This window comes from Janthinobacterium sp. SUN026, from assembly GCF_030397625.1.
GTDB classification, from domain to species: domain Bacteria; phylum Pseudomonadota; class Gammaproteobacteria; order Burkholderiales; family Burkholderiaceae_D; genus Janthinobacterium; species Janthinobacterium kumbetense.
In genome coordinates this window covers 114,506-172,176 of record NZ_JAPQNU010000009.1, presented here as the reverse complement: position 1 = coordinate 172,176, position 57,671 = coordinate 114,506, and the positions used below count along the sequence as shown (strand labels likewise).

Genomic DNA, 57,671 nt, shown 5'->3' with positions numbered 1-57,671 from the left:
TCAATAAAATCGACATCGAGGTCCATACCTGCTCCACATCCAACTCGTCCATGCACCGGGCTTTTGCACAGTCTGCATAATTTTGGCCGTCATAACACGGACTACAAGCGACTTTATTACCAGTCTTCAAAATAATCGTATCCTTGCGGGCTATCGGCATAAACGCATTGGATGGCGTTGGACCAAACAAGCTTACAAGTGGGGCCTGCGTTAACGCCGTCAGATGCAATGGCCCGGTATCATGGACTAATACACATTGAGCCTTCTGAAGCAAATGCAATAATTCAAAGAGGTCAGTTTCAGCAATTAAATCAATATGAGAAATATCAGAAAATGTAGAGCGCACCCAAGTATCACCAGGCCCTCCTGCCAACACCACTGCGTAACCTGCATCGATTAACTTTTCAGCAATTTTTCTATAATTCCCCACTGGCCAACGGCGTAGGTCATCAGTGCGTAACATATTCTTGGCACCACCTGGCAACAATACAACATATCCCTTGGGTAAAGCATCAAGATACTGTGTCGATTCTTTTCTGATCGTACTATCCAGCAAAACCTTACCGATATAATGCCCTGCATCTGCAATATCAATATTCAGATCCGCATCTTTGCCTGATAACAGGCGAAAGTATTCATAGACACGGTTTCTATGCGGCATGAGATTAATTTTTCTCTTACCTATACCAAATGAAATCCGATGTTTGGGCGACGAAAACAAGGTCAGCAAACGATAACGCCAGTCAAAATAAGCAGTGGCAATACGGTGATATTTCTCTCCATTCAGCCCCAGTTCCGTGGAAAAAGCCAATAGCTTGAGCATCCTTGGAATCAGCGGACCGCTCAAAATCTTCTTCTCATCAATCTCGATGACCTTCGTAGCAACACCTGTGGCGCGCACAAAAGTAGCAAGACTGCTACTGGTCAGCCAGTGAACCTCATGTTCGGGATATTGCATCTGATAGCAGCGCAATGCGATTGCTGCCTGAACAACATCGCCAATGGCACCCAATTTTACAAATAATATTTTCACGCAACAATCCTCTATCAACTTCACATCATTGATTTTTTTTATCAAAATTCGTACGCTCTGATAATGCAGATGCAAATCCCCAAACTACCCACAAATATATGAAATAAAATTGTGTTCCAAAAATCAGGCAGATCAGGGGAATAATCGAAATCTGGCGGGAAATCGCTCCGCCCAACCTCTTGTAGAAGTACCAAAAGGCGATAAAAAATGCAAATAGCCCGAGCAATCCGCTTTCTATTGGAATAGTGTAAATACCAAGTCCAGTTAAATCCCACAAATCAACCGCAGGAAAAACGCCCAAATAATCCGGGTTATTTCTCACCAATGAATAATTCCCCAAACCGACACCTAATATCGGGTTATCCAGGATAATGTTGGTACCAATAAAAGATCCACTAACCCTTCCCATTACAATACTTGGATCATTTTCTCGACCAATCAAGGAACCTTCGATATCCGCAATATTATTCACATATCCCATAATGTGATTTCCATAAAACGTATATCCAACTACCGCAATCGAAAGACTGAAAAAAATCGGCAGAAGTTTGGCGGAAAGACGGCGCTGACTCAGCAAACCATAAATAACAAAATAAAATACGAGCAAGAAAATAGCAGCCTTGGATTGTGCCGCAAGAATAACCATGAGAAAAATAATGGAAGGCTTCGTTAGCTTCTTATTTGCGACAATATCCAGACAGAATAACGCTGCATAATATGCTCCGAGAGGCCCGCCTTCGACAAAGAAGCCTTTCAGCCGATGCTTTTCTCCGTAAGTCATGCCTGTATCAATTCCGGCAAATGATGCAATAAAACACAAGAAGAAAAAAGCACCAAAAACCGCATTCTGCGTCAGAAAACAATGCAGCATGTCTTTTGCACGCTCACCATTCCTGCAAAGAAAAAAAGTATAGGAAAGTGCAATACCACATAAAAGCAGTTCAAAAAAACGTACCAGCGAAATTACATATGGTTCCTTCAGTAAATTATCCACCAGGGCGGGCTGGAAGAAATCCACAAAAGGGTTTTTGACCAATGTAGATAACAGCAGAAATAAAAAAAGGAGCAGAAATATAATCCCTCCCGATTTTCTCACATTTCCTGGTTGCAACATGATAAATGGCAACATTAAAAGTGCCAATAATTCACCAGCTTTGATTCCGTAAAATCCAACATCGGTCAACTGGCACATAAGCACCAACGATAGCGCACCGGGAGAACATAATGCCGATACAAAGCGTTTCATCATATCAAAACACCATTTCCCATAAAAATATTCCATTAACTTAAAAAGGAGAAATTGAAAATCTATTTTCCTTCAAGCATCAAATCTGAAAATATATTCAAATATCTATCTATCCATGACTCTACATCCATAAATCGATCTGCCGATTCCAACGAAAAATCGCGCATATCGTCAATAATGGATGGATTTTCCTCAATGGCAAGAATGATTTTTTTCAACTCGTCTGACGAATCTGGATTAAACAAAAAACCATTGTTACCCTCACTAATCATTTCTGGAATTCCGCCTCTTGAACTTCCAATCACGGGAATTCCATTAACTAAAGACTCAAAAACAACGGTTGGAAGAGTATCATTCCATAGCGAAGGAACAATTAAGACATCAATATTTTCAAAAAATTTATCGGGTGAAATATAACCAATAAAATTTATACGTTCCCCCTCATATTTTTTCAATCCGCGCACATAATCTGCTGACCCACTCCCTGCTACCGTCAAACTGATATTATCGAATGCAGAAAGCCCAGAGAATGTCTGCAATAAAACTTCGATGCCCTTTGCCTGAACTAGAGCACCGATATAACCGAATCGAATATTTCTCTTGTCGATGCCCTTTTTGGGTATCGCTGTCACTTTGAACTGTTTTGCATTTAGAATGGAAGTTTTCATCTCAGATTTTGCAAATAACCCATTCTGCAAATGATGCTGCAGTACGAAATCACTTACGCCAACAACACAATTTACATTATTAGATAAGGTTTTATGGCAAAGTCTGAATGCCTTGCATTTATTACATTGTTTCTCGCAACGTTTCCCATCCTTGAACATATTGGAGTTCGGACAGATAGCATACTGATCATGCAATACCTGAACAATGGGAATGTTTGACTTTCTGATTGCCGGCCAGACAGCTGCAGAAAATCCGACTACATTATGTGTATTGACAATATCCGGCTGAAATTCATTGATTATTCTCTCAACTTTCTTCGCCATGGAAAAATTATATATATCATTCAAATGCCAGCGTAACCTCTGCAGTGAACTTTTATTATCTTTACTGTAGTTCCAATAAACATTTTCAATGCGAACTCGAATAACCCTGATACCATCTATAAATTCTTCATGATCATCTTCTGCACAAGTACTGAGCACGCACACCTCATGTCCTTGAGATGCAATTCCTTCCACTAGTGACTTTAAGATAATCTCAGCACCTCCGCCAATATAGGGAGAGTAAAGAGTATTTATAAATAATATTTTCATCAACTTATACTACCATGTACTTTTAAAATATATAAAATAAACAATATAAAATATTATTGTGACGCCAATCTGGATCCAATTTTCTTGGCAGGAACACCACCCCAAATTTCAAAAGCAGGAACATTTCTATTAACTACCGCTCCCGCTGCTATCACAGCACCATTCGCGATATCGACACCTGGCAAAATTATAGAATGTGCGCCCAACCATACATCATTTCCAATACTGACCCCACATTTTTTCATATCCCAAGGCTGATCCCGAATTAAACTTGATGCGTCGATACCGTGATTGTTTCCAATAACAGTAACAAACTGCCCGAACAAACAATCATTGCCAATTCTGATATCACATCCAGATGCCCGTATATTGCAATATTCATTTATTGCAGTATTTTTACCTACGGACAAACTGCCACCTCTCTTTTCTCGTGCGAGCGAATCGGCAACGGAAATTAAAAGTGTACCGTTTCCGATAGATGCATTCTCCCCAACAGCCAAGACACTATGTTGATCGACAGAAATACTGGCGCTTCTGGAAACTCGTACACCTAGCACTCGTAATTTCGCCCGTCGAACAGTAAAACGCAAGTAGCAAAGAAAATCATGAAATATCAATGCAGTAAATATGATTATTATTTTCATATATCTAATCAACTATGAATATAATTCGCATCGAGTTTTTCCTGTGCCGGCCGAATAATTCCCAAACGGAGTGCCAGATAAATCGGACTAAACAAGCGCACTATGCCTGTCGCCGTATACACGCGCGGATAAGGGCGTAACAGTCTTTTTGCCAGCTTGAAACGCCAAATTTCAAGCATACGATCCCATCTGTTCAAAAGATCAAGTTTCCCAATCTGATACTTCTTGTAAAATGTAAGATGATCCTGCAAAAAATCTACACTGACATGTGTGGAATTCCGTCCAGCTGATACCGAACCAATACTAATACGATATGCGACCAAGGGCTGCGGTAACCAGCCGAAAGATTTTCCTGCCTCCAGCATATTAATCCATAGAGGCCAATCGTCCAGATGGGAAAATGAAATATCGATTCCACCAATTTGTTGATAATCTTTTTTTCTCAAAATTATCCCAGGCGCCGGAATTTCATTACGAACATATAGTGATTTCAATAATTTATCTGATGGACCAGAAATAAGAGCAGAATTTTTTTCACTTGGAATAACTTTGCTCTTAACAACATCAATTTCTGAAGAGTCAATAAATGGAATTACCTTGGAAACGATGACGGAATGCGAAGAATCACGGGCCATAGCCATGTATCCCTTTATCGCATCTGGAAGCAAGAAATCATCACCAGCAATAGGTTTAATCCATGCTCCACGCGCCTCAGAATATGCCTTCGCCACATTCCTGCATATTCCTTGGTTAGTCGCACTTTTGAGCAGTACTATGCGCTGAAATGACGCTTCGTGCTGTAATTTCCATTGTTCAACCAAATTGACAGTATTGTCTTTTGAAGCATCATCGCTGACAACAATCTCAAGGGCCGGGTAATCCTGCTGCAACAGGCTATTCAATGTTTCAACAATCGTTTTTTCACTATTGAAAGTTACAACGACAATAGTTACTGGCAGAATATCCATCGCACTCATTTATTTTTTGCCTCTTGTCTTCCTGTCAAAGCACGTTCAGCATAAGGCTGCCCTCCGCTAACGATGGTATTTTGGGGAATGTCCTTGACCACTACCGATACAGCACTTACCACGCTATTACTGCCGATCTGGACGCCTTTCAGGATAGTTGCTCGAGAACCTATAAATACATTAGTGCCTATATGAACAGGTTTGCTCTTATGTAGTCCAGCATTCCGCAAATGTGGCTCCAGTCCATGGAAGTCCGAATCGAAAATACTGACTTCCGGTCCAATCAAGGTATCTTTTTCAATATGAATGGAACTACGTTCTGCAATCATACATACGTTATTATTGATAAAGACACCATCCTCGATGGATATCGTCGACTCAAATTCACGCGCTTCGATATGCATATATCCGGAAAAAAACAAAGGTGATGGGAACGTACCAAGGGTGCAGCGTCCAAGAGTTATCGTTCCTTTACCTGAAAAAAATACTGGCTGAAGAATTTTTGCACCGTTATCAATAACGGTAGCAGTGCTGAGTAGACGGTAAAACTTAACGCGTGGCCATTGAATAATCCGTATCAACTCCAGATATAAACGATTTTTAACACGTTTAATCAGATTATCCCGGACTATCATGCTTTTTTTCTTTTCAGTTGCCATTCCATCACAACGACATACATCGTCAAGAAATGCAAGAAATAATTCAGTGCATAGGCCATTGCCACACCTTTAAATCCAAATTGATTCGCCGCAAAAACAGTCAAGGCATACAATGATACTGAAAATACTATTTCAGTTACTATGAATATTTTCATCATCGCTTTCCCAACCAAGACATACCCAAGCAACCAACTTGTAACTTTTATTACGTCACCAATAAGCTGCCATCCCATTAACTCATTTATCTTGCTGAAATCCGAGGAAAAAAGAATAGTCGTAAGAACTCCGCGCAGGAGGTAAATAATCAGTGCGAATATTGAAACGGCTGGCAACACTATTTTAAAGGTATTCCAGACCTCATCTCTTAGAACTTGATCTTCCTTTATTTCTGAAATTCTTGGAAGGTAATACAGGGAAAGAGTTGTGGTGATTAATGCAAGATAAATGGTGCTAATCTTGTTCATCGCATCCCAGTATCCAGCATGCTCCATATCAAAACTGCTGGTAAGATACGACCGAATCAATATTTGAGTAACAGGGACGACTGCGGCAGAAACAAAAGCCATTATTACGAAACGCCCCAACAGTTTTACCATCTGCGGATCAATGCGGCCGAAAAATACCGCTGGCTTGAACCAATCCAGTTTTCCACATGCTAGCATTGTTGTGGCCAGCGACAGGGCCTGCGTCAAACTCAAAGCAATCATTGCTCCTCGCAAGCCTAAATACCACGCAAGCACACCAGATACCAACAAGCCGATAAGAGAGCTAGCGATATTTGCCACGACATATCGTCTTACTTCTTTTTGTCCCGCCAGCACCGCCAGAAACAAGGCATTCAAACTAATCAGAACCAGACACACTGCCAGCCAGATTAACGCTTCCGTATAGTCATTTCCAGAAAATAACCATTGGCTCAATGAACCACTGAATATAACCAGGGAAATACTGCCAATGATCGAACCAAGAAGTGTCAGAGTGCCGGCTGTGCGAAATAGCCGCTTCTTGAGATCCGGTGCATCATGGTATTCTGCAGCATATTTTGTTACTCCAACATTCAAGGCCCCGGCAGCGAATGTCGTCACCATGGCAATGAAATTCTGCAGTTGGCCAATCGCTGCAAAGCCTCCTGGCCCAAGATAAATGGCAAATATTTTGTTGAGAACCAGCCCTGTCCCCATTCGCACACTAACCGCAATACCGTTCAGCAAACTGGTTTTTAGTAAACTCATGCAGGACTCTATTCGACGGAAAATTGACGGATAGCAGATATCACCGCGTCAACATCGTCGAAAGACATGGTAGGCCCCAGAGGTAAACTGAGGACTTCGGCATGCATGGATTCGGAAATGGGTAGAGCGCCTGCGCGCAGTCCAAGATGCGCATATGCCGGCTGCAGATGCGGGGCGATCGGATAATGAATTACTGTGCCAATACCCTGTGATGCCAGATGTTGCGCCAACTTCTGGCGCTGCGCATGACGTATAACAAATAAATGCCATACCGGCTCGCAGCCCTCTGCGACCTGGGGTAAACGTATTCCAGGAATATCTTTCAATCCATCCAGATAACGCATTGCAATGGCGGAACGGCGCGCATTTCCCGTATCGAGCAATGGTAATTTAACGCGCAGGAACGCTGCCTGCAACTCATCAAGCCGGGAATTATATCCAATGACATCATTATGATATTTGACTTTCGAACCGTAATTGCGAAGCACACGAATACGTTCAGCGAGCTCCGAATCATTGGTTGTCACAGCTCCCCCATCCCCCAAGGCCCCCAGATTCTTGCCTGGATAAAAGCTCCAGGTAACAGCATCACCATGACTACCTAAACGTTTTCCCTGATACTTGGCGCCATGGGCTTGCGCGCCATCCTCCACTACTTTCAAACCATGTTCTCGGGCAAAATACATGATAGGCGCCATTTCAGCAGGCTGACCGTAAAGGTGAACCGGCATGATGGCTTTGGTGCGCGCGGACAGTGCGGCCTTCAACAAGGCTGGATCCATATTCGAAGTCCCAATGACCGGTTCGACAGGTACGGGAGTCGCTCCAACATGACTAATCGCCAGCCATGTCGCAATATAGGTATTGGAAGGTACAAGAACCTCGTCCCCAGGTCCAATACCCAGTGCTTTTAATGCCAGGATTAATGCATCCAGACCATTGGCAACACCAATGCACTCTTTTGCACCGCAATAATCAGCATATTCTTTTTCAAACTGCGTTACTTCATTTCCTAAAATATACCAACCTGATTCAAGCACGCGTGAAAATGCTGCTTTCAGTTCGTCGGCTTGTTCTAGCTGAATGGATTTAACATCCAAAAACGGTATCATGGCTTTCCTTTTCAATGGCAGCCGTAAAAACCAACCACGGCCGGTATCATTAATCAATTATTCATCGGCAATTGAGAATGCCGATACACTTGCGATATCATTCAAGAAAATGGCAGGAAATATTTATTTCCACCTGGAGTAGCGTTTCAATTTCTCAATACGCATGGCAGTATCAGGATTATTTTTCAGATTATTTCTAACTTCGATCCAGAACGCCCAAAATATAGCCAGGGCAGCGGCAGCTACCCCCGTCAGCAAGACGATGATGCTACGTCTAGGTTTCGATTTTGTATCCGGGACAATTGCGTTATCGAGAACTTGCAGTACTGAACCTTCTTTCGCTTCGTCAACTTTTGCAAATTCAAATTGTTTGGCAAACATTTCAAATAATGCTTCCTGATATTTCACCTCACGTAAACTTCTCGTAAACTCCAGACCGAGTTCAGGTACGGCGGTCACAGCTACTGAAATATCACCATTTCCGGCATTCGCACCTGTTTCTACTTTTCTTAACTGTGCCTGCAAGCCGGCAAGCTCTTGCTGACGATGAATGAATTCCGGATTGCTGGTGGTGACGGACGTGCGCATGACACCCAACTCAATTTCTTTCGCGGCAATAGCCGCCTTAATATTTGCGGCAACCTTGATGACCGCTTCTGCCTGTTCATTTAATTTTATCAGGCCTGTTTTTTCCTGTATCTTCCGCAATGCCTCTTCGGCACTGGTCAAATCCTGCTTGGTTTTCTGCAATTGCTTCTCAAAAAACAATCGTCGTTTCGATGCTTCGGTAACAGCCAATACCGATGTCATTTTTTGAAGCTCTTCTACATACCCGTTCGCCAGCGCTGCCGCAAGTTTAGGATCCGCATCCGTAACTTCGACGGATATCAGATTTTCTTTTCCGCTAGATATTTTTGTTGCACTCTGCAAGTTATTCCGAACATCGCTCAAAAATTTATTTCCATACACAGCATCAAGCTTATAGCGTGAAATCAAATTATCGGCGACCGTTCTGCTATTCAAGATACCAACATACGTATCGTTAGGACTCTTCAGTGAACCGCCTGCCAAACCGCTCAGGCTTCCCAACTGGCCTAATAAGGCTGCAGAACTTGTCTGCGTTTGCGGAGGCAATACCTGCGCTCGCGCCGTATACATATTCGGCAACAACAATGCCACTCCCGCGGCGATGCACATGGATACAAACGTAGAAACAAGAATGATTTTTTTATTTTTTGCGACAATAATAACCAGATCTATCAGATCTACATTTCCTTCGCGCCCGAATGTTTCGGACCGATCCTGCGCTTTATCGATATTGCTCATTCATACTCCCTTGCTTAATATTTTTCTTTCTTGTAGCAAGCGTGTCACCACATATCTGCATACAAGACAAATCACGAATTTTTCAGGAAAAATACATTTCGTCTGGCAGAAAACAATTCCATCAATGGAATCATTTCAACCAAGAAATCAATACCTTATAAAGAAACCACATTCAGAAATTCGCTATAGTCCCGGATATAGTCACCAGCATCATAGGTATGCGAAGCAAAGACCAACAGAACGGCATCCGAGGAATATTTATACTGGATACCCCAGGTTAAAGGTGGAAGATAAATTCCAAGATTAGGAGAGTCGAGCACAAACTCTTGGCGAGCCTTTCCATCGTCAGCCACAACAGAGCAGGAACCATGCACACAAATTAAAAACTGATGACATGCATGATGGGCATGTTCGCCTCGCAACTCTTTGCTTGGAACGCCGAAGACAAGGAAATAGCGTTCCGCATCGAATGGAATTTCTTTCTGAAATTCTCCAACGGATAAGGAACCTCGAATATCCTTAATCAGGGGGAATTTATATAGCCGTACGCCAGCAACATGGCATAAAGCACCCTCCTTGCTAAAAGACGAGGCGAGGGTGCCAGCTTGACCGACGGTTTCACCTACCGGTTCGCTGGAATGCGTGTACCCGACAACGCGGGCAGGATTGCCTACTACAATGGCGTGCGGCGGTACGTTCTTTGTCACCACGGCACCCGCGCCAACCATCGCATTTTCAGCGATGACCAACCCGGGCAATATCACCGCACCAGCACCAATGGAGGCTCCGCTGCGTATTGATGTACGCATGATCTGTCCGCGATTTCTTTTTCCACCGGGAAATTTTTCGTTAGAAAAAGTTGCGTTCGGCCCGATAAAAACATCGTCACCTATGGATATGCCATCCCATAACTGGACACCGCACTTCACCGTGACCCGATCGCCAATCACTACATCATTTTCAATAAAAACATGGTCGCCTATGCTGCACTCACTGCCGATTCTTGCCCCAGGCAAAATATGGGTAAATGCCAGTACATGGCTAGCCTCTCCAATCGCGGCACCTGGCTCAACAATTGCGTGACTATGAATATGATTTTTATCATTCATTTTAGACATTAAATATAAATAGCATTGAACGGTATCTTGATATTGCGCTGTCAAGCTGCATAAAAAAGAGACTCCGCTGATTGAATCAGAATTATTCTCGATTAATCGGCAATCAATCTTTCAATACTTTCAGTCCTGCCGCACCCAATCCAAACTGATAGAAAATAGAAGTCCAGTCCTTCAAGCTCTGCATGAATGTGCTGCGTTCAATCTTCTCCGGCACCACAACCGTATCACCAGGATTCAACGCCGTGCCACCGAGGCCACCGAACCAGCCAGTGCCTTGGCTGCTTTGCGCCGTGCCATCGGCACGAATCACGTACATTTCGGATTTATCCGCATTCGCGGTGATGCCGCCAGCTTGCTGTACATAGTCGTTAACCGTGCGCTGTGAACGGTAAACGAACGCGTTTTGCTGGAAGACAGAACCCAGCACATCCACGGTACCAGGGCGGCGCGGGATCAGGATCGAGTCGCCATCCTGCAGCGGCAAGTCGGGCAGGTTTTTCACTTGCGTATCAACACCCGGCAAATCAAGCACAATGCGGCCTTCCGCCTTGACGGTGCGCAGCTTTTGCACAATGCGGCGCTGCTGCTCCACTTCAGCCGCAGTCTTCGCTGCATTTTCCTTGTCGCCCGAAGCAGACATGCGCTGAGTCGCATTCGATTCCAGGTCGCGTTCGAAGCGGTCGGCCACTTGGTTCAGTTTGATTTGCTGGGCGCGGCGCACGGATTCGCGGTTCAACTGCATGGCGTACAGGTAGCCGTTTTCATTGGCGCCACCGACACGGGCGATCAGCTCGCGCAAGGTTTCACCTTTTTTCAGCAAGAAAATACCGCTCTGCTTTGCTTCGCCAGCCACGCGCACGTATTCATTCTGGATTTGCGCTTGGACGGGTACAGCGCCTGGTGCGAACACCCGCAGGATATCGGTAGGCTTGACGGCAATGCCGGCCAATTGGCTGCTGGAGACACCTTTATCGGCCACCAATTCCAGCACGGTCTTGTATTGGTTATCGACGTTTTTCTCGACGATCACTTGCTTGGTTTCCGCAGCCGAATCAAAGCCGCCGGCCCAGCTCAGTACATCGGCCAGTGTCGCGTTGCCTTTCAACTCGAAAATGGCCGGCTGCTTCACGCTACCCGTCAAAGCCACCAGCGGACCCACTTCAGGGATATAGATCACGTCGCCGTCGCGCAAGGTGACGTCACGGCTCTTGTCACCCTTGACCAGCATGTCATAAAGGTCGAAGGTGCTGACGGTGTCCTTGCCGCGCTTGAGCTGGATATTACGCATGCTGCCGGTGGCGTCCGGACCGCCCGAGGTAAACAGGGCGTTGAGCAGGGTGCTCATGGAATTGAGGGTATACGTACCAGGACGAACAGCATGGCCAACCACATACACTTGCACGGCACGCGTTTGCGCGATGCTCGCTGTCAGGTCGAAGTTGGTGTAGATCTTGCCGATGGCCTTTTTCAAATAGCCCTGTAAATCCTTGTACTGCACGCCGCTGACCTTGATGGAGCCGACGCGCGGAATGAAAATCGCACCGCTGCGGTCAACCGTGGCGCTGACGTCAATGTCAACCATGCCCCAGCCGCGCACCTGCAACTCGTCACCCGTGCCAATCACGTATTCCTGGTTCACCTGGACACCATCGAGCGGCGCGAAGGTGGACGGCACGTCGCTGAACAGATCCTTGCCGAAGATGCTCAGTTTCTTTCCCGTCACGCCATCGACATACTCTTCGAAAGCGCCGGCCTTGGTACCTGCCGCAGCCTGTTTGCTAAGATTATTGGCAGCCAGCGTTTTCTCCTGGCGCGGATCACTGCGGCCGCTACGAATACTGGGCAAGGTACCTGCGCCCGACTCACTTGCCTGTGCTCGAGACAGGTTCGAGCGCGACATGTCAGCCATGTCCAGGTCCTGCCCTGCGGCATAGGTAGAGGTTGCCCCCAACAGGAAAGCCGAGAAAATCATGTGTTTCACGAAAGGCGGGGGAGTACGAAATTGCTTTTTCATGCTGGTCTTTGTCTGGATGAATGTTGTATGAATAAAGGGAGCGCCATGCGCGCTTAATACTTGCCCTGCCAGGTCACGCTGATTTCCTTCGGGCCGGGATTGATCGACAGGCCCGATTTGCTCTGGTCGCGCTGCGCGTGCCACAGCCAGCTGCCCATGGCGTAGCCGACGATGCCGCCGGCGACCGTGTCGGACACCCAGTGCTTGCGGCCGAACACGCGGCCAGCGGAACCCACGGCAGCCACGCTATACAGCCATGGCGCATCGTATTCCTTGGCAAACGGCGTCACGGCGGCAAAGCCGATGGCGGCATGCGCAGAAGGGAACGACGAGTTTGAACGGGAACTGCCGCTACCGACGCGGCTCCACGTTCCGAGGTCTTCCTCTGGACGGGCGCGGCCAAACGCATATTTCCCGGCCACTGCCACGCCCGTTGCCGCGGCAACCGATTGCAGGGAAATGAGTCCCGTATTTTGCATGCGCTCATCGCCAAGGGCGAAGGCGGCGGCAGCGGCGCCCACTGCCGCGTACGGCATGGCCTTGCCCAGCTTGTCCCAGTTGCGGTAGACCTTGGAATCCTCGTGCTTCTTGACGAAACGGTCGACGGGCTTGTCGCTGAGGGCTGATGCCAGCACCACGCCCCCGACCACTGCCGTCGCCTTGAGCCACTCAGGGGCGCTGGGCGTTGCAGATGCGGATTGCTCCAGGCGTGCGCGCATGGCGGGCCATGGGCTGACAAACGGCCGGTCTGGCGGATTGACGGCAGGCAGGTGCTGTTCGTCCGGACGCTCGGCAAAGTTGCCCAGACCATCGTAGCTGTGCATGTCGGCGCGCGGACGCTCGAACATGTCGTACAGATCGCCCGGCGAGGCCACCATTTGCCCCACGTCGCGCGTCCATGGCGCAAGGGCGAAGCCGGCTGTCGATTGCGTATCCATCGGCAACATACTGTTCAGCGGCACGGAAAGGAAGATGCCACGGTCCTGATACGGCTTCGACGGCGTACCAGGGCTGGTGATGTCGTTGCCGTTCGTATGCGTGTACCAGGCGCCGACTTCGATACCGGACTGGAAGCGGCGCTTGAATTCCACGCGCACGCCCGTGTCCTTGGCCAGGAAGCGGCCGGCGCGCGCCGTCACGGTAATATCGTGCGGCAAGCGGTAATGCAGGGAGCCGATCGCCGTCACCGTCTTGTAGTCGCGCGAGTCGAGCAAGCCCTTGTAGCCACGCTGCTGCAAGGCATCGACAGCCACGTCGGCCGCCCAGCGACTATCCTTCGGCAGGTACAGCACCTGGCCGCCCACGCCGCGGAACATGTCTTCATACAGGCCGGCCGACATGCGGGTATACACGCGCTCGGCGGGATTGTCGTATTTGTTCAGCAAGACGCGGCTCAGCGAAAAACGCCCGCCGCGCAAATATTCCGCGATATCGGTACGTACGTGCGGCAAATTGCTGTTCGATGGCTGCTTGACGCCCGATACCGTTTCCAGCAACTGCAGGCTGGCGGCGCTATTCAGGTACAGACCGTCGCCGAGGCGGCGGTCGTAGTTGGCTACCGCCGAGATCGAATAACGGAAGGCGCCGCTCGGGTCATTGAAGAAGAAGCCCACCTTGGGAGCGACCTTGAAGCGGTTCGCCTCCCGGTCCAGCGATTTGATTTGCACCACGTCGCCATCGACGCCAACGCCGACGGCCAGTTTGCCGTCGTCCTGGAGGACATTGGCGGCCTTGGCGGGAGCAGGTGCGGAAACGGCGGGAGCAGGCGCCGCTGGCGCCATGGCAGTCGCGGAAACGGCAGCAAGTACCGGCGCGGGCGCAGGTACTGGTGCTGCGGCAACGACGGGTGCCGGCTTGTCGAGGAATTCCTGCAGCCAGCCTTGCTGATCGTCCCGGATCACATCGCTTTTTTCAGGATAGCGCAGCAGCACGACGTCGAGGAAGGTCTTGCGGTCGATCTTGCCTGCCAAATAGTCATTCAGTTTTGGCAAATCAAAGAATTCGTAGGTGGCGATTGGCTGGTCCAGCTTGGTATACGTGATGCGCAGGGTCGTCACGCCCTTTGGCGCGAAGGCGACAGCCGTGCGCGCGGCACGGCCAACGGCGCGGCCCATGTTCGAAATCCGACTGTTGGTCAAGCTCAGGCTAAGGACATTGCCTTCCTGCTCGACGCGGATGTTCTTGTAGTCCTGTTTGACCAGCGCATTGACCAGGTCGGCGCCATACACGGCATCGCGGTGCCATTCTTCCTTGCTCGGCAGCGGTGGCGGATTCTTGTCGTCGACGAAATACGGCGGTTCGTACACCTTGGGGACAAACTCGCGTTCGCCAAACGGAATGCTGATAAAGGCGTTCACGCTGAACTGGTCGCGGTTGCGTGCCGCCTGCAAGGCAAGCCAGCCCCAGCGGTACTCCAGGCCCACGGACGCGCCTTTGCGGCGCTTGCCGGCGTCCGTTTCGCTGGCGCGGAAGTCGCGCAAGTAATTCGTTGTATCGTATTCGGCCACCACCGACCAGCGCGGCAGCGCGGCCGGTGTCCAGCGCGCGCCGGCGAACACCCCGTCCGGGCGTTTATGGGCATAGCCGAGGCTCGCTTCGATATTCTTGCTGGCGCCAAAAGTCTTGGTGGCAACCACATATTGGCCCTTGAACAACTCGGTACCGAACAAATCCGTCATGCCGACGGCAACGGACGGCATCCACTCCGTTTCCGTCCACAGGCGCAATTTGCCGTCGACGACTTTATCCTTGTAGCGGCCATAGCCACTGCCATATTCACCGGGCACATTGGTAAAACCGGGTATGCCCGTTATCGACACATAACGTCCCGTCATTTGCAGGAAAGGCAGGATATTCGCCGTCGCCCATAACTGGCCATACGGGCTGTCGTAGCTGTAACCGACGCTGAAGGTGCCATCCGTTTCCACCACGGCGCTGGGCATATTGATATACCCGGACTGGCCACCATGATTCGGGGTCGCGGCCATCACCGAAGGCGCGCCAAGCACCAGACAGCCACACCAGGTATATTTGATTGATTTTCTGAGTACGCTTAACAAATCCGGCTACCTAAAAGATCCTGCACCTGGAATTCCTGACAATGTATTCAGAAAATCAATGAGCTTGGGGAAACGTGAATGAAACGAAAAAAGGCCAACCGACGGGCATCTTGCAATGCCACGCATCAGTTCGCCACTAAAACTCGGTACTTCCGGGCAATTGATCGTTGCTTAATCATGCCTCAGGAATATATGTCGCAGAATTTTAACATTGTTTTCTTGTAGCAAATGCTTAACTTGTTTCCCTAGCGCCACACCTGCCCATGCACCGCAAACGCCGCCTGCGGCGCTGCGGCAGGCGGGAAAGGTCACTTCAAACTGCCAAATACTTTGCCGATAATCTTGCTGCCATATGCGAGCGGATTGCTGCGGATGGCTTTTTCTTCCTCGCCGATCATCAGGTACAGGCCGTCAAGCGCACGGTCCGTGACATAGCCTTCCACCGTCGATTGCTGCTGCGGCACCAGTCCCGTCTTGCCGATCTGGCTCATGGTGCTGTTGTACTTGCTGGCCAGGCCGGAACGGTCGGTAACGGATTTCACGATGGGCAGGAATTTGACGGCCAGGGGTGCCGATGTCTTCTGGCGGAAGAAATCCGTGACGGAGGTATCGCCACCGGACAGGATATTTTTCGCATCGCTCACGCTCATCGATTTGACGGCGTCGAGCAGCAAGGGCTTGGCCATAGGCACGGCCGACTCGGCGGCACGGTTCATCGACACCACCAGGTCGTCCAGTTGCTGGCCGCGACCCGTCATTTTCAGCAAGGGCTTGGCTTGTTCCAGGATGCCGGGCAGCTTAATCTTCACCTTGTCGTTATTGAGAAAACCATTTTCGATGCCCAACTTGGCAACGGCGGCGGCCGATCCGGCTTCCAGCGCCGCCTTCAAGCCATTGCTCGCATCCTGGTTACTGAGAGCATCCAGGGGACCGGCGCCTGCGCCGGACGACAGCAACACCAACGCGCACAGGAGGGCGGCCGAACGGCCAGGGAAAGGGTTCAGGCGCATAGTTTTCCTTTTCTAGAGAATAGACAGACTACCTTCTGCTGGAACCTTAGCACATCAAAACTGCAAATACTGCAGCAATTTTTTGCGTCTTGGGGAAAACAAGGGGTGCCACAGATGGCGGAGGGAAAGGACTATACAACATCAGCTGTTGTATCCGCGCACGCTAACGCCGGCGGCATAGTTCAGTCTGCTATCGCCGCCAGTTGTTCGCGCACCCGCGCCAGATCCGTCTCGCGCATGCGCGCCGCCGTCTGGCGCAGGGATTTTTCCGCGCCGGCCACGCCGGCCGCCGCCGCCATCGACAGCCAGATATACGCCTGCTGCAAATCGCGCGGACCACCCTGCCCGCTGGCCGCCATCAAGCCCAGATTCATTTGCGCCCGCGCATGGCCCTGGCGCGCGGCCAGCGCATACCAGTCCCAGGCGGCGGCATAATCCTGCGGCACATCCTGTCCATTGTCATGCCGCAGGCCCAGTGCGAACTGGGCCAGGCTGTGGCCTTGTGCTGCGGCACGGCAGTAACAGGCGCAGGCCAGCTGGCAGTCTGGCGCCGGACCGTCGTCGCGGTCGTGCAGCACGCCCTGCATGTATTGCGCCGGCGCGTAATCCTGCTCGGCGGCGCGGCGGTACCACTCCAGCGCCAACGACAGATCCTGCGGCACGCCCTGGCCATGTTCATAGCGCAGGCCCAGGTCGAACTGGGCCCGCACATGCCCCTGGTCGGCCGCCTTGCGATACCAGAAGATGGCTTCCTGCGCATCGGCAGGCATGCCCTGCCCATGCTCATGCAGGAGTCCCAGCTGATACTGGGCCGCGGGAAAACCCTGCCCGGCCGCCTGGCGATAAAACACTTGCGCCCGGGTATAGTCCTGCGCGCCATGTTCATGGTGCAGGCCCAGGTTGTGCTGGGCCGCCGCGTGCCCCTGGCCGGCCGCCTTCACATACCACTCGAGCGCCGCCTGTTTATCGCAGGGCACGCCCTGGCCATTGTCGTAGATCAGGCCCAGGTTGAATTGCGAACTGGCGTGGCCCTGCTCGGCGGCGCGCCGGTACCAGGTGACCGCCTGCCCGCTATCCTGCGGCAGCACGTCGCCATTTTCATAGCGCAGCGCCAGGTTGAACTGGGCCGGCGCATAGCCTTGCTCGGCCGCCTTGCGCATCCAGGCCGTCGCCTGCCGGCGGTCCTGGCGCACGCCCTGGCCATTATCGTAGCGCAGGCCCAGGTTGAACTGCGCCCGTGCATAGCCCTGTTCGGCCGCCTTGCGGTACCAGGCGATGGCTTGCACGAAATCCTGCGGCACGCCCTTGCCATTGTCATACATCATGCCCAGATTATTCTGTGCGCCCGCGTCGCCCTGCTCCGCCGCGCGGCTGAACCACAGCATGGCTTGCCCGCTATCTTGCGCGAGTCCCTGCCCCTTCGCATACAGCCAGCCCAGGTTGTACTGGGCCGCCGCGTAACCCTGCTCGGCCGCCTGCTGGTACCAGTGCGCCGCCTGCACAAAATCCTGCGCCACGCCCTGCCCCTTCTGGCACATCACACCCAGGTTGTATTGCGCATGTTCCAGGCCCTGCGCAGCGGCCAGGCCGTACCAGTGCAGCGCCAGCGCATAACTTTGCTCGATGCCCTGGCCATTGAAATGCATGAAGCCCAGGCTGTGCTGGGCGTTCGCATTGCCCTTCTCGGCCAGCCCTTTCAGACGCAGGTAGTCAGCCGTGTAATGAGCAGCCGTGTAACGGAGATCGGCAAGCGACATGGGTCAGGCCTCGATGGCCAGCGTCTGCGACAGCGCGGGAGCGGCATCGGCGATCAGGCGGTTCTGCTCCTGCAGCACGCCGATGAAACTGCCCAGCGAAATGGGCCGGTGGTACAGATAGCCCTGCATCGTGGTGCAACCCTTGTCCTGCAGGTAGCGCGCCTGGCCTTCCGTTTCCACGCCTTCGGCAATCAGGTGCAGGCCCAGCCCGCGCGCGATGGAAATGATGGCCAGGATGACGGGATAGTGCCCGTGCTCGTCGTGGATTTCCTTCACAAACGACTGGTCGATCTTGATGGTGTGGATGGGGAAGCGGTGCAGGTACGACAGCGAGGAATAACCGGTGCCGAAATCATCGATGGCCACCGACACGCCCAGTTGGCACAGCTTGTTCAACTGCTCGATCGCATACTGCGGGTTGCGGATGCAGATGTTTTCCGTGATCTCCACTTCGATCTTTTCCGGCGCGATGCCATAGCGCGTCAGCGCGCCGCGCATCTTCTCGAAAAAGTCGCCCCGGTCCAGATACTGCGGCGACAGATTGAGCGACAGGCGCACGGCTTCGCCGCCGGCCGCGTTCCACTGCACCAGGTCACGGCACAGGGCGCCCAGCATCCAGTCCGAGATCGGCAGCATCAAACCGTTCTCCTCGGCGAACGGCAGGAATTCGCCGGCCGTCAACAAGCCCCGCTGCGGGTGGTTCCAGCGCATCAACCCTTCGGCGCCGACGATGCGGCCCGTCATCACGTCCACCTGCGGCTGGTAATACATCTCCAGCTGGTTCAGCTCCAGCGCCTTGCGCAGGCTTTGTTCGAGCGCGATCTTCTGGTGCGACACGTCGAGCATGGACTCGTGATAAAAACTGTGGCCATTCTTGCCCAGCGCCTTGACCTGGTACATGGCGATGTCGGCATGGCGCAGCAGTTCGTCGATGGTCTCACCGTCGCCCGGATAGATGGCGATGCCGATGGAAGCCGAAATATGCACCTGGTTGCCATCGAGGTCGAAGGGCTGGTGCAGGCATTCGAGGAACTTGTCGGCAATCAGGCGCGCATCCTGGCGGTCGCGCAGTTCCGGCAGCACGATGGTGAATTCATCGCCGCCCTGGCGCGCCAGGGTATCGCCGCGGCGCAGGCAATCCTTCAGGCGCAGCGCCACCTGCTGCAGCAGCTCGTCGCCCTTCACGTGGCCGAGGGTGTCGTTGACCAATTTGAAGCGATCGAGGTCGATGAACATCACGGCCAGTTCCGTCAGCTTGCGCCGCGCCTGGATCACGGCCAGTCCAAGACGGTCCTTGAACAGCATGCGGTTCGGCAGGTCCGTCAGGATGTCGTGGTAGGCCTGGTAGGAAATGACTTCCTCGGCGCGCTTGCGGTCGGTGATGTCGCGCGCCACGCCGTAGGTGCCGAAGTATTCCTGCTTCCGAGCTTCGTGATCGTGGCTGTGCATGCCGATCGAGTTGAGCGGAATCGTCATCAGGGTGTTGTTGAAGGTGCGGTCGCTGCCGCTGCCGCTATGGCACTTCAGGCGCAGTTCCACATTGCGCGACGCGCGTTCGTCGATGCGGCGCTCATTGAAGGCATAGCGCGCCCGCTCCTGGTCTTCATCGTGCACGAGGATCGAATAATGGCTGCCGATCAGCTCTTCGCGGCTAAAGCCCAGCAACTGGTGTACCCGGTCGTTGATGAAGGTGATGCGGCCTTCGTGGTTCAGGGTGTAGATGATGTCGGGCGAGCTGTCGACCAGGTAGCGGTACATCTTTTCCGAGTTTTCCAGCTGCAGCGCGATGCGCTCGTTTTCCAGCGCCAGCTTGCGCTTTTGCAGCGCGTTCTCCACCGTCTTGAGCAGCTCCTCGCGGCTGTACGGCTTGCGCAGGTAATCGTAAGCGCCACGCTTCAAGGCGCCGATGGCCGCCTCGATGCCGACGTCGCCGCTCATGACGATCACGTCGCCCTCGATGCCGCGCCGGTTGATGTGGTCCATGATTTCATGGCCGCTCATGTCGGGCAGGCGCAAGTCGAGCAGGATCAGGTCGAAGCGCAGTTTCGACAACTGCGCCAGCGCCTCGCTGCCGCAGGTGGCCGTGTACAGCTGGTAGCCGCGGTCCTTCAGCAATTCGTGAAGGGAGGCGAGCAAACGGGGCTCGTCGTCGACCAGCAGGATGCGCGGGCTGTTTTCCAGGTCAAACGGAATGGCGGAGGAGTTCATGGACGTTACGAAGACAAGGCGGTATTGCCGGGCGCGGGCAGCGCGGCTGCAGCACTCGCCGGCAAGGGAATGGGCAGCAGAATTTCAAACGAGGTGCCGGACTTGCTGCTGCGGCAGCCGATCACGCCATGCAGGCGGGTGACCAGGTCATGCACGATGGACAAGCCCAGGCCGTGATGCGCCCCTTCCTTGCTGCTGCGCACGGGAGAAAACAGATTGGCCAGCACTTCCGGCGCCAGGCCGGCGCCATTGTCGCTGACGCACAGTTCCAGGTACAGGCGACGGTCGCGGTTGACGTGGCCACGGTTCGCCACTTCGATGCGCCCGCCATCGGGCAAGGCTTCGACGGCGTTTTTCAGCAGGTTGAGCAGGATTTGCTTGAGCATGTCGGCATCGGCCTCCACTTCGCATGGCGCATCCTGCATGCGCGTGACCACCTCGATCTTCGGCGGCAGGAAGTCGGTGGCGCGGAACAGGCGCAGCACATCGTCGACCACGCGCGCACAATCGGTCACGCCACTGGCCGCCACCGGCTGCAGATCGGCCAGGCCGCCGATCAACTGGCCGACTCTGTCGATTTCCTCGTTCAGGATCGACATCTCGCCCGTGACCGGCTCCTGCTTCTCCAGCTTGTGATCGAGCACGCTCAGGTAGTTCTTGATGATGGACAGCGGGTTGTTCACTTCATGCACGACGCGACGCGACGCGGCGCGGTATTCCTCGGCCACGTGATCGAGCTGGCGCCGTGCCAGGCCGCGCGCGCTGATGGCCGTTTCCAGCGCCGTGGCGGCCTGGTTGGCATAGGCGCGCAGGAAACCCTCGCGGTTCTGGCACGCGGGAATCTGCCACGCCGCCACGCCGCCAATCAACACGCCCAGGCTGCGCTGGCCCGCCACCAGCGGCACGCAAACCAGGCTGTCGGTACCAAGAATGCGGAACAGCTGCTCCTCGACGATGCCCAGCGCCGGCATGTCGCGCTTCAGGAACGCCAGTTGGCACTCCAGCGCCGAAGCGGCCAGGAGCCCGCCCTTGGCCAGCGGGATCGAGAAGCCGGCCAGACGCTGCTGATGTTCGCCCGCCGCCACGCCGACGAGCGCATGGCCGGTGGGGTTTTGCAGCAGGATGACGGCGGTGTCGAAATCGAACAGGATGCGCGCCGAGCGCGTGATGGCTTCCAGCAGGCTGCTTTCTCCCTGCTGGCGGGAGAAGGTCTGACCCACTTCGGACACCAGCACCATATTGCGCACTTCATCGGACAGACGCCGTTGCACCGGATCGACGGATGGCGGCGCATACGCGGGCGGCGTGGCGATATCGTCCGCACCGGCCAGGTCGATGCCCAGGTGCTGCGCCGCCTGCGCCACCTGGCGCGCGACGCTGCCGGCCAGGTCTTGCAGTACCTCGACGTCCAGCGCGCACAGGCTTGCCGCCTGCGTGATCGATTCCGCATCGTCGGCATGGCAGCACAGCAGGTGCGCCAGGCGCACGATGCGGATTAGAGGATGGCTCGCTTCCAGGCGCGCCAGCGGTTCGTGGTGATACAGCACGCTGTCGGCCAGGAAGGAATCGAGATGCCAGCGTTCGATCAGCCAGGCGCCCGCTTCGGCATGCGTGATCTGCAAGGTGCGCTGCTCCACCGCGCACAGGGCGGCATCGTCGCGCGCCGTGAAATTGAACGCGTATTCCTTTGGCGCCGTGGCCAGCAAGGCCAGGCGGCCCACGTTGTGCAGCAAGCCGGCCAGATACGCTTCCTCGGCGTGCGGATAGCCCATGGCCTTGGCCAGCGCGCGCGCCATGACGGCGGCCGACAGCGAGCTTTTCCAGAAGGCGCGCAAATCCGTGCTGCCGGAATGGGGGAAGCTGTTGAAGGTCTGGAAGACGGATTCGCTGATGACCAGGGTCTTGATCATGTCCGTGCCCAACGACACGAGCGATTGCTCCAGGCTGACGACCTTGCCCTGGCGATGGTAGGCCGAGCTGTTGGCCACGCCGAGGATCTTGCTGGTCATGCCCGCATCCTTGGCGATCAGGGCGGCCAGCTCCGGCATGCCGGCATCGTCGGCCTGCAGGTGGGCGATCAGCTTGATGAGGATCTGCGGCATGGCCGGCAGGCGGGCAATCAGCAGGCGATTGCGAATATCTTGATCAGATTGATGCATCGTATCAGGCATTGCCGGTTCGAAAAGGATGAGCGCTCAGCAGCGAAGCGCGGCCACGTCAGAGGAATCCTCTACTCCTGTAACCCAAAAAATGTCGCCTGAGAGGATGCCGGGAAAAGAAGTCATCTTATCATAAGCGCCGAATATTACTTGCAATATAGAAAATTAAGTTGAAATAAATCTAGCGTTCTGCAGTGGAAACTTATGCCTTGAAGGAACCCAGCAAACGGTGACGGAAGCGCCGCGATATCAGCCACAGCGCCAGCGCCAGGCCCGTAAACGCCAACTGGCCCGAGGCCAGCCACAGCACGGAACCGGACAGCAGCGGCGAGATCACGCCGGCCACCACGGCGCCCAGCAAGGTGCTGGCAAACGACTGGCACGAAGCCACCGTGCCGCGGATATGCGGGAACAGATCGAGCGCCAGCAGGGTCGCGCCCGGCCCCACCAGCGACATGCCGAAGGTGTAGAAGAATAGGGGCAGCACCGACCAGGGCAAGGAGGGCGGCAGGAACAGGTGATACACGACATTGACGCTGGCGGCGCACAGCAGGAAGGCAAAGCCGATGCCGATCTGGCGCGCGAACGTCACCTTGCCGGCGATGCGGTTGGCCGCCGCGGCGCCCATGAAGATGCCGCTCACGCAGGGAATGAACAGCCAGCCGAATTGCGATGGCCCCAGGCCCAGCTGCTTAGGCAGCATTTCCGGCGCGGCCGTGATGAACAGGAACAGGCCCGCGAAATTGAGGGCGACGATGCCAGCCTTGATGTGGAACAGGGGCGAGCGCAGGATCTGGCCATAGCTCGAGGCGAGAAAGCGCGGATTGAACGGCTGGCGCTTTTCCATCGGCAGGGTTTCGGGCAGGCGCCAATAGCAGAACGCCAGCAGCACCACCGTGTAAAAGGCGAGGAACAGGAAGATCGAGCGCCAGTCGAACCAGATGACAATCCAGCCACCGAGAATCGGCGCCACGGCCGGCGCGATGGAAAAGATCATCGTCACCAGCGACAGCAGCCGCGCCGCTGCCGCATCGGCATACAGGTCGCGGATGATGGCGCGGCTGATCACCACGCCGGCGCCGGCCGAGACGCCCTGCATGATGCGGAAGAACCACAGGTAGTGCACCGTGTGCGCCGAAGCGCAGCCGAGCGAACCGATGGCAAACATCAGCAGCGACACGAGAATGACGTTGCGCCGGCCAAAAGTATCCGAGATCGCGCCATGCCACAGCACCATGCCGGCAAAAGCCAGCATGTAGAACGTCAGCGACTGCTGCACTTCCAGCGGCGACGCTTGCAGCGAACCCTGGATCGCGCCAAACGCGGGCAGATACGTATCGATCGACAGGGGCCCCAGCATCGACAGCCCGGCCAGCATCATGGCCAGCGCACCGCGGCTCAGCGGCGCCATGTGGCTCGGCGTGGGAGGAGGAACGGGGGTAACCGGGTCGGGCGGCACATCGGCCGGAGGGGTGGGAAACATGGCGGATCCAAAGTGGCGCGCGAACCGGTTACGGTCCGCGCGCGTGATACTGCATTTTTTAGCGCGTAAAACACCTGAGAAAACCGTAGCGAGCGGCCGCCAATTGTGGCCGAGAAGCGCAACCGTACAAAAGTACGGTGAGCATCGCAAGCCGCAAGTGGCAACGCGCAGTAGGTTTAATCAGATGTTTTTCGGTTTGGCTTCTTCTCTACGGTTGTAGCCGGCGACCATATCAAAGCGGAACAGACGGCATTCCAGCGCGCCGTTGAAGAATGGCGTCTTGCGCGCTTCTTTCAAACGCAGCAGCTTGGGCAGACCCAGGTCGGCCGTGAACAGGAACACGGTCCAGCCGGCAAAGCGCTGCTTCAGGGTCGTGCCCATGGCCGAATAGAAGGACGTCGACAGTTCGTCTTCCGGGATGGTGCTGTCGCCGCGCACACCGATACGCTCGCCGTACGGCGGGTTGGTCAGCATGATGCCCGGCACGTCGCTTGGCGGCTTGACTTCCTGCGCCTCGATCTGTTTCAAGGGCACGTCGAAGCGCACACCGGCGCAACGCAGGTTATGGCGTGTCATGGCGACCATGTCGCCCGAGATGTCGCTGCCGAAAATGGTCGGTTCGGCGGGCAGCGGATTGACCTTGATGGCGTTTTTCATGGCATTCCACGGCGCCGGATCGAAGTCGTGGAAGTTTTCAAACGCGAACTGGCGCGAGGCGCCCGGCGGAATCCCCTGCAGCATCTGCGCCGCTTCGGCCAGGATGGTGCCGGAACCGCACATCGGGTCGAACAGCACCATGCCAGGCTTCCAGCCCGACACGCGCAGCAGGCCAGCGGCCAGGTTTTCGCGCAGCGGCGCGTCGCCCGTCTCTTCGCGCCAGCCGCGCTTGAACAGGGCTTCGCCCGAGGTGTCGAGGTACACGGTGAACGTATGTGCATCGAGGAAGCCGACGATGCGCATGTCCGGCGTCTTGGTGTTGACCGATGGACGCTCGTTGAACTGGTCGCGGAAGCGGTCGCAGATCGCATCCTTGATTTTCAGGGTCGTGAACTCCAGGCTGCGCAGCGGCGATTTGACGGCCGTGACGTCGACGCGGATCGTGTGGTGCACGCCGAACCAGTCTTCCCAGGATTGCGCCAGGGTCAGGTCATAGATATCGTTTTCCGTCTTGTAGCCGGAATGGGCCATGCGCATCAGCACGCGCGAAGCGATGCGCGAATGCAGGTTGATGCGGTAGGAGTCCAGCAGGTCGCCCGAGCAGTGTACGCCGCCCGGCACCTGGTTATGGACCTTCATGGTCGAACTATCCTGGGCGATCTCGCCCAGTTCCTCGGCCAGCGCCGCTTCCATGCCGCGCGGGCATGGGCAAAAATATGAAGCCATGGTTGGTGTACCCTTATTCCATTGTGTTGAACGCCCGCTAAATTACAGGCGCTGCTTACTACGTTAAAAAATACGACGTTTAAAAAACTGCTTTTTCTTGACTACCCTACCAGCGCGCGTTCGACAAAATCGAGGCGGTCCTGGCCCCAGTACCCTTCGCCATCGACGATGTACCACGGCGAGCCGAACACGGAAGCGGCGGTCGCTGCCTCCGTGTTGGCGTCGTATTCGGCCTGCACGCTGGCCGTTTCCGACGTTTTCAGCAACTGACGGCCATCGAAACCGGCGTCAAACGAGATCTGCACCAGGGTTTCCTCGTCGCCGATGTTGCGCTCTTCGGCCCACAGGCCGCGCATGATGGCGTGCGCCAGGTTCAGCGATGCCTCCACGCCGTGCGCCAGGCGCGTGGCGATGATCAGCTTGGCCGACGCCTCCGGCGACACGGGAAAAAACTTGGGCTGCAAGGTCAGGGGAACTTGCAAAAAGGCCGACCAGCGCGCCAGTTCGGCCAGGCGATACGCCTGGCGCTGCGGTGCGCGCTTGGCCAGCGGCAGGCCGCCCGAGACGCTGAAAACCTTGCCCAAGTCGAAGGGCCGCACGTCGATCTGTGCGCCCGTCCTCGCGGCGATGGCCATCAGGCGTGCGTGCCCCAGGTAAGTCCATGGCGAGTGGGGCGCGAAGAAATACTGCACGACTTTGTTCTGACTTGCACTCATCTCGATTCCCTTAGAAAGGCTTGACCACGACCAGCACGACGACGGCCAGCAGCATCACCACCGGCACTTCATTAAACCAGCGGAACCAGGTGTGGCTGCGCTTGTTGAGACCTTTTTCAAACTTGCGCAGGATGGCGCCGCAGGCGTGGTGATAGCCGAGCAGCAGCACCACGAACGTCAGCTTGGCGTGCATCCAGCCCGGCATCTTCATGCGGCCTTCGCCCCCACCGTACAGCATCCACATCAACGCCAGCCCCAGCACCATGGCCGGCAGCGCCAGCAGGGACATGAAGCGGTACAGCTTGCGCGCCATCAGCAGCAGGCGCTCGGTGGCCACCGTTTCCGTCTCCATCGCCAAATTCACGAAGATGCGCGGCAAATAAAACAGGCCGGCAAACCAGGACATGACGAAGATGATGTGGAAGGCTTTGGTCCAGAGAAAGAGCATGGGGTTCCCAGTGTCAGAAGTGGAGAGAAACGAGAGCACGGGCCGCCTTGTGGGCAGCCCGCGAAAGAGACTATTTGCGTACTTCGCCGTGGCCAAAGACCACGTACTTGAGCGAGGTCAGGCCTTCCAGTCCCACCGGGCCGCGTGCATGCAGCTTGTCGTTCGAAATGCCGATCTCGGCGCCCAGGCCATATTCAAAACCGTCGGCAAAGCGCGTCGACGCGTTCACCATCACCGAGGCGGAATCGACTTCGCGCAGGAAGCGCAGCGCATCGCTGTAGTCTTCCGTGATGATCGATTCCGTATGCTTCGATGAATACTGGTTGATGTGGTCCATCGCTTCGTCGATGCCGTCGACGACCTTCACCGACAGGATCGCCGCCAGGTATTCGGTGCGCCAGTCTTCCTCGGTGGCGGGCACCAGGTGCGGATAAGCAGCGGCGGCCAGGATCGCATGGCTTTCCGGATCGGCGCGCAGTTCCACCTGCTTGGTCAGGTACAGTTCGGCCAGCTGCGGCAGCACGGTCGCGGCGACGGCACGCGACACCAGCAGCGTTTCCATGGTGTTGCAGGTGCCGTAGCGGTGGCACTTCGCGTTGAAGCCGATATCGATCGCCTTCCTGATATCGGCCTTGGCGTCGATATAGACGTGGCAAATGCCATCGAGGTGCTTGATCATCGGCACGGTTGCCTCGTCCATCAGGCGCGCGATCAGGCCCTTGCCGCCGCGCGGCACGATGACGTCCACGTACTGCGGCATGGTGATCAGGGCGCCGACGGCAGCGCGGTCGGTGGTGTCGATGACTTGCACGGCATCGGCCGGCAAGCCGGCTCCCTGCAAGCCCTCGGCCACCAGCTTGGCCAGCGCGCGGTTGCAGTGAATCGCTTCCGAGCCGCCGCGCAAGATCGTCGCGTTGCCGCTCTTGATGCACAGGCCGGCCGCGTCCACCGTCACGTTCGGACGCGCTTCATAGATGATGCCGATGACGCCCAGCGGTACGCGCATCTGGCCCACCTGGATGCCCGTCGGGCGGAACTTCATGTTCGAGATTTCGCCGATCGGATCGGCCAGCGACACGATCTGCGTCAAACCTTCGACCATGGTGGCAATGGCAGCGTCGGACAGGGTCAGGCGGTCGAGCATGGCCGGCGCCAGGCCGGCGGCAGCAGCCGCATCGAGGTCGCGCTGGTTCGCCGCGCGCAGCAGGTCGGCATCGCGCACGATGGCGGCGGCGATCAGGCTCAAGGCGCGGTTGCGCGTGGCGCTGTCGGCACGCGCCATGGCGCGCGAGGCGGCGCGCGCGCGCGTGCCCACGTCCTGCATATATTCTGTGATGTCCATGCTCGTATCCATATAGTAAAAAACTAGCCTCGGGCGATCTTCAGGCCCAACTGCAGCATGGCATCCCAGGCATCGCCCGCGTAGCCCTTGGCGCGCAAGCCCTTGATCATCTTGTCCACTTGCGCCGCCTGCTGCAGCGCCGCTTCCAGCACGGGTAGCGAAATGCGCCGCAGGGCCGGTTCCATCATCCGCTCACGCGGCCCCCAGATGCGGTATTCCTTCAGCAGCGCACCCAATGGACGCCCTTGCGCCATGCCGGCCTTCAATTTTAACAGCGTGCGGATTTCTTCGGAGACGGCCCACAAGACCAGCGGCAGCGCCTCGCCCTCGCCTTTCAAGCCCTCGAGCATGCGCACCAGGCGCGCCGGGTCGCCAGCCAGCATGGCTTCGGACAGCTTGAAGACATCATAGCGGGCCACGTTCAACACCGCGTCCTGCACTTGCTCGTACGTCAGCTTGCCCGCAGCATGCAGCAAGCCCAGTTTCTGGATTTCCTGGTGCGCCGCCAGCAAGTTACCTTCCACCCGTTCGGCGATGAAGTCGATGCTGGCCCGTTCGGCGCTTTGCCCCTGCGCGGCCAGGCGCTGGGATATCCAGGCCGGCAACTGCGCCCGTTCCACATTCGGAATGTCGATATACACGGCCGCCTGCTGCAGGCTGGCGACCCAGGCCGCCTTCTGCGTGGCCCAATCCAGCTTGGGCAAGGTGATCAGGGTCAAGTTGTCTGGACTGAGGTTTTTCGCGTAGCTTTGCAGTGCCGCGCCGCCATCCTTGCCCGGCTTGCCGGTGGGGATGCGCAGCTCGATCATTTTCTTGTCACCGAATAGCGACAGCTCCTGGTTCGCCGCCAGCAGTTCGCCCCACTTGAAGCTGCGCTCCACCGTCAGCACGTCGCGTTCAGAATATCCCTGTGCGCGCGCCGCGCGGCGGATCTTGTCGGCCGCTTCCAGCGCCAGCAGGTGTTCGTCGCTGGTGATCACATACAGCTGCGCCAGCGGCTTGGCCACATGCCCATCGAGCGCGTCTATCCGCAATTGCATGGCGTCCCCGTTACTGCTGCGGGGCTGCCGGCGCGACCGGCGTCACGGGCGCCACTGGCGCCACCGACATGGCCGGCAGCACCGGCTTGATGGCGGCCAGGCGGCGCATGATCTGCTGCACCAGGTCGTTGCGCATGTCGCGGTACAGCGCCGCTTCTTCCGTTTCCTTGGCCAGTACCTGCGATTCATCGAAGGTAATCGGACGCACCAGGCTGATGGTCGTCGGCGCCAGCAACTGGTTGCCGGCCTTGTCCACCACGCGGAAATTGATCGAATAGCCGAGTTGATACTCTTGTACCCGGCCATTTTTGTTCAACGACAAAATGGTCTTGGTCCGATTCCTCTCCGGGTCGCTGAGCACTTCAAGGACGGCGTCGGCGCCATCCCTGGTGTTCACCACTTCCGTGCTGCCAATGGCGCGGATATAGCGCTTCAGGCCGATCGCCAGCGGCGACGTGTCGGGCAAGCCGATATACATCGTCGCGAACGGCAGCATGAAACTGCCGTTCGAACCGCGCAAATGAAAGCCGCAGGCCGACAGCAAAACAGTCAGGCCCAAAGCCAGCACGGCACGGCGGCCCAACAGCGATACGGAAGAGGAAGTCGTCATGATTACACCACGATGCTGATTAACTTGCCTGGCACGACGATGATCTTCTTCGGCGTGGTCTCGACATACTTCTGTACACTTTCGCACGCCAGCGCGGCCGCTTCGATGCTCGCCTTGTCCGCATTCTTCGACACCGTGATCGAGCCGCGCAGCTTGCCGTTCACCTGGATCATCATCTCGATCTCGGACTGTTCCAATGCGGCCGGGTCGACTTGCGGCCAGGCGACGTTCAACAGGTCGCCGTGCACGCCCGCGTAGCCCAGTTCCTGCCACAGCACATGGGTGATGTGCGGCGCGACGGGATTGAGCAGGCGCAGGAAGATCGAGAAGCCTTCGGCGATCAGGGCCTTCGACTGCGCGCTATCGTCCAGCTTGGCCGATTCCAGCGTGTTGAGCATCTTCATGCAGGCCGACACGACGGTGTTGTACTGGATGCGCTTCAAGTCGTAATCGGCTTGCTGCAGCAGCTTGTGCAATTCGCGGCGCAGGTTTTTCTGCGCGTCGCCCGTCGCCGGTGCGGCGCCGCCAGCCAGCGCGGCTTGAATCGTCGCCGACTGGGCGTAGCCGAAGTTCCACACGCGGCGCAGGAAGCGGTTCGCGCCTTCGACGCCGCTGCCCGACCATTCCAGCGTCTGTTCCGGCGGCGAAGCGAACATGGTGAACAGGCGGGCCGTGTCGGCGCCGTACTGCTCGATCTGCGCTTGCGGGTCGATGCCGTTGTTCTTCGACTTCGACATTTTTTCCGTGCCGCCGATTTCCACCGGCTGGCCGTCGGCCACCAGGATGGCGGATTGCGGACGGCCCTTGTCATCGAGCGACAGGCGCACGTCGTCCGGGTTGAACCAGGTGGTCTTGCCCGCGGCATCCTTGCGGAAGTAGGTTTCGTTGAGCACCATGCCCTGCGTCAGCAGGTTGACGAATGGCTCGTCGAACTTGACCAGGCCGAAGTCGCGCATGATCTTGGTCCAGAAGCGCGCGTACAGCAAGTGCATGACGGCGTGTTCGATGCCGCCGATGTACTGGTCCATCGGCATCCAGTAATCGTTGCGCGCGTCGACCATGGCGTCGTTCGAGCCTGGCGAGGTATAGCGCATGTAGTACCACGACGAATCGACGAAGGTATCCATGGTGTCCGTCTCGCGGCGCGCCGGCTTGCCGCACTGCGGGCAGTCGCACTGCAAAAAGGCTTCATATTTGTTCAGCGGGTTACCCGTGCCATCCGGCACGCAGTCTTCCGGCAGCACCACCGGCAAGTCTTTTTCCGGCACCGGCACCACGCCGCAATCGGCGCAATGGATCATCGGGATCGGCGTGCCCCAGTAGCGCTGACGCGAAATGCCCCAGTCGCGCAGGCGGAACGTGGTTTTCTTTTCGCCCAGGCCCAGTTCGGCCAGGTCGGCGGCCACCGCATCGACGGCGGAGGCGAAATGCAGGCCGTCGTATTTGCCGGAAGCGACGCAGACGCCATCCTTGCTGCCATACGATTCCTGCCAGGCGTCCGTCGAGAATTCCTGGCCTTTGACTTCGATGACTTGCTTGATCGGCAGATTGTATTTTTTGGCGAAGCCGAAATCGCGTTCATCGTGCGCCGGCACGCCCATTACGGCGCCATCGCCATAGGTGATCAGCACGTAGTTGCCGACCCAGACTTCCACCTGCGCGCCCGTCAGCGGATGGGTGACGAACAGGCCGGTCGGCATGCCCTTCTTCTCCATCGTTGCCATGTCCGCTTCGATCACGGAACCGAGCTTGCATTCGGCGTTGAAGGCGGCCAGCGCAGGATTGCTTTGCGCGGCGTGGATGGCCAGCGGATGCTCGGCGGCCACGGCGCAGAAGGTCACGCCCATGACGGTGTCCGGACGGGTAGTAAACACATACAGCTTGCCGTCGCCGATCAGGGCGCCATTCGCGTCCTTGATGTCATGCGGGAAGGCGAAGCGCACGCCCGTCGACTTGCCGATCCAGTTGGTCTGCATGGTGCGCACGCGCTCGGGCCAGCCCGGCAGCTTGTCATCCACATATGCCAGCAATTCTTCCGCGTAATCGGTGATGCGCGCGTAGTACATGGGGATTTCGCGCTTTTCGATCAGCGCGCCCGAACGCCAGCCGCGGCCGTCGACGACTTGTTCGTTGGCCAGCACGGTCTGGTCGATCGGATCCCAGTTCACGGTACCGGTCTTCTTGTAGATGATGCCTTTTTCCAGCATCTTGAGGAACATCCACTGGTTCCATTTGTAGTATTCGGGCTTGCAGGCGGTCATTTCGCGCGACCAGTCGATGGCCAGACCCATCGATTCCATCTGCTGCTTCATGTGGGCGATGTTCGAATACGTCCATTGCGCGGGCGGCACGTTGTTGGCCATGGCCGCGTTTTCCGCCGGCATGCCGAACGCATCCCAGCCCATCGGCATCAGCACGTTGTAGCCGTTCATGCGCAGGTAGCGGTACATCACGTCATTGATCGTATAGTTGCGCACGTGACCCATGTGCAGCTTGCCCGAAGGGTAAGGCAGCATCGAGCAGGCAAAATACTTGCCTTTTGGGAAACGCGGGTCGTGTTCGACGGCTTTATAGGCGTCGATCGCCTTCCAGTGCGATTGGGCGGCTTGTTCGACGTCGGCGGGACTATATTTATCTTGCATGATGTGCGGCCAATAGTGGATATGAACCGAGCATTATACTGGTTGTCGCCGCCCGATAGCGCGGCGCGCCGGCGGCCCGGTCTCGCATATTTCGGCCGGCGCACAATTATGCTATGCCGTATGCAACAATACATATGCCACAATCTTGTTCTTTGCATCAACGCCGACCATGATCGTCTACCAGGAATATCCGCCCATCCCCGCCCTGCGGCCGTGGCTGGACTGCGTCTGGACGTGTCGCGTGCAAACGGGCACCACGCCCCTCACGCACCAGGTCTTACCGGACAATTGCATCGACATCCTGTGCCAGGACCAGCAGGATGCCAGCTTTGCCGTCGGCATGATGACGGCGCCGATTGCCGTCGTCAGCCAGGGTCTCGTGCAGACGGTGGCGGCCCGCTTCAAGCCGGGCGCGGCCGCACGCTTTTTCCAGCTGCCCTTGTGCGAACTCAACGATGGCCGCACGGGCTTGCAGCAACTGTGGGGCCGCGAGCTGGCGGCGCGCCTCGGTGACGCCCTGTGGAGCGAGCCCTTGTCCAATACGCAAAGAGTTTCTATTTTGCAAGATTATCTGCTGCTGCGCCTGCGCGCCGCGCCGCCACGGCGCCAGGCCGGCGCGGCCGAACATGCGATCGCGGCCATCGAGCGCGCATCCGGCCAGGTGCGCGTGGAGGGCCTGGCGCAGCAACTGGGCGTGTCGCGCCAGCACCTGGCGCTGCAATTTCGCCAGCAAGTCGGCATCAGCCCGAAGCTGTTTGCCCGCATCTGCCGTTTTCGCGCCGCCAGCCGGGGCCTGACAAGCCTGGCGGGACAGCCGGACTGGGCGCAAGTGGCCTTGCAATATGGTTATTTCGACCAGTCGCATCTGATCCACGACTTCCAGGATTTCGCCCGCAGCTCGCCCGAGGCGTGGCTGACGGGCCGGCGCGCGTGACCACCTTCCATTTTTCCAATCGCGCGGCGCGCGCCGGTGGCATCATGGCGCCAGGTACTTCGCCGACTATTTCAACCAACAGGAGCAGAACATGATCAAGGGCTTGCGCACCGTCACCTATCCCGTCCCCGACCTGGACAAGGCCAAGGCCTGGTACAGTCAGGTTTTCAGCACGGCGCCCTATTTCGACCAGCCGTTCTATGTCGGCTTTGCCATCGGCGGCTTCGAGCTGGGCCTGCTGCCGGGCGGCGAAGCGGGCACGCAGGGCAGCGTGACGTACTGGGGCGTGGACGGCATCGAGCAGGAAGTCGAGCGCATCGTTGCGCTGGGCGGCACCCTGCACCACCCGATCACGGACGTGGGCGACGGCATCCGCACGGTGGAATTGCTCGACCCGTTCGGCAACCAGATCGGCCTGATCGACAATCCCCATTTCGATACGGCCAAGGTGGTTTGAATTGCCTCAGGCCGCTTCGCCCTGCAGCCATAGCCGGAACTGCTGCAAGGCCGTCTTTTCATGTGCCGTTTCGGGCGTGATCAGGTAATACGCGCGCTGGCCGCGCAGTGGGCGCTCGCATGCGATCTGCAATTCGCCGCGCGCCAGTTCCGCTTCGACCAGCATGCGTGGCAGCAAGACCACGCCCTGCCCTTGCACGGCCGCCATGGCCAGCATGGAAAACAGTTCATAGCGGGCGCCGTAGTGCGCCCCGTCGCGCCCCTCGCCCTCGACCTGCATGGCGTCAAACCACTGGCGCCAGGCGCCCGGGCGCGTACTTTGTTGCAACAAAGTTAATTCCAATAAATCCTGCGGCTGCCAGTCGCTGCGCGCCGCCAGCAGGCGGGGGCTGGCGACTGGCACGATTTCTTCGTGCATGAGCAAGGTGGCGCGCGTGCCGGGCCAGCGCGCCAGCTGCTCGGGCGTGCCCGCGTACAGGGCGCCATCGTATTCCGTATCGGCAAACATGAACGGTTTTGTATACGCATCGATATGCACGACGATGTCCGGATGCAGGTCCGCCAGCGAAGACAGCCGCGGCATCAGCCAGCGCGTGGCAAACGTGGGCACGGAAGCGAGCTGCAAGGCGCCGCCGCCGCCCTGTCGCGCCATGGTGTCGAGCGTGTCGCGCTCCAGGCCATCGAGGCGGGCGGCGATCTGCCGCGCATACGCGGCGCCGGCGCTGGTCAGCAGCACGCCATGGCGCGTGCGCTGGAACAGTTGCACGCCAAGAAAAGTTTCCAAGGATGAAATCTGGCGCGACACGGCGCTTTGCGTCAGCGACAGTTCGCGCGCCGCGTGCGTGTAGCTCTGGTGCCGCGCGGCCGCCTCGAAGCAGTTCAGCGCTTGCAGCATGGGGATTTTGCGTGACATGGGAATATCCAGCCGGTAAAAGAACGCCAGTATGCCGCAAGATATGCGCAACACGCATGTCTGGGTGCGAAAAAATCGTTTGCGCAAGGCTAGGCAAAAACCTACCATGAGTCATATTCAATCTTGCGCCGATCACCGGCGCTCACCTGCGAGGCCTGTGATGAGCAAAACCGTATTCGACTGGAATTCCCCCCTGCTGCTGGAAGAACAACTGACGGGCGACGAACGCGCCGTGCTGGAAGCGGCCCGCGACTATTGCCAGGGCAGCCTGGTGCCGCGCGTGCTTGAATCGTTCCGCCATGGCCGCACGGACGCTGCCATCTTCCGCGAAATGGGTGAACTGGGCTTGCTGGGCACGACCATTCCCGAGGAATACGGCGGTGCCGGCCTGAACTACGTCTGCTACGGCCTGGCCGCGCGCGAAGTCGAGCGCGTTGACTCCGGCTACCGCTCGATGATGAGCGTGCAATCGTCGCTGGTGATGGTGCCGATCAACGCTTTCGGCAACGAAGAAACCAAACAGAAATACCTGCCGAAACTGGCGACGGGCGAATACATCGGCTGCTTCGGCCTGACGGAACCGAACCACGGCTCCGACCCTGGCAGCATGGTCACGCGCGCGCGCAAGGTGCCGGGCGGCTATAGCCTGTCGGGCGCCAAGATGTGGATCACCAACAGCCCGATTGCCGACGTGTTCGTCGTCTGGGCCAAGGACGATGAAGGCGCGATCCGCGGCTTCGTGCTGGAAAAAGGCTGGAAAGGCCTGTCGGCGCCGGAAATCCACGGCAAGGTGGGCTTGCGCACCAGCATCACGGGCGAAATCGTCATGGATGAAGTATTTTGCCCGGAAGAAAACGCCTTCCCGGACGTGCGCGGCTTGAAAGGCCCGTTCACTTGCCTGAACAGCGCCCGCTACGGCATCGCCTGGGGCGCGCTGGGCGCGGCCGAAGACTGCTACCTGAAGGCACGCCAGTACACGATGGACCGCCAGCAATTCGGCCGCCCATTGGCCGCGAACCAGCTGGTGCAAAAGAAACTGGCCGACATGTTGACCGAAATCACCATGGGCTTGCAAGGCTGCTTGCGCCTCGGCCGCATGAAGGATGAAGGTTCGCCCGCCGTGGAAATCACGTCCATCATGAAACGCAACAGCTGCGGCAAGGCGCTGGACATCGCCCGCGTGGCGCGCGACATGATGGGCGGCAACGGCATTTCCGACGAGTTCGGCGTCATCCGCCACCTGGTCAACCTGGAAGTGGTCAACACCTACGAAGGCACGCACGATGTGCACGCGCTGATCATCGGCCGCGCCATCACCGGCATCGCCGCGTTCAACTAATGGACGCCTTGGCTTCCACCTTGCGGCCCGCGCCTTTGACCGGCTTGCGCGTGCTTGACCTGTCGCGCGTGCTGGCCGGCCCGTGGGCCGGACAAATGCTGGCCGACCTGGGCGCCGACGTGGTCAAGGTTGAACAACCGGGCCGCGGCGACGACACGCGCTCCTGGGGGCCGCCGTATCTGAAAGACGAGGATGGCCGCGACACCGCCGAGGCCGCCTATTTCCAGTGCGCCAACCGCAACAAGCGCTCCCTGTGCATCGACCTGGCCGCCCCGGAAGGGCAAGCCCTGGTGCGCCGGCTGGCGGCCGAGGCGGATGTCTTGCTGGAAAATTTCAAATTGGGTGGCTTGAAGCAATACGGCCTGGACGCGGCCAGCTTGCTGGAACTCAACCCGCGCCTCGTGTATTGCTCGATTACCGGCTTCGGCCAGGATGGGCCGTACGCGGCGCGCGCCGGCTATGACTTTTTGATCCAGGGCATGGGCGGCTTGATGAGCATCACGGGCGTGCCCGACGGCCAGCCTGGCGCCGGGCCGCAAAAAGTGGGCGTGGCGCAGACGGACATCCTGACGGGCCTGTACGCCACCATCGCCGTGCAGGCGGCGCTGGCCGAACGGGAACGCTCGGGCCTGGGTCAGCATATCGACCTGGCCTTGCTCGACGTGCAAGTGGCGGCGCTGGGCAACCAGGCCGCCAATTACCTGTGCGGCGGCAAGGTGCCCCAGCGCATGGGCAATGCGCATCCGAACATTGTTCCATATCAAGACTTTCCCACGGCCGACGGCGACATGATTCTGGCGATCGGCAACGATGGGCAATTCTCGCGCTTTTGCGCCGTCGCCGGCCATCCGGAATGGGCGCAGGACGAACGTTTCGCCACCAATCCGCAGCGCGTGGCGCACCGGGCAATCCTGATTCCGCTGATGCGCCAGGCCACGGTGATGCGCACGACGGCCGAGTGGATCAGCGCCTTCGAGGCGCAAGCCGTGCCGTGCGGCCCCGTCAACCGCATCGACCAGGTCTTTGCCGACCCGCAAGTGGTGGCGCGTGGCTTGAAAGTGGAGATGCCGCACCCGACGGCGGGCACGGTGGCGCTGGTGGCCAATCCCGTGCGCCTGTCGGGCTCGCCGGTGCAGTACCGCTTGCCGCCGCCATTGCTGGGACAGCATACCCAGGAGGTGCTGCAGCAATGGCTGGGCCTTGATGGCGGCCAGATTGACGGTTTGCGCGAACGCAAGGTCGTCTAAAGAAAAACGCCGGGCAGTGGCAACACTGTCCGGCGTTTTTTATTGATTCAGCCTTATTTCAGCCTTATTTCAGCACCAGTTTCAGCGCCGGCTTTTCACCGTAATCTTCATAGCGCTCGTTGATGCCGGCGATACAAAACGTGATTTCTTCCAGTAAATCAGGCACTTGCGCCTTCATGCTTTCGGCGTCCTGCACCACGATGTCGAGCACTTCGTTCGGCTTCAAACGGAACTGCGTCATGTTTTCGTCGTCGCGCAGGTAGCTGAGGCAATCGACCCAGGCATCCATGCTGTTGCCGTAAAACTCGGGGAAACCGAAAGCTTGTACGCATTGCGCGTGAAAGCTCGCTGCGTCGGTGATGTCTTTTCCATTCAGGATGGCAGTGGCCATGGTCTTCCTCAGTTCTTCAGCGACAGCACATCCTGCATGTCGAACAGGCCGGTAGGCTTGTCGGCCAGGAAACGCGCGGCGCGCAGGGCACCGTGGGCGTAGGTGACGCGGCTGCTCGACTTGTGGCTGATCTCGATGCGCTCGCCGATGCCGGCAAATAACACCGTATGGTCGCCTACGATATCGCCGCCGCGGATGGTGGCAAAGCCGATGGTCGACGGGTCGCGTTCGCCCGTCACGCCTTCGCGGCCGTACACGGCGCATTCCTTCAAGTCGCGTCCCAGAGCGCCGGCCACCACTTCACCCATTTGCAGGGCCGTGCCCGATGGCGCATCGACCTTGAAGCGGTGATGGGCTTCGATAATTTCAATGTCGTAGCCTTCGGACAAGCTTTTCGCGGCCAGTTCCAGCAACTTCATGGTGACATTCACGCCCACGCTCATGTTCGGCGCGAACATGATGGCCGTCTTTTCAGCGGCGGCGGCAATGGCGGCCTTGCCAGCGTCATCGAAACCGGTGGTGCCGATGATCATCTTGATGCCGTGCTCGGCGCAATATGCCAGGTGCTGTAAAGTGCCTTCAGGGCGCGTGAAATCGATCAGGAAGTCGGCGTTCGCCAGGCCCTTCGCCAGGTCGGACTCCGTCAGCACGCCGGCCGGCTTGCCGAGGAAGGCGGCCGCATCCTGTCCGATCGATGGCGAACCGGCGCGGTCGAGCGCGCCGGCCAGCACGGCGTCGGGCGCATTGCTGACCGCTTCGATCAGGATATGGCCCATGCGGCCGCTGGCGCCAGCGATGGCAATTTTCAGTTCAGTCATTTTATTCTCTTACAGCAACTTATTTGGTGGGTTCGGCAGCAGGTGCAGGTACAGGCTCGGCGGCAGGCGCAGGCGTCACTTCCGGCTTGCTCACAGGAATAGCAGGGGCGGCATCGGCCGGCACGGGCACGGCGCTCGGCGCCACGGGCGACGGCACGGCGGCGGCTGGCGCGTCGGCCTTGGCGACCTTGACGAACGGCGACGGACCGGCGATGCGGTCGATGTATTCTTTCTCCGTTGGCAAGTTACCGCCTTCGAAACGTTCAACCTTGCCATCCTTGCCGAAGTACACGACCACGCGGCTGCTGGTGGTTTCGCCACTGCCCCGTGCCAGGCGGAATGGATAATCCCAGCGGTCGGCATGGAAGATATCGGTCAGCAGCGAGGTGCCGAGGACGAAACGCACCTGATCGCGCGTCATGCCCACTTTCAACTGAGCCAGCATCTCTTCGGAGACAAAGTTGCCTTGTTGAATGTCAGGACGGTAGGGCGAGAAAAACCACATGAATTTCTGCAGCGGCGTAATGGTGGTCGTTTGTGCGCCCTGTTCGGGAACCAGTTCCTTGCCTTCTTTTTGAGCAGCTGCCGGTTTTTCACCCAGGATGCCACGGTTGGCGCAGCCGGACATGGCCAGCGCGACACAGACCATGCCTGCCAAGACTGGTGCTCGAAATGGAATACGGTGCCAGAGAGATGGCAATACAGCCGGTGTTACGCGCATAAATGACCTCAATTGGATGAACAAAACGCCAGGAGTGACCGGCCCGCCAAAAAAAAGCATATTTTGGCACTCCCCGACAAAACGCTATATGATAAAGCACCTGACCCACATACGAGCAACAAACATGAGTAACAATCCTAGTGATCTCAAGGCAAGCGGCCTGAAAGCCACCCTGCCACGGCTGAAGATACTCGATATCTTCCAGAGTAGCCCGGTACGCCACCTGACCGCGGAAGACGTCTACAAGATTCTGCTGGCCGACAATATGGATGTCGGTTTAGCAACTGTCTACCGCGTCCTCACGCAATTCGAACAGGCCGGCTTGCTCAATCGCAACCATTTTGAAACCGGCAAGGCGATTTTCGAGCTCAACGAAGGTTCCCACCACGACCATCTGGTGTGCCTCGACTGTGGCCGGGTCGAAGAATTCTTCGACGAAGACATCGAAGTGCGCCAGCAAAAAGTGGCCGAAGAGCGCGGCTTCAAGATCGCCGAACACGCTTTGGCCATCTACGGCAACTGCATCAAGACGGCTTGCCCGCACAAAACAGCCTGACCCAAGCCGGCCGTTTCCGCAAGGGAACGGCCGGCGCGCCAGGCAGTACGATCAATGATGGCTCAGTGCGCTTGACAGCAGCTTGGCCGTGATATCGACGATCGGGATGACGCGCTCGTAAGCCATGCGCGTCGGCCCGATCACTCCCAACGTTCCCACGATCTTGCCGTTGACTTCATACGGCGCCGTCACCACGCTCATCTCATCCATCGGCACCAGGTTCGATTCGCCGCCGATGAAAATCTGCACGCCCGTCGCCTTGCTCGACACGTCGAGCAGCTGCATCAAGCCCGTTTTTTGCTCGAACATGTCGAACATCTGGCGCAGCGAATGCATGTTCGACGACAGATCGCTCACGCTGAGCAAGTTGCGCTCGCCGGAAATCACCATGTCATCGCTATGGTCGGCCATCGCTTCGCTGCCCGCTTCCACGGCCGCCTGCATCAAACTGCCCATATCGTCGCGTAACTGGCGCAATTCGCCCTGCAGACGCACGCGCACGGCGTCGAAGGACAGGCCGCCATAATTCTGGTTGATGTAATTGGCCGATTGCACCAGTTGCGCCGGCGTATAGTCGGCCTCCGTCAGCAATAAACGGTTCTGCACGTCGCCGCCGGGGGCGACGATGACGAGCAGGATGCGTTTTTCCGACAGGCGCAGGAATTCGATTTGCTGGAACACGGATTCGCGGCGCGGACTGAGCACGACGCCGGCAAACTGCGACAGCGACGACAGCATCTGCGCCGCGTTGGCGATGGTTTTTTGCGGTTGCGGCGTCTGCAGGCGCATGCGCGATTCCACCAGGTGCTCGTCCAGGTGCCGCACGGTCAGCAAGGTGTCGACAAAGATGCGGTAGCCGCGCGGCGTGGGGATGCGTCCGGCCGAGGTATGCGGACTGGAAACATAACCGAGCTCTTCCAGGTCGGCCATGATGTTGCGGATCGTGGCCGGCGACAGGTCCAGGCCGGAAATTTTCGACAAGGCGCGCGAACCGACCGGCAGGCCGTCGGCGATATATCGCTCGACCAGGGCTTTCAGCAGTGTTTGGGCACGTGTATCGAGTTGCATGGTGTTTTATTTAGGCAAGTATTTTGTTAAGCAAGCGGCAACGAAAGCGGCCGAACGTGCATCAACAGCGCCTATTATGCACGTTCGCCCGGCCTGCGGCGATCAATCTTCCAGTTGCCCTTGCAGCCACAGCAACAATTCATCAAAGTTGGCGCAGATGGCGTCGGGCTGCACGCCTGCGGCCAGGTGCGCATCGCTGCCCTTGCGGTTCATCCAGACGGCGCGCATGCCCGCCCCCTGCGCTCCCGTCACGTCGAAATACAGGTCGTCGCCGACATACACGGCTTCATGGGGCGCGACGTCCAGCGCGGCGCAAGCTGCCAGGAAGATGCTGGCGTCGGGCTTGGCCACGCCAAAATCGCTGGCGGCGATCGATACCTTGAAATGCTGCGCCAGGCCGATAATGTCAAGGTCCGCATTGCCATTCGAGATCGAACCGACCAGCATGCGCTGGTGCATCCAGGCCAGGCCCGGCAAGACGTCGTCATAGGGCTGGACGCGGTTGCGCGCGGCCAGGAATTGCAGGATGGCGCCGTCGACCAGGGCGGGATCCTCGCCGGCAGCCTCGAAGGCGGCCAGCAGGCCCGCGCGGCGCAACTCGATCAGGTTGCCATGGAAATGCGGTTGTTCCTTGAGCATGGCCAGGCGGTGCTGGCGCAGCACCTCGATGGAAAACTGCTGCGCCACCTTGGGCGCATGCGTGGCCAGCCAGTCGTGCAGCAGGGTTTCCGCGGCGGCAATCACGGGCGCGATGGGCCACAAGGTATCGTCGAGGTCGAACAGGATGGCCTTGGGCGGCACGGCGGGTTTTACGGGAACAAGGGACATGGGACTCACAATGGGATGCTGCGTCACGGTGCGCAGGATGCGCCTATTGTCGCACCGATCGCCGCCGCCGGCATGGCTGCGCCCCCGTGAAATGGGGCCGGGCCAGCGCTTCCCGGCGAAAAATTGTTACAGGGTGATACAAGGCAAGGTCATCGAGCTTGCCAGATAGACTAAAATAGGCGCCATTCCAATGCGGCGCCAGCGTCCGCGTTGCGCTACCCAACCTAATTCGTTTTGGAGAATGTATGAAAAATTTGTACCTGCGCTCGATGCTGGCGGCGGCTTGCGCCGTCACACTGGCAGCCTGTGGCGGCAGCGGCGGCAACCTGTATCTGCAAGTCTCAGTCAGCGACCTGGCCAAGGATGGCCTGATTCTCCAGAATGACGGCGAACGCTTGCCGGTTACTGCGGGCCAGACCATCGTTGCCTTCACCAAGCTGGTGAAGACCGATGATCGCTACAATATCACCATCGCGGAACAGCCCAAGGGCGCCGTTTGCACCATCATCAATGGCGTTGGCAAGGCATCGAGCTACTCCGTGACCACGGCCGCGGTGAGCTGCAAGACCAACACCTACCCGCTGACAGGCACGATCACTGGCCTGACCGCCGGTAACTTGCGCCTGGTGATGGGCTCCACCGGCACCACCCTGTCGGCTGGTGCCACCGCCTACACATTCGAATCGGTAGCTGACGGCGCCCCGTACGGTATTTCCATACTGGCTCAGCCAACGGGCCTGACGTGCCGCTTCCAGGGTTCAAAGAGTGCCGACGCCAGCGATACGGTCGGCACGATGGGCTCTGCCGCCACGACTGCGGCCACACTTGACTGCACGCCGCAGTAATCCTTGCGATCCGTCACCTATTTTTTGGAGAAATACATGAAGTTATCCTGCTTGCGCCCACTCGCCGCACTGCTGCTGACCCTGGGACTGGCCGCATGCGGCGGCAAGGCCTCGTATGAAGTCAGCGGCACGATCTCAGGCTTGAACAATGAAGGACTGATCCTGGCCAATGGCGGCGAGGACCTCCCGGTTGAAGCCGGCAAGACCTCGTTTACCTTTAAAAAGCGCATCGACTATGGCACCGAGTACAACATCACCTTCAAGCAACAACCGGCCCATATGAATTGCGGCATCAGCGGCGGTTCCGGCTCGGCTGGTCATTACATCAATATCAGCGCCGCTGTTACTTGCTCGCAAAACAGATATACCGTGGGCGGCACGATTTCCGGCCTGACCGTGGATGGCCTGGTACTGATTAACGGTAGTACACTAACACCGGTGCTCAAGGATGCCACGACCTTTACCATAGGCGGCTCTGTCGCCTATGGCGAAACCTATGCCATCAGCGTTTCCGCTCAGCCGAAGGGTCTGCAGTGCGAGCTGGCGCCAGGTACTGAAAAAGGCACCATGGGCGAAGGGAATGTGACAGCGCTGAAGATCGTCTGCAATCCGGCCTGAGTTGCGGCAACGGTAGCCGCCAGGCGGCTACCGGGAAGAGATATCATGAAAATCTATAGTTGATATTCAAAATATAAATTGGAGTTATATGTGGCGATGCAGCATAATGCATCTGTCTCCTCCAACTCTTCCAAGAATTGGATTTAGCCCGCTTTCACCAGCGGGCTTTTTTTTGCCCAGAATTTCTCACGCGGGTTTATTCAAGCCCGGCTGCAACATCTGCACAATGCTGGAGAAATCCTGCTGCGCATAACCGGCTTGCGCATGCATCTGGTACATCTGACGCACCAGGCCGCCCAAGGGCGTGGGCGCGTTCGCCGACAGGGCCGATTGCTGCGCCAGGCCCAGGTCTTTCAGCATCAGCGCCGTGCCAAAGCCGCCCGTGTAATTGCGCGACGCGGGCGTACCGTCCATGACGCCTGGCCACGGGTTGTACACTTCCAGGGTCCAGTTGCGGCCCGAACTCTTGGCCATGATGTCGGACAACACTTTCGGGTCCAGGCCATGCGCCACGCCCAGGTTCAGCGCTTCGGCCGTGCCCGCCATCAAGATGCCTAGCAGCATGTTGTTGCAAATCTTCGCCACCTGGCCCGCGCCCGCCTCGCCCGCATGGAAGATGTTCTTGCCCATCTTTTCCAGCAGGGGACGCGCCTGCTGCAAGGCCGCTTCGCTGCCGCCGACGATAAAGGTCAGGGTGCCGGCTGCCGCGCCCGCCGTGCCGCCCGAGACGGGCGCATCGATCATGGTAAAGCCCCGTTCGCTGGCCGCCTGTGCCACTTGCCGCGCCACATCGGCGGCGATGGTGCTGCAATCGATGAACAGGGCGCCGGGCTTGGCCGAGTCCAGTACGCCGCCCGCCGCCAGGTACAGCTCCTGCACATGCTTGTTGGCTGGCAACATGGTGATGACGGCGTCGGCCGTCTGCACGGCCGCGCTGGCGGAGGCGGCCGCCGTGGCGCCCGCCTCGACGAGCGACGCCACTGCCGCCGGCGTCAGGTCGAATACGGATACGTGGAAGCCGGCGGCCACCAGATTGCGGGCCATCGGCGCGCCCATGTTGCCCAAGCCGATGAAAGCGATATGTTGCATTTTTGAAGTCTCCTGTTGTTCTTTTAATGTAGGTCGCGCAAAGGATGGCTATCCCACGGCGCCGTGAAATACCCATTGAGATACGCGTCGCTGACGTCGGCCAGGCTGGCTGGCTGCCACTGCGGCGCGTTGTCCTTGTCGATCAGCAAGGCGCGCACGCCTTCGCTGAAGTCCGCATGGGCACAGCACTGCACTGCAACGATCAATTCCAGCTGGAACACTTGCGCCAAACTCATATGGCGTGTGCGTTCGCGCATGGCCCAGACCAGAGCGGCGGAGCCGGGCGCGCCCTTGTGCAGCGAGTGGGCCGCCTTTTGCAGCCAGGCCGAATCGCCGTCATACGCGGCGATGGCGGCCACCACTTCGGGCAAGGTGGGCGCTTGCGTCAGCGCGGCAATGGCGTCGAAGTTGGCGCGCACTTCGGACACGGGCAGCATGGACGCGGGAGCCGAGAAGCCGCGCAGCAAGCGGCCCAGCTGCTCGCTGTTCGCCTGCGGGCTGGCTTGCCATTGCGCCAGCGCCAGCGCGTCGAGCACCATGTTCCGCTCTTCCTGGCGCAGGAAATAGTCGCCGAGGCCCGCAAACAGGGCGTCAGCCGCGTTCATCGGTGCCCCCGTCAGCCCCAGGAACAGGCCGCTGCGACCCGGCATGCGGCCCAGGAACCAGCTGCCGCCCACGTCCGGGAACAGGCCAATCGTGATTTCCGGCATGGCGATGCGCGTGCCTTCCGTCACGACGCGGTGGCTGGCGCCCGCCATCAGCCCCAGGCCGCCGCCCATGACGATGCCGCCGCCCCACACCAGCAGCGGTTTCGCATACGTGTGGATGCGGTGGTCGAGCCGGTATTCCTCGGCAAAGAAGGCCAGCGCCTGCGGGTTCGGCACGACACCCGCTTGCTCGACGACGGCCGAACGCAGGCTGCGCACGTCGCCGCCCGCGCAGAAGGCCTTGTCGGTCGACGATTGCAGCACCACGCAGGCGATGGCGTCGTCACCGGCCCAGCGCACGAGGGCGCCATCGATGACGCGTATCATCTCCAGGGTCAGCGCGTGCAAGGACTTTGGCGCATCAAGGGTGATGACGCCCAGCTTCATGCCGCCGGGACAGTCGCGCTCTTCTATCTTGACGGTCTCAACCAAGGTTTCAGCCACAGTATTTTCAGCCATTCTTCCACTCCGCCGGACGTTTTTCCAGGAACGCTTGCACGCCTTCTTTCTGGTCTTGCGTATCGAACAGGCCCAGGAACAGGGTGCGTTCATCGGGCAGGGAAGCGACGAGCGGATGGCTGCGCGCGCCCTGGATCAGGGTCTTGCACGCCGTCACGCTGCTGGGGCTTTGGCGGGCCACCTTGGCGGCCAGGGCCAGCGCCGTGGCGGCAGCCTTGCCGGTCGGCACGACTTCCTCAACGAGGCCGATGGCCAGGGCCTTGGCCGCATCGACCCGCTCGCCGCACAAAATCATGCGCTTGGCCCAGCCTTCGCCCACCAGCCACGGCAAATGCTGCGTGCCGCCCGCGCACGGCAGCAGGCCGACGGACGCTTCCGGCAAGGCCATCTGCGCATGTTCCTCGGCAATGCGGATATCGCACGCCAGCGCACACTCAAGCCCGCCGCCCATGGCATAGCCATTGATGGCGGCGATGCTGACGCCGCGAAACGCGGACAGCGCCTCGAACGCCTCGCCAAAGGCGGCGGCCATGGCGAACGCCATATCCTTGTCGCCGTCGGCAAACACCTTTAAATCGGCGCCGGCCGAAAAGAACTTGGCGCCGCCGCCCGTGATCACGAGCGCATACACGTCCGGGTCGGCATTCAGGTCGGCCACCAGGTCCCTCAGCGCATTCAGGCTGGCCAGGGTCCACGTGTGGGCGGGCGGGTTGTCGAGGGTTACCAGGGCCGTATGGCCACGGCGTTCCAGCAGCAGATTGGTATACACTTTGGTCATCGTAAGGTCTCCGTGGCGCCATCTTTCAAAATCGCTCGCGCGACGATCAGGCGCATGATTTCATTCGTCCCTTCCAGGATCTGGTGCACCCGCGTGTCGCGCACGTGGCGCTCGAGCGGATACTCGCGGATATAGCCGTAGCCGCCATGCAATTGCAGCGCATCGTTGGCCACATTGAAACCCACATCCGTGGCGAAACGTTTTGCCATAGCGCAATATGCCGTGGCATCCGGGCTTTCCTGGTCGAGTTTCCAGGCAGCCAGGCGCACCATCTGGCGCGCCGCCACCAGTTCCGTCAGCATGTCGGCCAGCTTGAATTGCAGGGCCTGGAATTGCGCCAGCTCGCGGCCGAACTGCGTGCGCTCCTTCATGTACGCCTGCGCCCGCGTCAGGGCCGCCTGCGCCGTGCCCACCGAGCACACGGCGATATTGATGCGTCCGCCATCGATGCCCTTCATGGCGATGGCAAAGCCTTCGCCTTCCGCGCCCAGCAAGTTGCCAACAGGCACTTTCACCTGGTCGAAGCTGATGATGCGCGTGGGCTGGCTGTTCCAGCCCATCTTTTCTTCTTTCTTGCCATATACGATGCCGGGCAGGTTCGCCGGCACGGCAAACGCGGAAATGCCGGCCGCGCCCTCGCCGCCCGTGCGCGCCATGACGATCAGCATATCCGTCTGGCCCGCGCCGGAAATGAAGGCTTTCGTGCCGTCGAGCACATAAAAATCGCCCTCCTTCACGGCCTTGGTGCGCAGGGACGCCGCGTCGGAACCGGACTGCGGTTCCGTCAGGCAATAGCTAGCCAGCTTCTGGCCGGCCGCCAGGGCCGGCACCCACTCGTCGCACAGGGCTTCCTGCCCCCAGCGCGACAGCATCCAGGTGGCCATGTTGTGGATCGTGATATAGGCCGTGGTCGAGGTGCAGCCGCCGGCCAGCTCCTCGAAGACGATGGCCGCATCCTGGCGCGACAGGCCCAGGCCGCCCCAGCGCTGCGGCGTGTACAGGCCGCAAAAGCCCATCTCGCCCGCCTTGGCAATCGTTTCCACCGGGAAGATCGATTCCGCATCCCAATGCGCCGCGTGCGGCGCCAGTTCGCCCTCGGCAAACGCGCGCGCCGCCTGCTGGAACTCGCGCTGCTCGTCGCTCAGTTCAAAGTCCATGCCAGCTCCTTATTTGAGGCTGATGGTGGTGTTGACCTTGCCCACCGAGGCCGCGTCCGTGAACCAGCGCTGGGTAATCGTCTGCGTCTGCGTGTAGAACAGCACGACTTGCTTGCCGAACGGGCCCAGGTCGCCCAGTTTCGAGCCACGTGAACCCGTAAAGCTGAACAGGGGCACGGGCACGGGGATGGGCACATTGATGCCGACCTGGCCCACGTCGATTTCTTCCTGGAAATAACGCGCGGCCGCGCCGCTTTGCGTGAACAGCGCCGTGCCATTGCCGTTCGGATTCGCGTTCACCAAGGCAATCGCTTCATCGAGCGTATCGACTTCGACGACGATCAGGACGGGGCCAAAGATTTCCTGGTCATATACGACCATGCCGGGTTTCACGCCGGACAAGATCGTCGGTCCCACGAAGTTGCCGTTCGGATAGCCATCGACCTTCACGTCGCGGCCATCGAGGGTCAGCACGGCGCCCTGCTCGATGCCCTTGGCGACCAGGCTGTGCACGCGATCCTTGGCTGCGCAGGAAATCACGGGACCCAGGTCCGGATTGTCCTTGCCCGCGCCCACCGTCAGGGTTTGCGCCTTGGCCGCCAGTTCCGGCAGCCAGTCGCGCGCTTCGCCCACCAGCACGGCGACGGACGCGGCCATGCAGCGCTGGCCGGCCGCGCCGAAGCCTGCGCCCAGCAGCTGGTTCAGGGTCTGTTCCTTGTTTGCGTCAGGCAAGACGACGGCATGGTTCTTGGCGCCCATCATGCATTGCGCGCGTTTGCCGTTCAAGCTGGCGCGCTGGTACACATGCGTGCCCACCTTGCTCGAACCCACGAACGAAATCGCCTTGATGTCCGGATGGTCGCACAGGGCGTTGACCACGTCTTCGCCGCCGTGGATCACGTTCAGCACGCCGGCAGGAATGCCCGCCTGCAAGGCCAGGCGCACGAGTTTTTCCGTCACCAGCGGGTCTTGCTCCGATGGTTTCAGCACGAAAGTATTGCCGCAGGCAATCGCCATCGGGAACATCCACAGGGGGATCATGGCGGGGAAATTGAACGGGGTAATGCCCGCGCACACGCCCAGCGGCTGCATCACGCTGTAGGTATCGACGCCGCCGGCCACGTTTTGCGCGTATTCGCCCATTTGCAGGGTGCCGATATTGGCCGCATGTTCCACCACTTCCAGGCCGCGGAAGACGTCGCCTTCCGCGTCGAGCAGGGTCTTGCCCTGTTCCATCGTCAAGGTGGCGGCCAGGTCGGCCATGTTTTCACGGATCAATTGCTGCAATTTGAGGAAAATGCGGGCGCGCGCGCCGATCGGCGTCTTGCGCCAAGTCTTGAAGGCGCGCTGGGCCGAGGCGATGGCGGCGTTGACTTCCTCCGGCGTGGCGAACGGCACACGGGCCAATACTTCCTGCGTGGCAGGGTTGACGACGTCGCGCCAGACGGTGGTGGTCGATTCGACCCACTCGCCGTTGATCAGCAGTGGAACGGTAGGGATGGAAGTTTGCGTGGTCACTCGGTGTCTCCTCGTTGGGGGTATAGGTCTGTTTGCATTATTCGCACAATACGGGCCGCAAACAAGGCGTGAAAATGCGAGATAATGCAAAGATGAATCTGTTAATCTGCAAAGATTGTAAATTTGCAGACTCCACAAACCGGGGAAGGAGAAGCGCGATGGCAAAGGTTTTCATGGGCGTGCGCCTGCAGCGCCTGCGTGAGGAACGGCGCATGACGCAGGTGGCGCTGGCCAAGTCCCTGGGCATTTCGCCCAGCTACCTGAACCAGATGGAGCGCAACCAGCGCCCGCTGACGGTGCCCATTTTGCTGCGCATCGGCAGCGTGCTGGGGGTCGATCCGCAAATCTTTTCCGAGCACGACAGCGCCAGCCTGGTGGCCGACGTGCGCGACGTGTTCGGTGAATTGCCCGACGCGCCGCCCACCTCGATGGCGGAATTGAAAATGCTGGTGGAAAACATGCCGGAACTGGCGCGCTCGATTTTGCTGCTGCAGCGGCGCTACCGGGTGATGGCGGAGCGGGCCGACACGCTGGCCGCGCGCCTGGACGATGGCAGCCGCGGCGCCAGCTCGGCGGCGCCGTCCACGGACGAGGAAGTGCGCGAATACCTGAACCGGCGGCAAAATTACATCGACGAGCTGGACCGGGCGGCGGAAAGCGTGGCGGGCGAACTCGATCCGGCCCTGCGCACGCTCGATGCGCTGCAAGGGCGTCTGCTGGAACGCCACGGCATCCGGGTGCAACTGTCCGATGGCGACGCGGGCATGGTGCGCAAGCACCGCTATGATGCCCAGCAACAGATCTTGTGGCTGCCCGATACCCTGACGGGCGGCCAGCGCGCCTTCCAGATGGCGGCGCAAATCAGCCTGCTCGAGCACAGCGAGCTGATCGATGCCCTGGTGCTGGCGGCGGGGTTCTCCGGCGCGGCCGCGCAAACGAGCGCGCGCCTGGCGTTTTCGAATTATTTCGCCGGCGCCCTGCTGATGCCGTATCAACGCTTCTTGCAGGCGGCGGAAACGCGCGCCTACGATATCGAGCGCCTGGCGCACCAGTTCGGCGTGGGCTTCGAGGCCGTGTGCCACCGGCTGAGCACCATGCAGCGCCCCGATGCGGCGGGACTGCCGTTCTTCTTCGTGCGCGTCGACCGCGCGGGCAATGTCTCGAAGCGCCAGTCGGCCACGGACTTCCACTTTTCCAGGGTGGGCGGCACGTGCCCCCTGTGGATCGTGTACGACGCCTTCAGCCATCCGGGGCAAGTGCTGACGCAAGTGGCCAGCATGCCGGACGGCTGCACCTATCTGTGGATTGCGCGCCAGGTCAGCACGGCCTCACCCGGCTTCCGGGCACCGGGCAAGACCTTTGCCGTGGCGCTGGGCTGCGATATCTCGCAGGCGCACCGATTGATCTATTCGAAGGGGCTCGATTTGCACGACCCCACCAGCGCCACGCCCATCGGCACGGGCTGCAAGGTGTGCGAGCGGCAAAGCTGCCCGCAGCGGGCGTTTCCGTCGCTGTTGGCGCCGCCGCCAGCGTCCGCCTGACTTACTCGACGAGCCGGGCGCGCAGCGCGTCGAATTCGCGCGCAAATTCCGCGCGCCAGTCGCGCCGCGTGCTCTCATCGATCCAGGCCGCATCCAGGCCATTGAGCATGAAGCCGCGCATGTCGTCCAGGCCGAAGCCGAACTCCCGCATCATCATCCAGGCGCCCGTCGGCGTCACGTGGTGCAGGGTCGGGTCGTCCGTGTTCGGATGCAGTTTCAGGCCCAGCTTGGCCATGGCGCGGATCGGGTGATCGAGTGCCCAGCGTTCGGGCGCCAGGGTGCGCAGATAGTAGGAATTGGTCGGCACGACCGTAAATACGAGGCCCCGCTCCACGCAGCGCTGCGCCAATTGAGGATTATCAACAATCGTGTAGCCATGGTCGACCCGGTCCACCTGCAACTGCTCGATGGCCGTCGCCACATTCATCCACGGCATGCCGAATTCGCCCGCGTGCGCCGTGCACTTGAAGCCGGCCTCGCGCGCGGCGCGGTAAGCTTCGATGAAGAGTTCTGGCGGGCGGTCGTTTTCGCGGTAGTCGATGCCGATGCCGATGACTTCCGGCGCGCGGTAAGCCTTCATCCATTCCACCATCTGCACGGCTTCGGCGGGACTCGCTTCACGGTCGATGCTGGGGATCAGGCGGCCGATCACGCCGAAATCGCGCTGCGCGTCGCGGATGGCGGCCACGATGGCGTCTTGCGCCGCGTCATAGCGGATGCCCGACACGCGCACGGTGCCGGTGGGGTTCCAGAAGAATTCCGCGTAGCGCACGCCGTGGCCATGCACGTCTTCCAGGTATTCGTAGGCGAGGCAATACAGGTCCGTCGGCGAGACGATCAGGTGCGCGTCGAGCGCGCGCAGCACGCGCAGCACGCCGACGGGCTTGTCGCCGCGCGTGTAAAACGCGTCGATTTCCTCGGGAGTGACGACATTGCCCGTCTTGGCGGCCAGCGCACGGAAAGTGGCTTGCCGCACCGTGCCGAACAGGTGGCAATGCAGCTCCACTTTCGGCATGGCGCGTAAAAACTGTTCGATGCTCAGGGGGGAATTAGACATGAAGCTCGTTTCGTAGTGAAGTGGGTCAGACGAGAATGGCGGCCAGGCGGCGCATCAGGCGCTCGATGGCGGCCGGGCCGTCGGCCAGCATCGCCACTTGCGTGTTGATCGGTGCGCGGCGCGGCACGCGGAATTCGCACACCGTCATGCCGCGCGTCAGTTCGCCCGTCAATTCGATGGCCACGTGGGCGCTCTGGAACTGGAACAGCTGCGGCGCTTCCAGGTACAGCGCCACCACGGGGTCGTACATGGGCATGGGCACGGAACCGTCGGCACTGCGGATGCGCACATACGCTTCCAGGTAGCCGGCCAGACGCTGCGCGCGCGGCGTGCCGATGGCGCGCAGCTGCTCCACTTCCACGTTCGTCACCAAGAGCTGGCGGCACAGGTTCAGGCCAAACATGCGCAGCGGGATGCCGGCCTTGAACACCTGGGCGGCCGCTTCCGGGTCCGCATAGATATTGAATTCCGCCGCCGCCGTGTGGTTGCCCTGGTCGGTCGAGCCGCCCATCAGGATGATTTCGACGATTTTTTCCGCGATGTCCGGCGCGCGGCTCAAGGCCGTGGCCAGGTTGGTCATCGGTGCAATCGCCATGATGGTGATCTGGCCAGGATACTTGCGCACGGCGGCGATCAGCGCGTCGACGGCGTGGCCGGCAGCATCCGTGGCGGCGCCAGGCGGCAGGATCTCGCCTGTCGTCGGCATGCCGCTGTCGCCGAGGATGCGCTGCGCCGTTTCGATCACGCCGGCCAGCGGCTCTTCGCAGCCGCGGTAAATCGGCACCGTCAAGCCATCATGGGCCTTGATGCGCAAGGCGTTGTCATAGGTGATGTCGACGGGCGCATTGCCCGCCACCACGCTCACGCCCAGCCACTCGATATCGGGATTGCTGCCCAAGAGCAACATCGTCAGCCAGTCGTCGAAACCGGGATCGGTATCGAGCCATATCTTTTTCAAGGATTGGGTCATGATGCTTTCCAGTAAGAAATTACGCGCCCAGCCACAGGGCGCTGTCGGACGGCAGCACGAAGGAGACGGCCGTGCCTTCGCGCCAGGCGGCGCCGCCGGCCGCGCAAATGCCTTTGACCTGGCCCAGCGGCGTTTGCAGCAGGTATTCGACGGTGTCGCCCAGGAAGCCACGCGCCAGCACGGTACCCGGGTATTGACCGGCCGCGTCGTCGGGCGCGCAGACGCGCACCTTGTCCGGACGCCAGCCCAGCACCGTGGTGCCGGCCGCGACGGGCGACGTGTACGGCAAGCTGGCGCCCGCGTGGTGCAGCGCGCCGTCGCGGTAGTCGAACAGGTTCTCGAAGCCCATGAAATTGGCAACGAAGCGCGTCGACGGCGTATTGAAGACGGCTTCCGGCGCGGCCAATTGCTCGATGCGCCCGCCATTCATGACGACGATGCGGTCGGACAGGGCCAGCGCTTCTTCCTGGTCATGCGTGACATACAGCATGGTGATGCCCAGCTCGCGCTGGATGCGGCGCAGTTCGGCGCGCATCTGCACGCGCAGCTTGGCGTCCAGGTTCGACAGCGGTTCGTCGAGCAGCAGCAGGGCCGGCTCGACGACGATGGCGCGCGCCAGGGCCACGCGCTGCTGCTGGCCACCGGACATCTGCGCCGGCAGGCGCGTTTCAAACCCTGTCAGGCCGACGGCGGCGATCACGGCTTCCACCTTCGTTTTCAGCAAAGCTGGCGCGACCTTGCGCAAGCGCAAACCGAAAGCGATGTTGTCGTATACATTCAAGTGCGGGAACAGCGCGTACGACTGGAAGACCATGCCGATATTGCGCTTGTTCGGCGCCAGCTTGCCGATTTCGCGGCCGTCGAGCACGATGCGGCCCGACTGCAGCGGCATCAGGCCGGCGATGGCGCGCATGGTGGTGGTCTTGCCGCAGCCGCTGGGGCCGAGCAGGGAAATCAGCTCGCCCTGCTCGACGTGCAGGTCCAGGTCTTTCACGGACGTCGTGTTCTTGGCGTAGCCGAGGTTCAGCTTGTGCAGTTCCAGATAACTCATGGTGTGTTGCCTCTTACATGTATTTAGAAATGCCCAGCACCTTCTCGGTCACCATCACGAAGGCCATGGTGAACAAGACCAGCAAGGTCGACAGGGCAGCGATCGACGGGTCGAAGCTGTTTTCCATATGCCCCAGCATCTCGATCGGCAAGGTGCTGATGCCCGGACCCGTCAAGAACAGCGAGACGGGCACCTGGTTGAACGAGGTGACGAAGGCGAGGAAGAAGGCGGCGATCACGGCGTTGCGGATATTCGGCAGCACGATCATGAAGAACGCGCGCAAACGCGACGCGCCCAGCGTGATGGCGGCATCCTCGATATCGACGCGCAGGTTCACCAGGCTGGCGTACACGACGCGCACCGAGTACGGAATCAGCAGCGCGATATGGCCGATCAAGAGGCCCACGTAGACGGGCGCATTGATGGTCAGGACCAGGTGGTGCAGCAAGCCCAGGCCCACGAGGATGGCGGGAATGATCAGCGGCGACGTCAGTATCTGCCGGATGGCGCCGATGCCCGGCGGCGGCATGCGCGAAAACGCATACGCGACGGGAATGCCCAGCAACAGCGCGATGACGGTGGCGATCAGGCCGATTTCCAGGCTGGTCTGGAAGGCGCGGCGGAACTCGGGCGCCGACCACACTTCAAGAATCCAGCGCAGCGAATACGACTCGGGCGGGAACGCCAGGGTTTCGCCGCCGGAAAAACCGGCCAGCACGACGATGGCGAAAGGCCCCAGCAGGAACAGGAATACCAGCCATAAAACGGCACGTGAAAACAGGCTTTCTTTCATACGGAACTCCGGCTCGAGGAAATACGTTTAAGGCCGGCATTCACCAGCAAGGTCATGCAGACGAGGATGACGGCGATGACATTCGCCGCGCCGAAATCGCTCTCCACGCTGACCTTTTGGTACAGCAGGGTCTCCAGCATCAGCACCTTGGTGCCGCCCAGCAGGGCCGGCGTCACATAGGCCGTCACGCAGCCCGTAAACACCAGAGTGCCGCCGACGACCAGGCCTTCCTGCGTCAGCGGCAGGGTGACCTTGCAGAATACTTGCCATGGATTGGCGCCCAGGGTGGCGGCGGCCGGTTCCACGTCGCGCGGCAGGTTTTCCAGCGCGCCCGCCAGCGACATCAGCATCAGCGGCAGCAGCAGTTGCAGCAGGCCGACAAACACGGCGAACTCGCTGAACAGCAGGCGCAGCGGCTCTTCCGTCAAGCCCATGTTGACCAGCGCCGCGTTGACGGCGCCATTGCGGCCCAGCAGCACGATCCAGGCGTAGGTACGCGCGATCGGCGAGACCATCAGCGGCAAGATCATCATGCCCACCACCAGGCCGCGCCACTTCGGCGACACGCGCGCCACGGCTTGCGCGGCCGGGTAGCCGAGGATGATGGAAGCGAGCGTCACCAGCGCGGCGACGCGCAGCGTGCGCCAGAAGATGGTGCGGTTGAACTCTTGCGAAAAGAATTCGACGAAGCGGTCCACGCCCCACTGCATGCCGTCGCCGACGCGGAAGGCGTCGACCAGCAAGGCCAGCACGGGCAGCAGGAAGCAGACAACGATAAAGATCAGCGCCGGCAGGACCAGCAGCAGTCCCAGGCGCTTTTTTGGATCAGCAAACATGGTGTTTTCTCCTCGTCACCACTATTTGCTCATGGCCTTGTTCCACTGCGTCATCCAGTTGCTGCGCTGCTTGATGATGGTTTCCGGTTTGACGAATTTCAGCGAATTGATCTGGTCGGCGCCATAGGTGTTGAATTGCGCGGCAGCCACGGACAGGCGCACGTCCTTGTTGACGGGCGAATCGACCAGGTTGGTCGCCAGCTGCGTCTGCACTTCCTTGGACAGCCAGAAATCCATCAGCTGGTACGCCAGGTCCGCATTCTTCGAGCCGGCAACGATGCCCATCACGTTCATGCCGGCCGCCTGGCCTTCGGCCGGAATGCTCCATTTCAGGGGCAGGCCAGTCTTGAGCATTTGCGACCAGGTGAAGCGCGCCACGGGCGCGGCCCAGATTTCATCCTGGGCAAACAGGGCGGCCAGCTGCGCGCTGTTTTTCGAGAACGTGACGACGTTGCCCTTCATGCCGACGATCTTGGCAAAGCCGGTGGCGTAATCGTCCGTCTTGCCGCCCCAGGCCGCATCGGCCATGCGCAGCATCAACGGGCCCTGCGTGGTGCTCACGTCGGGGAAGGCCACGCGGCCCTTCAGTTCGGGGCGCCACAGGTCCTTCCAGGACGTCAGCGGGGCGATCTTGTCGCTGCGGTACACCAGTCCCACGGAATACAGGGTGTAGCCGACGGCGAAATTGCCGCCGACGGGGTTTTTCGCCACATCGTACAGGGCCTTGTAATTGCTCAGCTTGGAGTAATCCATGGGCTGGATCACGCCCTTTTGCGCCGCTTCCAGCATGCCGGAATCGGACAGCAGCACCAGGTCGATCACCGGGTTCTTGCTGTGCACCACCAGCTTGGCGATGCGGTCCGCATTATTCCCCGTTTCCACCTTGATATCGCAACCGCATTTGGCCTTGAACGGCTCGTACACATACTTCATGAACAAGGGCTGGGCAATCGGGTAGGCCGAAATGACCAGCTCGCGTTTTTCCGCGTGGGCGGCGTTGGCCAGCAAGCCTAGGCTCAACGCCAACATGAGGTGCTTTTTCAAGATGCTTCCTTTCAGGGGACGGCGCTGCGGGACAGCGCCTGTAAAGATGAATCAGACTCAGAAATAATGTCGCATGCCGACGATCAGCACGCTTTGCGTCTTGCCGCCCGAGGCGCCAAAGCCGAACACGCGCGCGAACGTCGCATCGCCGGCCGCTTTCTGGTAGCTCCAGGTGATGGCGACATCGGTGCGCTTGGACAGGAAATAATCGGCCTGGAAGTTGACCTGATGCCATTTCGGCGTCTTGTTGATCACGTCATATTTACCAGTGGTAAAGAAATACGACGCGCCCAGGTTCAACGCTTCCGTCAGCTTGTGGTTCACGTTCAAGTCCACGTTTTGCAGGGTCAGGTTGCTCTGGTCCAGGTAGTGGTAGCGCACGTTGGTGTACAGCGCGCCAAACTTGGTCCTGCCCACATTATAAAAGCCTCCCGTGCCGGCGATGGCCTGGCTGTCCACGCCCGCGCCCTTGACGGCGCTCTTGTTGAAGATCAACAGGGAGCTGCCATAGTCATTGCCGATGGCGCCATTCGGTGCGTCCGGGCTGTTCGGGCGATCCATCTTGGTGTAGGCGACGGCCCAGCTGAAGGCATCGACTTTGTAGCCGGCGCCCATGCTGTAGACGCGGTTGCGGTTGGAATCTTCCGGGTTTTCGCTGAAACCGTACAAACCCGTAAACGACAGGTTGCTGATGTTCGGGCTGACGTACTTGACGGCATTTTGCACGCGCAGGTTGTTGTAGCCATTGTCGTTGTCGCCGATGTGCACGCCGTTACTGGCGATGACCACCGGACCCAGCAGGTCCTTGACGGCTTCGTACTGGCGGCCCAGGGTCAGGGTGCCCTTGTCGTTGCTGGACAGACCCACATACGACTGGCGGCCGAACAGACGGCCGCTTTGCGCAGCCGCGCCCGTCATGACGTTAAAACCGTTTTCCAGCGCGAAGACGGCCTTGGTGCCGTTGCCCAGGTCTTCCTGGCCGCGGAAACCGATGCGGGGATTCTGGTTCGTGCCGCTCAGCGCATGCGTGCGGCTGCCGTTACCCTCATCCGATACATAGCCGATACCGGCCGACAGCAAGCCATACACTTGCACGCTGCTTTGCGCCTGCGCCGCGCCCTGCGCCGCCAGCAAGCCCCCAACTACCATCGTTCCAGTCATCCATTTGTTCATCGCCGCCGCCCTAAAAAGAATAAACCCTGAGTTTTTTTGGAATTATTTTATTGATGCGTCCCTTGCCTGGCGTACCGCCGCGAGTGCCGGCGCCGCATTCCAGGCTCTTCTCCTGAATATTGTTGCATTCAAGACAAGTAAAGACCAGTCCAGAATATGGTAAATTGCGGGATAAGAAAATTTGTTTATTTTTATAAATCCATTACTTTTTCTAATAAGCAAAACCATGCATGAGTTGAGCAAGAAGATTTCCTTACGACATTTGCAAGCGTTTGCCACCTTAGCCCGGGTAA

General features: G+C 58.7%; 51 protein-coding genes (2 of these 51 running past the window's edge). 9 read left to right on the top strand and 42 right to left on the bottom strand.

The annotated features are described in order from the left end of the window. The 24 genes from OX459_RS27180 to leuS all read right to left on the bottom strand — a co-directional run. Positions 1-1,033, bottom strand: the 5' portion of a protein-coding gene (locus OX459_RS27180; protein ID WP_289907347.1) for a glycosyltransferase family 9 protein. Its footprint begins 14 nt before the window's first position; the window shows 1,033 of its 1,047 coding nt (coding positions 1-1,033); the start codon lies at positions 1,031-1,033; the stop codon falls past the left edge of the window. Between the two features lie 25 nt (positions 1,034-1,058). Next, positions 1,059-2,282, bottom strand: coding sequence for an O-antigen ligase family protein (locus OX459_RS27175; RefSeq protein ID WP_289907345.1), 1,224 nt, complete (start codon positions 2,280-2,282; stop codon positions 1,059-1,061). A 59-nt stretch (positions 2,283-2,341) separates the two neighbouring features. Next, a complete protein-coding gene (locus OX459_RS27170) occupies positions 2,342-3,541 on the bottom strand; it encodes a glycosyltransferase family 4 protein (protein WP_289907344.1) in 1,200 nt (399 codons plus the stop codon). A gap of 53 nt (positions 3,542-3,594) precedes the next feature. After that, positions 3,595-4,185, bottom strand: coding sequence for an acyltransferase (locus tag OX459_RS27165; RefSeq protein WP_289907343.1), 591 nt, complete (start codon positions 4,183-4,185; stop codon positions 3,595-3,597). An 8-nt stretch (positions 4,186-4,193) separates the two neighbouring features. After that, a complete protein-coding gene (locus tag OX459_RS27160) occupies positions 4,194-5,162 on the bottom strand; it encodes a glycosyltransferase (protein WP_289907342.1) in 969 nt (322 codons plus the stop codon). Beyond that, a complete protein-coding gene (locus OX459_RS27155; RefSeq protein WP_289907341.1) occupies positions 5,159-5,812 on the bottom strand; it encodes an acyltransferase in 654 nt (217 codons plus the stop codon). The genes OX459_RS27160 and OX459_RS27155 overlap by 4 nt, the downstream gene beginning before the upstream one ends. Further along, a complete protein-coding gene (locus tag OX459_RS27150) occupies positions 5,785-7,044 on the bottom strand; it encodes an O-antigen translocase (protein WP_289907339.1) in 1,260 nt (419 codons plus the stop codon). The genes OX459_RS27155 and OX459_RS27150 overlap by 28 nt, the downstream gene beginning before the upstream one ends. Positions 7,045-7,052: 8 nt before the next feature. Continuing rightward, positions 7,053-8,156, bottom strand: coding sequence for a DegT/DnrJ/EryC1/StrS family aminotransferase (locus OX459_RS27145; RefSeq protein WP_289907338.1), 1,104 nt, complete (start codon positions 8,154-8,156; stop codon positions 7,053-7,055). A gap of 123 nt (positions 8,157-8,279) precedes the next feature. Then, entirely contained in the window at positions 8,280-9,482 is a 1,203-nt protein-coding gene (locus tag OX459_RS27140; RefSeq protein WP_289907337.1) for a Wzz/FepE/Etk N-terminal domain-containing protein, read from the bottom strand. Between the two features lie 155 nt (positions 9,483-9,637). Next, a complete protein-coding gene (locus tag OX459_RS27135) occupies positions 9,638-10,591 on the bottom strand; it encodes a WxcM-like domain-containing protein (protein ID WP_289907336.1) in 954 nt (317 codons plus the stop codon). 112 nt (positions 10,592-10,703) lie between these two features. Next, positions 10,704-12,614, bottom strand: a complete 1,911-nt coding sequence (locus tag OX459_RS27130) for an SLBB domain-containing protein (protein WP_289907335.1) — start codon at positions 12,612-12,614, stop codon at positions 10,704-10,706. Between the two features lie 53 nt (positions 12,615-12,667). Next, positions 12,668-15,601, bottom strand: a complete 2,934-nt coding sequence (locus OX459_RS27125; RefSeq protein WP_289907334.1) for a YjbH domain-containing protein — start codon at positions 15,599-15,601, stop codon at positions 12,668-12,670. A 380-nt stretch (positions 15,602-15,981) separates the two neighbouring features. Then, positions 15,982-16,683, bottom strand: a complete 702-nt coding sequence (locus OX459_RS27120) for a DUF4197 domain-containing protein (protein ID WP_289907333.1) — start codon at positions 16,681-16,683, stop codon at positions 15,982-15,984. Positions 16,684-16,865: 182 nt separating this feature from the next. After that, positions 16,866-18,440 (bottom strand): tetratricopeptide repeat protein, encoded by a 1,575-nt coding sequence (locus OX459_RS27115; protein ID WP_289907332.1) that lies wholly within the window; start codon positions 18,438-18,440, stop codon positions 16,866-16,868. A gap of 3 nt (positions 18,441-18,443) precedes the next feature. Next, positions 18,444-20,648: an EAL domain-containing protein gene (locus OX459_RS27110; protein ID WP_289907331.1), complete on the bottom strand. Its 2,205-nt coding sequence runs from the start codon at positions 20,646-20,648 to the stop codon at positions 18,444-18,446. A gap of 5 nt (positions 20,649-20,653) precedes the next feature. After that, positions 20,654-22,807 (bottom strand): HDOD domain-containing protein, encoded by a 2,154-nt coding sequence (locus OX459_RS27105; RefSeq protein ID WP_289907329.1) that lies wholly within the window; start codon positions 22,805-22,807, stop codon positions 20,654-20,656. A 202-nt stretch (positions 22,808-23,009) separates the two neighbouring features. Continuing rightward, positions 23,010-24,290: a multidrug effflux MFS transporter gene (locus tag OX459_RS27100; protein ID WP_289907328.1), complete on the bottom strand. Its 1,281-nt coding sequence runs from the start codon at positions 24,288-24,290 to the stop codon at positions 23,010-23,012. A 180-nt stretch (positions 24,291-24,470) separates the two neighbouring features. Continuing rightward, positions 24,471-25,640 carry a class I SAM-dependent RNA methyltransferase gene (locus OX459_RS27095; protein ID WP_289900338.1) on the bottom strand — a complete coding sequence of 390 codons (1,170 nt, stop codon included), beginning with the start codon at positions 25,638-25,640 and terminating at the stop codon, positions 24,471-24,473. Between the two features lie 134 nt (positions 25,641-25,774). Further along, the gene (locus OX459_RS27090; RefSeq protein ID WP_289907326.1) at positions 25,775-26,389 is read right to left on the bottom strand and encodes a 2-hydroxychromene-2-carboxylate isomerase; all 615 of its coding nucleotides are present in this window, start codon (positions 26,387-26,389) and stop codon (positions 25,775-25,777) included. Positions 26,390-26,399: 10 nt separating this feature from the next. Continuing rightward, positions 26,400-26,837: a CopD family protein gene (locus tag OX459_RS27085; RefSeq protein ID WP_099666278.1), complete on the bottom strand. Its 438-nt coding sequence runs from the start codon at positions 26,835-26,837 to the stop codon at positions 26,400-26,402. A gap of 70 nt (positions 26,838-26,907) precedes the next feature. Then, positions 26,908-28,179, bottom strand: coding sequence for a glutamate-5-semialdehyde dehydrogenase (locus OX459_RS27080; protein WP_289907325.1), 1,272 nt, complete (start codon positions 28,177-28,179; stop codon positions 26,908-26,910). A gap of 23 nt (positions 28,180-28,202) precedes the next feature. Further along, positions 28,203-29,219, bottom strand: a complete 1,017-nt coding sequence (holA, locus tag OX459_RS27075) for a DNA polymerase III subunit delta (RefSeq protein WP_034778765.1) — start codon at positions 29,217-29,219, stop codon at positions 28,203-28,205. A gap of 10 nt (positions 29,220-29,229) precedes the next feature. Continuing rightward, entirely contained in the window at positions 29,230-29,829 is a 600-nt protein-coding gene (gene lptE, locus OX459_RS27070) for an LPS assembly lipoprotein LptE (protein ID WP_289907322.1), read from the bottom strand. A 2-nt stretch (positions 29,830-29,831) separates the two neighbouring features. Continuing rightward, complete coding sequence (leuS, locus tag OX459_RS27065) at positions 29,832-32,471, bottom strand: leucine--tRNA ligase (RefSeq protein WP_289907321.1); 2,640 nt, start codon at positions 32,469-32,471, stop codon at positions 29,832-29,834. Between the two features lie 145 nt (positions 32,472-32,616). Here leuS and OX459_RS27060 point away from each other — a divergent pair, with 145 nt between their 5' ends. Both OX459_RS27060 and OX459_RS27055 read left to right on the top strand, forming a co-directional pair. Beyond that, a complete protein-coding gene (locus tag OX459_RS27060) occupies positions 32,617-33,405 on the top strand; it encodes a helix-turn-helix domain-containing protein (protein ID WP_289907320.1) in 789 nt (262 codons plus the stop codon). A gap of 91 nt (positions 33,406-33,496) precedes the next feature. After that, positions 33,497-33,862 (top strand): VOC family protein, encoded by a 366-nt coding sequence (locus OX459_RS27055; protein ID WP_099668332.1) that lies wholly within the window; start codon positions 33,497-33,499, stop codon positions 33,860-33,862. A gap of 6 nt (positions 33,863-33,868) precedes the next feature. Here the strand turns inward: OX459_RS27055 and OX459_RS27050 are convergent, their stop codons facing one another. Continuing rightward, positions 33,869-34,774, bottom strand: a complete 906-nt coding sequence (locus tag OX459_RS27050) for a LysR substrate-binding domain-containing protein (RefSeq protein WP_289907318.1) — start codon at positions 34,772-34,774, stop codon at positions 33,869-33,871. Between the two features lie 160 nt (positions 34,775-34,934). Here OX459_RS27050 and OX459_RS27045 point away from each other — a divergent pair, with 160 nt between their 5' ends. Together OX459_RS27045 and OX459_RS27040 are read left to right on the top strand one after the other, a co-directional pair. Continuing rightward, complete coding sequence (locus OX459_RS27045; protein WP_034745726.1) at positions 34,935-36,113, top strand: acyl-CoA dehydrogenase; 1,179 nt, start codon at positions 34,935-34,937, stop codon at positions 36,111-36,113. Next, positions 36,113-37,360 (top strand): CaiB/BaiF CoA-transferase family protein, encoded by a 1,248-nt coding sequence (locus OX459_RS27040; protein WP_289907317.1) that lies wholly within the window; start codon positions 36,113-36,115, stop codon positions 37,358-37,360. Before OX459_RS27045 ends, OX459_RS27040 begins: the two co-directional genes overlap by 1 nt. 64 nt (positions 37,361-37,424) lie before the next feature. On the opposite strand, the gene OX459_RS27035 is transcribed toward OX459_RS27040, so the two are convergent. The 3 genes from OX459_RS27035 to OX459_RS27025 are packed head-to-tail and all read right to left on the bottom strand — an operon-like array spanning position 37,425 to position 39,218. Continuing rightward, complete coding sequence (locus OX459_RS27035) at positions 37,425-37,751, bottom strand: barstar family protein (RefSeq protein ID WP_099666271.1); 327 nt, start codon at positions 37,749-37,751, stop codon at positions 37,425-37,427. Positions 37,752-37,759: 8 nt separating this feature from the next. Then, on the bottom strand, positions 37,760-38,569 hold the full coding sequence (gene dapB, locus OX459_RS27030) for a 4-hydroxy-tetrahydrodipicolinate reductase (RefSeq protein WP_077408775.1): 810 nt from the start codon (positions 38,567-38,569) through the stop codon (positions 37,760-37,762). Between the two features lie 19 nt (positions 38,570-38,588). Then, entirely contained in the window at positions 38,589-39,218 is a 630-nt protein-coding gene (locus OX459_RS27025; RefSeq protein WP_289907370.1) for an outer membrane protein assembly factor BamE, read from the bottom strand. A 196-nt stretch (positions 39,219-39,414) separates the two neighbouring features. Here OX459_RS27025 and fur point away from each other — a divergent pair, with 196 nt between their 5' ends. After that, on the top strand, positions 39,415-39,846 hold the full coding sequence (fur, locus tag OX459_RS27020; RefSeq protein WP_034778781.1) for a ferric iron uptake transcriptional regulator: 432 nt from the start codon (positions 39,415-39,417) through the stop codon (positions 39,844-39,846). Between the two features lie 51 nt (positions 39,847-39,897). Here fur and hrcA read toward each other — a convergent pair whose 3' ends face one another. Both hrcA and OX459_RS27010 read right to left on the bottom strand, forming a co-directional pair. Beyond that, a complete protein-coding gene (gene hrcA / locus OX459_RS27015) occupies positions 39,898-40,914 on the bottom strand; it encodes a heat-inducible transcriptional repressor HrcA (RefSeq protein ID WP_034745713.1) in 1,017 nt (338 codons plus the stop codon). Positions 40,915-41,016: 102 nt separating this feature from the next. Beyond that, positions 41,017-41,742, bottom strand: coding sequence for an HAD family hydrolase (locus OX459_RS27010; protein WP_289907314.1), 726 nt, complete (start codon positions 41,740-41,742; stop codon positions 41,017-41,019). 245 nt (positions 41,743-41,987) lie between these two features. Here OX459_RS27010 and OX459_RS27005 point away from each other — a divergent pair, with 245 nt between their 5' ends. Further along, positions 41,988-42,587, top strand: coding sequence for a hypothetical protein (locus OX459_RS27005; protein ID WP_289907312.1), 600 nt, complete (start codon positions 41,988-41,990; stop codon positions 42,585-42,587). Positions 42,588-42,623: 36 nt separating this feature from the next. Beyond that, on the top strand, positions 42,624-43,205 hold the full coding sequence (locus tag OX459_RS27000) for a hypothetical protein (protein WP_289907310.1): 582 nt from the start codon (positions 42,624-42,626) through the stop codon (positions 43,203-43,205). 186 nt (positions 43,206-43,391) lie between these two features. Here OX459_RS27000 and mmsB read toward each other — a convergent pair whose 3' ends face one another. Genes mmsB through OX459_RS26975 form a run of 5 tightly spaced genes read right to left on the bottom strand, consistent with a single transcriptional unit; the run spans position 43,392 to position 48,913 of the window. Further along, positions 43,392-44,294 (bottom strand): 3-hydroxyisobutyrate dehydrogenase, encoded by a 903-nt coding sequence (gene mmsB, locus OX459_RS26995; protein WP_289907309.1) that lies wholly within the window; start codon positions 44,292-44,294, stop codon positions 43,392-43,394. Between the two features lie 23 nt (positions 44,295-44,317). Beyond that, positions 44,318-45,460 (bottom strand): enoyl-CoA hydratase/isomerase family protein, encoded by a 1,143-nt coding sequence (locus OX459_RS26990; protein WP_289907307.1) that lies wholly within the window; start codon positions 45,458-45,460, stop codon positions 44,318-44,320. Beyond that, the gene (locus OX459_RS26985) at positions 45,453-46,238 is read right to left on the bottom strand and encodes an enoyl-CoA hydratase (protein WP_289907306.1); all 786 of its coding nucleotides are present in this window, start codon (positions 46,236-46,238) and stop codon (positions 45,453-45,455) included. Before OX459_RS26985 ends, OX459_RS26990 begins: the two co-directional genes overlap by 8 nt. Next, positions 46,235-47,395, bottom strand: coding sequence for an acyl-CoA dehydrogenase family protein (locus OX459_RS26980; protein ID WP_251351301.1), 1,161 nt, complete (start codon positions 47,393-47,395; stop codon positions 46,235-46,237). The genes OX459_RS26985 and OX459_RS26980 overlap by 4 nt, the downstream gene beginning before the upstream one ends. Before the next feature lie 9 nt (positions 47,396-47,404). Next, positions 47,405-48,913: a CoA-acylating methylmalonate-semialdehyde dehydrogenase gene (locus OX459_RS26975; protein ID WP_251351302.1), complete on the bottom strand. Its 1,509-nt coding sequence runs from the start codon at positions 48,911-48,913 to the stop codon at positions 47,405-47,407. A gap of 158 nt (positions 48,914-49,071) precedes the next feature. Here OX459_RS26975 and OX459_RS26970 point away from each other — a divergent pair, with 158 nt between their 5' ends. Then, positions 49,072-50,454, top strand: coding sequence for a short-chain fatty acyl-CoA regulator family protein (locus tag OX459_RS26970; protein WP_289907305.1), 1,383 nt, complete (start codon positions 49,072-49,074; stop codon positions 50,452-50,454). Position 50,455: 1 nt separating this feature from the next. Here the strand turns inward: OX459_RS26970 and OX459_RS26965 are convergent, their stop codons facing one another. The 7 genes from OX459_RS26965 to OX459_RS26935 are packed head-to-tail and all read right to left on the bottom strand — an operon-like array spanning position 50,456 to position 57,366. Continuing rightward, a complete protein-coding gene (locus tag OX459_RS26965; RefSeq protein WP_289907304.1) occupies positions 50,456-51,511 on the bottom strand; it encodes an adenosine deaminase in 1,056 nt (351 codons plus the stop codon). Positions 51,512-51,536: 25 nt separating this feature from the next. Further along, positions 51,537-52,481 (bottom strand): nucleoside hydrolase, encoded by a 945-nt coding sequence (locus OX459_RS26960; protein ID WP_289907302.1) that lies wholly within the window; start codon positions 52,479-52,481, stop codon positions 51,537-51,539. 19 nt (positions 52,482-52,500) lie between these two features. Next, positions 52,501-53,532, bottom strand: a complete 1,032-nt coding sequence (locus OX459_RS26955; protein WP_099666258.1) for an ABC transporter ATP-binding protein — start codon at positions 53,530-53,532, stop codon at positions 52,501-52,503. 13 nt (positions 53,533-53,545) lie between these two features. Beyond that, positions 53,546-54,325 carry an ABC transporter permease gene (locus tag OX459_RS26950; protein WP_035822719.1) on the bottom strand — a complete coding sequence of 260 codons (780 nt, stop codon included), beginning with the start codon at positions 54,323-54,325 and terminating at the stop codon, positions 53,546-53,548. After that, positions 54,322-55,161 (bottom strand): ABC transporter permease, encoded by an 840-nt coding sequence (locus tag OX459_RS26945; RefSeq protein ID WP_289907299.1) that lies wholly within the window; start codon positions 55,159-55,161, stop codon positions 54,322-54,324. Before OX459_RS26945 ends, OX459_RS26950 begins: the two co-directional genes overlap by 4 nt. Before the next feature lie 21 nt (positions 55,162-55,182). After that, a complete protein-coding gene (locus OX459_RS26940) occupies positions 55,183-56,205 on the bottom strand; it encodes an ABC transporter substrate-binding protein (protein ID WP_289907296.1) in 1,023 nt (340 codons plus the stop codon). Between the two features lie 57 nt (positions 56,206-56,262). Next, positions 56,263-57,366, bottom strand: a complete 1,104-nt coding sequence (locus OX459_RS26935; protein ID WP_289907295.1) for a porin — start codon at positions 57,364-57,366, stop codon at positions 56,263-56,265. A 238-nt stretch (positions 57,367-57,604) separates the two neighbouring features. Between OX459_RS26935 and OX459_RS26930 the strand changes: the two genes are divergently transcribed. Then, positions 57,605-57,671, top strand: the start of a protein-coding gene (locus OX459_RS26930; protein ID WP_034778821.1) for a LysR family transcriptional regulator. The gene runs 851 nt beyond the window's last position; 67 of the gene's 918 nt are visible here — the first part of the coding sequence; it begins with the start codon at positions 57,605-57,607; the stop codon falls past the right edge of the window.

Coding starts and splice junctions, on each gene's coding strand:
- OX459_RS27175 (WP_289907345.1), bottom strand. CDS start 2,282: ATGATGAAACGCTTTGTATCGGCATTATGTTCTCCCGGTGCGCTATCG.
- OX459_RS27170 (WP_289907344.1), bottom strand. CDS start 3,541: ATGAAAATATTATTTATAAATACTCTTTACTCTCCCTATATTGGCGGA.
- OX459_RS27165 (WP_289907343.1), bottom strand. CDS start 4,185: ATGAAAATAATAATCATATTTACTGCATTGATATTTCATGATTTTCTT.
- OX459_RS27160 (WP_289907342.1), bottom strand. CDS start 5,162: ATGAGTGCGATGGATATTCTGCCAGTAACTATTGTCGTTGTAACTTTC.
- OX459_RS27155 (WP_289907341.1), bottom strand. CDS start 5,812: ATGGCAACTGAAAAGAAAAAAAGCATGATAGTCCGGGATAATCTGATT.
- OX459_RS27150 (WP_289907339.1), bottom strand. CDS start 7,044: ATGAGTTTACTAAAAACCAGTTTGCTGAACGGTATTGCGGTTAGTGTG.
- OX459_RS27145 (WP_289907338.1), bottom strand. CDS start 8,156: ATGATACCGTTTTTGGATGTTAAATCCATTCAGCTAGAACAAGCCGAC.
- OX459_RS27140 (WP_289907337.1), bottom strand. CDS start 9,482: ATGAGCAATATCGATAAAGCGCAGGATCGGTCCGAAACATTCGGGCGC.
- OX459_RS27135 (WP_289907336.1), bottom strand. CDS start 10,591: ATGAATGATAAAAATCATATTCATAGTCACGCAATTGTTGAGCCAGGT.
- OX459_RS27130 (WP_289907335.1), bottom strand. CDS start 12,614: ATGAAAAAGCAATTTCGTACTCCCCCGCCTTTCGTGAAACACATGATT.
- OX459_RS27125 (WP_289907334.1), bottom strand. CDS start 15,601: ATGGCCGCGACCCCGAATCATGGTGGCCAGTCCGGGTATATCAATATG.
- OX459_RS27120 (WP_289907333.1), bottom strand. CDS start 16,683: ATGCGCCTGAACCCTTTCCCTGGCCGTTCGGCCGCCCTCCTGTGCGCG.
- OX459_RS27115 (WP_289907332.1), bottom strand. CDS start 18,440: ATGTCGCTTGCCGATCTCCGTTACACGGCTGCTCATTACACGGCTGAC.
- OX459_RS27110 (WP_289907331.1), bottom strand. CDS start 20,648: ATGAACTCCTCCGCCATTCCGTTTGACCTGGAAAACAGCCCGCGCATC.
- OX459_RS27105 (WP_289907329.1), bottom strand. CDS start 22,807: ATGCATCAATCTGATCAAGATATTCGCAATCGCCTGCTGATTGCCCGC.
- OX459_RS27100 (WP_289907328.1), bottom strand. CDS start 24,290: ATGTTTCCCACCCCTCCGGCCGATGTGCCGCCCGACCCGGTTACCCCC.
- OX459_RS27095 (WP_289900338.1), bottom strand. CDS start 25,640: ATGGAAGCGGCGCTGGCCGAGGAACTGGGCGAGATCGCCCAGGATAGT.
- OX459_RS27090 (WP_289907326.1), bottom strand. CDS start 26,389: ATGAGTGCAAGTCAGAACAAAGTCGTGCAGTATTTCTTCGCGCCCCAC.
- OX459_RS27085 (WP_099666278.1), bottom strand. CDS start 26,837: ATGCTCTTTCTCTGGACCAAAGCCTTCCACATCATCTTCGTCATGTCC.
- OX459_RS27080 (WP_289907325.1), bottom strand. CDS start 28,179: ATGGACATCACAGAATATATGCAGGACGTGGGCACGCGCGCGCGCGCC.
- holA (WP_034778765.1), bottom strand. CDS start 29,219: ATGCAATTGCGGATAGACGCGCTCGATGGGCATGTGGCCAAGCCGCTG.
- lptE (WP_289907322.1), bottom strand. CDS start 29,829: ATGACGACTTCCTCTTCCGTATCGCTGTTGGGCCGCCGTGCCGTGCTG.
- leuS (WP_289907321.1), bottom strand. CDS start 32,471: ATGCAAGATAAATATAGTCCCGCCGACGTCGAACAAGCCGCCCAATCG.
- OX459_RS27055 (WP_099668332.1), top strand. CDS start 33,497: ATGATCAAGGGCTTGCGCACCGTCACCTATCCCGTCCCCGACCTGGAC.
- OX459_RS27050 (WP_289907318.1), bottom strand. CDS start 34,774: ATGTCACGCAAAATCCCCATGCTGCAAGCGCTGAACTGCTTCGAGGCG.
- OX459_RS27045 (WP_034745726.1), top strand. CDS start 34,935: ATGAGCAAAACCGTATTCGACTGGAATTCCCCCCTGCTGCTGGAAGAA.
- OX459_RS27040 (WP_289907317.1), top strand. CDS start 36,113: ATGGACGCCTTGGCTTCCACCTTGCGGCCCGCGCCTTTGACCGGCTTG.
- OX459_RS27035 (WP_099666271.1), bottom strand. CDS start 37,751: ATGGCCACTGCCATCCTGAATGGAAAAGACATCACCGACGCAGCGAGC.
- dapB (WP_077408775.1), bottom strand. CDS start 38,569: ATGACTGAACTGAAAATTGCCATCGCTGGCGCCAGCGGCCGCATGGGC.
- OX459_RS27025 (WP_289907370.1), bottom strand. CDS start 39,218: ATGGTCTGTGTCGCGCTGGCCATGTCCGGCTGCGCCAACCGTGGCATC.
- fur (WP_034778781.1), top strand. CDS start 39,415: ATGAGTAACAATCCTAGTGATCTCAAGGCAAGCGGCCTGAAAGCCACC.
- hrcA (WP_034745713.1), bottom strand. CDS start 40,914: ATGCAACTCGATACACGTGCCCAAACACTGCTGAAAGCCCTGGTCGAG.
- OX459_RS27010 (WP_289907314.1), bottom strand. CDS start 41,742: ATGTCCCTTGTTCCCGTAAAACCCGCCGTGCCGCCCAAGGCCATCCTG.
- OX459_RS27005 (WP_289907312.1), top strand. CDS start 41,988: ATGAAAAATTTGTACCTGCGCTCGATGCTGGCGGCGGCTTGCGCCGTC.
- OX459_RS27000 (WP_289907310.1), top strand. CDS start 42,624: ATGAAGTTATCCTGCTTGCGCCCACTCGCCGCACTGCTGCTGACCCTG.
- mmsB (WP_289907309.1), bottom strand. CDS start 44,294: ATGCAACATATCGCTTTCATCGGCTTGGGCAACATGGGCGCGCCGATG.
- OX459_RS26990 (WP_289907307.1), bottom strand. CDS start 45,460: ATGGCTGAAAATACTGTGGCTGAAACCTTGGTTGAGACCGTCAAGATA.
- OX459_RS26985 (WP_289907306.1), bottom strand. CDS start 46,238: ATGACCAAAGTGTATACCAATCTGCTGCTGGAACGCCGTGGCCATACG.
- OX459_RS26980 (WP_251351301.1), bottom strand. CDS start 47,395: ATGGACTTTGAACTGAGCGACGAGCAGCGCGAGTTCCAGCAGGCGGCG.
- OX459_RS26970 (WP_289907305.1), top strand. CDS start 49,072: ATGGCAAAGGTTTTCATGGGCGTGCGCCTGCAGCGCCTGCGTGAGGAA.
- OX459_RS26965 (WP_289907304.1), bottom strand. CDS start 51,511: ATGTCTAATTCCCCCCTGAGCATCGAACAGTTTTTACGCGCCATGCCG.
- OX459_RS26960 (WP_289907302.1), bottom strand. CDS start 52,481: ATGACCCAATCCTTGAAAAAGATATGGCTCGATACCGATCCCGGTTTC.
- OX459_RS26955 (WP_099666258.1), bottom strand. CDS start 53,532: ATGAGTTATCTGGAACTGCACAAGCTGAACCTCGGCTACGCCAAGAAC.
- OX459_RS26950 (WP_035822719.1), bottom strand. CDS start 54,325: ATGAAAGAAAGCCTGTTTTCACGTGCCGTTTTATGGCTGGTATTCCTG.
- OX459_RS26945 (WP_289907299.1), bottom strand. CDS start 55,161: ATGTTTGCTGATCCAAAAAAGCGCCTGGGACTGCTGCTGGTCCTGCCG.
- OX459_RS26935 (WP_289907295.1), bottom strand. CDS start 57,366: ATGACTGGAACGATGGTAGTTGGGGGCTTGCTGGCGGCGCAGGGCGCG.